Source organism: Aphanizomenon sp. UHCC 0183 (genome assembly GCF_009712065.1).
In the GTDB taxonomy this organism is placed as follows: domain Bacteria; phylum Cyanobacteriota; class Cyanobacteriia; order Cyanobacteriales; family Nostocaceae; genus Dolichospermum; species Dolichospermum heterosporum.
This window is the reverse complement of sequence record NZ_VILC01000035.1, coordinates 1-41,363: the sequence shown is the minus strand read 5'-3', so window position 1 is coordinate 41,363 and position 41,363 is coordinate 1. Positions and strand designations below refer to the sequence as shown.

Here is a 41,363-nt window from a genome sequence, read left to right as displayed (position 1 = left end):
AGTGGTCTTTTTTCAGTGTCTAAAACAAATACTTTGGACATAATATTTTGCTCCAAAGAGCCTCCTTGCGGGTAATGTTAGCTAGATGCCTCCGGCACGCTGGCGCGAACGACAATGTTAGAGGTCGGTAACTATCTTAAAAGCACTGGTTTAACCCTTAAGCCTGTTTAACTTTGAAGTTCTAGAGCAGGGAACTAGCTACGCATCCTCTGGTAGGTCTTTAACTCTTACCTCTAACGTAGTTCGGTTAAGAACTGAGTCTGGTCAACTAGGCTTTTACAAGCCCTCACTTACCCGAAGGGAAGTGATGGGTGGTTGACGGTTGTTGAGATGAATAGGCAGGAGATTTATCAATTGTACCCATTCTATCGAGAGGCCAAAAACGAACTACAGCCCGACCAATAATATTACTACGGGGAACAACACCCCAACAACGACCATCATAACTGTTAGGACGATTATCACCGAGCATGAGGTAGTAATTTTGTGGGATAATTTCCGGTTGAGCCAAGAAAGGAGGCTTAAGTCCACTGCTGTTACAAGCTTCAACGAACGTTTGTGCAGTAGAAGATAGATAAACATCTTCCCGTAAAGGCTTGCTGTTGATATATACTTTGCCTGCTCTCAGTTCTACTTTTTCACCAGGTAAACCAATTACTCTTTTAATAAATGCTTCCCGTTCAGGATTATTCTGTATTTCTTGGGGCGGTAAAAATACTACTATATCTCCCCGTTCCGGTTTAGCAAATCTATACTTTACTTTATCAACAATAATTTTGTCTGCCTGCCATTGGTCCTTTACACCATGCAGGGTTGGTTCCATTGAACCAGTGGGAATCCAACGAGCTTCGGCGACAAAGGTACGAATTCCTAGAGCCAGAAAGATACTCAATATCATCGTTTTACCTAGCTCTACTATCCAGGAGTTATCGGGTTCTTGGCTAGAGTTTTTATCAGATGCTTGATTTTGCATGAAATTGTTGAAGTATGTTATGAGACTAGTATTGAACTCAGAGGGAGAGACTTGATATTATTAATCTTAACGAGATGGAGCAGAGGGTAGGTAAATAAAGTAAAAAATCTAGTGTTTTTCTTTTATCAGCTGCAAACATTCAGGTTTTTAGCTTTCTTAACTATAAACATTTTTTAACACAAAACCAAAATCGCTGATTCTTCGTGCCAATTAAGTTTATCTTAAAGAAAAAGTTATCTATCATCCATAAATAGTTCCTTTATCCTGAAAAATCTTAAATCCATGTCAAAACAAAGTTTACTGATTCGCCACGCTGAAATTATTTTACCCAATGGTGAGTCAATGATTGGCGATGTGTTGATAGAAGGAAGGCACATAACCCAAGTAGGACAAGAAATTACTAATGCCACACCCACTTGTGAGATTGACGCACAAGGATTAACTTTGTTGCCTGGTGTGATTGACCCCCAGGTGCATTTCCGTGAACCGGGTCTAGAATATAAGGAAGACTTATTTACTGCCAGTTGTGCTTGCGCGAAGGGGGGAGTTACTTCCTTTCTAGAAATGCCGAATACAAGACCTTTAACCATTACTCAATCAGCTTTAGATGATAAGTTACAACGGGCAGCCCAGAAGTGCTTAGTTAATTATGGCTTTTTTATTGGGGCTACGGCGGATAATTTACCAGATTTACTTTCTGCCCAGCCAACACCGGGAATTAAGGTGTTTATGGGGTCAATGCACGGACAGTTGTTGGTAAACCAGGAAGAGGCACTAGAGGCGATTTTTGCGCGGGGAACTCGTTTAATTGCTGTTCATGCGGAAGACCAAGGGAGAATTAATCAACGAAAACAGGAGTTTGCTGGGATTACAGACCCGGCGATTCATTCCCAAATTCAAGATAATCAAGCTGCTTTGTTGGCTACGCAATTGGCGTTAAAGCTTTCTAAAAAATATCAACGCCGTTTACATATTCTGCATATGTCAACAGCAGAGGAAGCGGAGTTGCTGCGTGAGGATAAACCTAGTTGGGTGACGGCAGAGGTAACACCCCAACATTTACTGTTGAATACTAGTGCTTATGCAACTATTGGTACTTTAGCACAAATGAATCCACCTTTGCGATCGCCCCATGATAATGAAGTTCTCTGGCAAGCTTTACGGGATGGTATCATTGACTTTATTGCTACTGACCACGCCCCGCACACTCTAGAGGAAAAAGCCCAAACTTACCCAAACACCCCTTCAGGAATGCCCGGTGTAGAAACTTCTTTACCTTTAATGTTAACCGCTGCTATGGATGGAAAATGTACTGTTGCCCAAGTTGTACAATGGATGTCTAAAGCTGTCGCTGTAGCTTATGGTATTGCCAATAAGGGAGAAATTACCCCTGGTTATGATGCTGATTTAGTTTTGGTGGATTTAAAAAATTACCGTGAAGTTAAACGGGAAGAAGTTGTCAGCAAGTGTGGTTGGAGTTCCTTTGAAGGTTGGAATTTAACAGGTTGGCCTGTGACAACAATTGTCGGCGGTGAAATTGTTTATGATCATGGTCAGCTAAATACACAAGTTCGTGGACAAGCTTTAACTTTTTCGTAGTTAGTTGTCAGTTGTCAGTTGTCAGTTGTCAGTTGTCAGTTGTTGATATACTCAAAACGGCTGGAAGCTGGACTTTTTTATCATACAAAGAACAAGTTCAAAGCCTCTCCCCGTTGCGGGGAGAGGTTTGGAGAGGGGTTTCATATTTGGTTAAACTATTAACCGTTTTCAGTATAGTTCACAATTTACAGCAATAATTTCGGCTTGACGATCGCCATTTTCACCATAGGTTAAACATACCTTTAAGTAACTATCTGGTAGATATGGCATTCGTTCAGCCCATTCAATGGCGACAATTCCTGGTGTTACTTCTATGCCTTCCCAGTAACTTTCCAGGTTCAAGCCTGTAACTTCTTGAGGTTCTAGACGGTATAAATCCAAGTGATAAAGGGGAATGCGCCCTTCTGGGTACTCATTAATCAAAGTAAAAGTAGGACTAACAATAGGGTCAATTATTCCCAAACCTTTACCAATCCCTTGGACTAAGGTAGTTTTACCAGCACCTAAATCACCTTCTAGTAAAATCACACTACCAGCATTTAAAGTCTCACCAAGGGTAATACCTAATTGCTGTGTCGCTTCTATGTCAGGAAGGAAGATTTTAGTCATTGATAATTGGTAATTGGTAATTGGTAATTGGTAATGTCTAAGAGGGTGTTTGAAAAGTTTTGAATGTATAGACTGACCCCTCTCCAAACCTCTCCCCTGCAAGGGGAGAGGCTTTAAAACCCCCATTCCCTTGCAGGGAAGGGGGGTAGGGGGGTTAGGTTTTTGGAGATTACTGGTTTGATATAATACTTTTTAAACAACCTCTAAGCATTATCCAGTGTATCGGGATTAACGCCTAAATCACGCAACAGTTGTCCTAGTTGTTCAACTTTTCTTTTTGCTTCTATTGTTTCTTGTTCAGCAAGAATAACTCTTTCATTAGCCGCAGCCGCTTCTTCTGTTGGTTCAGGAATTAATTCTCCTGTGAGTGTGAACCACCTTAACCATAACTTAGGAATATCTCTAAATGTACCTTGCCATAGTCCTAAACTTAAACCTAATTCTGGCATTAGTAAGCGTCCTTCAATCATATTCATAGGTTCATAATGACCACCTACTAACTGAAATGCGCGGACTTCGTTGGTGTAGCGGCTAAAAACAATGTAGTAGGGAATCCTTAAAATACGTTCATAGACTTCCCATTTTGTGGGAGGTTTACCTATTTGACTTTTTCTATTACCTAAATCTTCATCTTCTGTACCAGGAGATAATAATTCTACAACTACAAAAGGGTTTGCTGGTTCTTGCCACCTGACATAACTTAAACGCAAATCTTGGCCATTATATAATTTTGGGACTCCTACTACACCAAACCAATCTGGGCGTTTATACCATAAAGGATTTTGCAGATCATAATAAAGATTCAGATCAGCCGCACTATAAACAATTTCTGGATTCCAGTTTATGGGTTGAAATGTTAAATATAAAAGTAAAGGTTGTAAAAAATGAAAGTCGTCTGGCAAGCCTTTTTCCTCTGGGTTTTCGCTAGGTAAATCATACATTGTCGGTAAAGTTTCCCAAGGGGGAAGGGGTGGTTCAGTTTGAGAAATGATGGAAGAAGTCATAAATATTGGTAATTGGTAATGGGGAAATATATTTCCCCGTCCCCAGTTTTTACTTCCCGTGATGCGCTTTACTGTACCATTTTAATAAGACTTTGGCTAGTTTTTGGGGGTCATGGCGAACAGCACCATTTTCATCTTCAAAGAGAATATTAGCAGGAACTATTCGCCGTCCTAATTTGGTGACAGATTCTCGGTCTAAAAAAACTGGATGGGCGTTTTGTTGGGCATAACGGATAAGTGCTTGGGCTGAGGGCATTTTTTTATGAACTAATACGGCATCGAATAACCTTCTATTACCACAAGCGTCATCTATTGCTTGAATATGTTCAGCAACACTATATCCATCAGTTTCTCCTGGCTGAGTCATAATGTTGCAAATATAAATGCGGGGTATATTGGTAGCGGCGATCGCATCAGCAATTTCTTGAACTAACAAATTAGGAATTAAGCTAGTGTAAAGACTACCTGGACCAATAATAATGTAATCAGCTTCTTTAATGGCTTTAATTGCGGCGGGAACTGCCGGTGGATTTTCAGGAATACAACCAATTTTGACAATTTTCCCCGCAGCTTTAGGAATATTCGACTCACCCTCAATGCGGCGACCATCTGTCAATTCTGCCCAGAGACGGACATCACTGAGGGTAGCAGGTAAAACTTGTCCTCTCACCGCCAATACCTTAGAACTGGCAGCGATCGCTTGCACCAAATCCCCAGTAATATCAGTCATGGCAGTTAAAAACAAATTACCAAAACTGTGACCTGTTAAACCATCTCCTGCCCGAAAGCGATATTGAAATAATTCCGTTAGTAATTTTTCTTCATCTGCTAACGCCGCCAAACAATTGCGGATATCACCCGGTGGTAAAACGCCAAATTCTTCGCGCAGTCTCCCAGAAGAACCGCCATCATCTGCTACGGTGACAATAGCAGTAATATTAGCACTATAAGTTTTTAAGCCTCTGAGTAAAGTTGAAAGTCCAGTTCCACCACCAATAACCACAATTTTCGGACCTCGGTATAGGCGACGATGTGCCAAAAGGACATCTATCAACTCCTCTTCATCACCAATAGGTCTGAGAACTTCCGTAATTGAACCAACAGTGCGAGATTGTCCCCACAGTACCAACAGCACACCAGATACCAGGAGTACCGGACCACTGATATAGTTGGGTAAAATGTCAGCTAGGAAACCAAAAAGACCTTTCAGCAATTCCAGTATCCAAAAAATCGGGGTTAATTTTACCCAAATAGCCAACCCCAAACTGGCTAAGAAAACACCCCCAATACTGATAAGTAACCAGCGTTTCACAGCTAATCCAGGAGACAACCATTTGCACCATTGGTTAAACCGATAGGAAGTGCGACCTTGGGACTGTAGCTGTAGCGAATTAATGGCTTGTTTCAGAAAACCGATAAACATACCTAATAGGGAAAGTTGGTACAAACAATATTTAACAAAAATTTACATCACCTGGTTTCCACACTAAGGGAAAACCATCACATTTATTCAATCCTTCATAATCACCGAGTAGGGGCGCAGGGCCTGCGCCCAATCAGGAGTTAGGAAGAAGAAGGAAATACCAATCACCAATTACCCCAGTTATCAAGAATTTTATGAAAAAGCGAATTTTAGGAATAGATCCAGGACTAGCAACTGTGGGATTTGGGGCAATTGATTGGCAGCAAAGTCAAACAAAAGAACAACAGACAACGGTACAGATGGTTGATTTTGGCGTAATTCGCACCAGTGCCGATATGGAAATGAGTCAACGACTATGCACATTATTTGACGATTTACACACCGTCATGGAGGATTTACAGCCGGATTTAGTAGCCATTGAAAAATTATTCTTTTATCGTATGGCAAATACCATTGTTGTGGCACAAGCTAGGGGTGTACTGATGTTAGTTTTAGGACAGCGTAAACTCCCTTATGTGGAATTTGCACCTCCCCAAATTAAGCAAGCTTTAACGAATTATGGTAAAGCAGATAAGTCAGAAGTGCAAGAGGCTGTGATGCGGGAATTGGATTTAGATGAAATTCCTCGACCTGATGATGCGGCAGATGCTTTAGCGGTAGCACTAACGGCTTCGTTTAAGTTGTGATTCGTATAAAAATAGAATAGTTGGTTAAACTGAGTCTGTCGCCCATGTCCTCCACTGAAATTTCAAAGGGTTCAGCGATCGCTACCACCGGAAACATGATACTCTACCCCTAGACACGGGTTGATGAAATCGCAGCTTGTATTCAAGTCAGTTCAAAATATATCAACATAATATTATTGTTACCGGACAACTGGTAATGTAAGAAGCAAGTAATTGCGCTCTCAAAATACCAGTGTTTTGAAATAGCATATAGCGGTTATCGGTCAGATGCAATACAATTTAAGGCGAGGTTTCCCCGCCCCTACAGGTTTTGCAATTTAATCACTGTATCTCATTCAAGTGCATACCGCTATATTATTTAGCTACTATGTAACCTATTTTCCATAGATACAAGTAGTGAGACAGAATTAATTACACAATGTCATTGCGTAAGCGTTGCGTGGCGTTAGCCATATAAAACGAGGTGAAATGAAGCAATTCTAAGAGTTGTGATTGCTTCCCTTCGCTCACAATGACTGTAAATATTTTTGTCCAATTACTTACCATTACCAGAAAAGTATCGCCAGCATATAAATTTAAAGAAATTATTTAAAGCTGATGGTTCTTATGTGCGTCCAGCAGAAGACCCTGTGACGATGTGGGCAATTCAGATATTGGCTACGTTGAAATTGCTGATTTCCTTGCTCTAATAGCTTGTCTGCTTCTGTTTTCTGGTCTTGACTCGTCTGTGCTTGGGCAGTTGTAGAGAGGAGATAACTGGGAATGGGTAACAAGGAGGGAATCAGCGTCAGCAGCAGAGGCGACGTGAGCCAGCTAATTAGTCTAAGTCGCAAGGACATTATATTATATTTAATATTGAGGTAATTACTTGAAATTTTGCTTTCAGTATATCGTAAATATTAAGTAGCTTGAGTTGAAGCACTGTGGCGGATTAAAATTGTAAATGTAGCTTGACAAGGCATTAGAGGATTGATATCCATGACACTCAAAGAGTTAGAACAACAACTTCTTGCCCTTAAACCTAATGAAAAAGTCCAGATTATACAGTTACTTGCTCAAAGTCTTGGTAGCAATTGGCAAGGAATTGAGAAAACCCCTAGAGTCTGTGGTGGAGAAGCTTGCATTGCTAATACTCGTATTCCTGTCTGGGTACTAGTTGAAGCTCGACAACTTGGATATAGTGATGTTGACCTTTTAACCAGCTATCCCACCATTTCAGCTACGGATTTAGCTCATGCTTGGGTATATGCAGAAGCTCATGCTGATGAAATCGAATTGGTAATTGAGCGTAATGAGGCAGCATAGTCAATGGCACGTTTTTATGCAGATGAGCAGTTTCCTTTTCCAGTTGTGGAATTATTACGCAGTTTGGGGCATGATGTTTTGACAGTTCAAGAAGCAGGAAATGCAGATCAACGCATACCTGACGATGAAGTATTAGCATTTGCCATCAGTCAAAAACGGGCAATATTAACTATTAATAAATATGATTTTATCCGTTTACATCGTCGTGATGATGACCACTTTGGAATTGTTGTTTGTAGCAATAATCGTAACTGGGAACAATTTGCAGCAAGAATCAATGACGCTGTAACAGCAGAAACATCATTGCGAAAAAAACTAATTCGTGTGGTACGTCCAGTCACTTAAAAAACTAAAGATTTACCATAAAGATTCTACTTTTCTTAACTGCACAGTATCGAAACTATGCCTATCATAAAGCGTCGTCATTTTCTCCAATCTATCGGTGCATCCCTCACCAAAAAACTAAAAATGTGACTTTCATTCTCGATAGTTGTTACTCTGGTGCTGGAGTGCGGGGGAATTTAATTATTAGGTCACGTCCTGGTTATGCAGAACTGTTAAAACTGCGAGGGGACACCCCAAATATAAAACTCAAATCAATTCAAGAAGAATTAGATTATCAGCAACATTGGCTGACTGATTTAAAATTATCTAAAGAAGAATGGATTGAAAGACGCAAAAAAAATATTGTTAATGGTGCTGCTATTTTTGCGGCTGGACGTAATCAACAAGCGCCCGATGCTAGTTTTGCTAAAGATGTGAATGCAGGTGTGTTTACATATTCCTTGACTCGTCAATTGTGGCAACAAACGAGTAATCAAGGAATGGGTAAAGTTGTGATAGCTGCGGCTGGGAAAACTGAGCAGTTTTTACAAAGTATGGCAAATTCTCGCCGTCAAAATCCAGGTTTGGAAGTAAAAACAGGTAGTAAAGATGAACAACAGCCGATGTATTTTTCTTCCATGCAGAAATTAGCCGCAGAAGCTGTGATTACGGAAGTTAAAGGAAATGCTGTTAAGTTACTTTTAACTGGTGCAGAACCACAAGTTTTAGAAGCTTTAGGTAAAGGCGCAATTTTTAATATTGTAGATAATCAGGGACAACGCCAAGGAACGGTGAAAATTGAGTCACGATCTAGCCTGAATGCCACCGGATTACTGCAAACTAAGTCAGGTGTCAAAATTCCTGCTGGAACGGTCTTGCAAGAACAAATTCGGGCAATTCCAAATGATTTAAAATTACGGATTGGTTTAGATAAATCAGTGGATACAGAAGCAGCAAAACAGGCTTTACAATCAATTCCCCGCGTTGAAATAGTACCGTTGTTAAAGCAGGAAGTACATTATATTTTGGGACGAATGTTGCCTAGTTATCATCAAGATTTGGAAACCAGAAAATTCGCAGATTTACCAGATGTAAATAGTGTGGGTTTATTCTCCGTTGGATTTGAACTAATTCCTGGTTCATTTGGGGTGAAAGATGAAACTATTAATGATGCAGTAAATCGCCTCCAGACGAAGTTTAAACTATTGCTGGCGGCTCGATTGATGAAAATGACTCTGAATACCAATTCATCTCGTTTAAAGGTGGCGGCTAGGTTGACGGTTGCTGATAATCGGGCTTTGTTGGCAGAGTCTTTTACTGTGCGTGGGGCTAAAATTTCATCTGCAAAAAATCTGCAAATTATCAGTTCTGAAAATGGTTCTCTGGCTGAAGTTGAGATTAACAAACCTGTGCAAATCTCCGTTGAAAATCTAGAAAATCGTGATTTACATATTGGCGTATTAATCTTTAGTCCAGATGGAGATATTGATATTTTGTTTCCTTTGAGTGATGGTAAAAATGCTGCACTTGTTTTGGCAGGGCAGACAGTTCAAATCCCAAGCGAAGGAAAGCTGTCTTTTGGCAAACCTTTGGGGATTGTAGAGGTGTTGATTGTGGCGAGTACAGCACCAATTGACAAAGCATTGAAACCATTACAAACATTGGTAATGGAACAAAAAAGCGAAAAAAGAAGTAGTGGTCAGGTGGCTGAGAAAGCAGAAGAAGCAATAGCCAGTTTACTAGATGACCTGGCTGGGGGGAAACGCGGTGAAACAAAAACAGATATTCGCCTGTTTGATACTCAACAGACTCTCCCTCTAGGTATAAAGAGCTATCAATAATCAATAATTCAGTTTAGTTAACTATTCTCTTTATATCCTCTCTTAGTCTGGGGCATAGTAGATTCCAGTTTAGTTAACTATTTTTTATATCCTCTCTTAGTCTGGGGCATAGTAGATTCCAGTTTAGTTAACTATTTTTCAGTTAAAGAAAAACTATCATGTAAAAACAGATGTTCTAGCCTTTTGCAGTTTAACTAACTATTCTCTTCTTACATGACTCGTAATAGATATTGATGCAAAATTCATCTTTAAATATTAAACACTAAAATCATTCCCATCTTGATTGATAACTAATCGTAAAATTGATAAACCTAAAATTATTAAAAATAGCACCAAGCCAATTGTACAAGCATAGCTAATTTCTAAATTACCAAATGCTTGCTCATACAAATAATAAACTATTGTCTTAGAACTATTCAGCGGTCCGCCTTGAGTCATAATATAAACTTCTTCAAAAACTTTAGTTGCGGAAATTGCCGAAATTACAGCCACTAAAGCTAAATAGGGTTGCATCAATGGTAAGGTAATATCCCAATGTTTACGAACACTATCTGAACCATCAATAGCCGCAGCTTCATAAATATCAGCGGGAATGGCTTGTAATCCAGCTAAATAAATTACCATATAATAGCCTAAGCCTTTCCAAATGGTGACAGCCATAATACTAGCTAAAGAAATGGGAACAATTCCCAATATCTTATCAGGACTTGTTAACCAGGGAATTCCGTCGGGAAAAATCCCTAAAGTTTTGAGAATTTGATTCAGCAATCCGTTTTCTGCATATAACCATTTCCAAGCTATCCCAGCTACTACCATAGAAATTACAACTGGGGTATAATATGCTGTTCTAAACCAATTCATTCCCCGCAGTTTTTGATTCACTAAAATTGCTAAAGCTAAGGGTAAAAATACTAAAATGGGAACAACACCAATCAGATAAATAAATGTATTTTGTAATGTTTGCCAAAAAACCGGATCTTTCGATAAACGCAGGAAATTTTTCAAGCCAATCCATTGAGGAGGATCTCCTATATTTTCATAGTTGGTAAAACTGAGATAAAAGGCTTGAACTGCTGGCCAAAAAACAGTTAATATTAAGATAATCAAGGCAGGTAATAAGAACAAATATGGTGTAATTTTGTGTTTGATTAAAATCCATTGTTTTGATGTTAATTGAGACATATTATCGGACTCCCATAAAACTAATAAGTAGGTGAACACAATAAAACTAAATTGTGTAAAGAAATGTAAAATCGCCTAAACCCTCTTCACTCTTGCCTCTTGCCTCTTGCCTCTTGCCTCTTGCCTTTTGCCTTGCCATAACGACAATTTTCAACGCCAACCTACTTATTTAATTGGGGAATCGGTTAAATAATCCTCTTCCCTATTTTTGACGAAATTACGTTTTACTCCTGACTCCTGACTTCTGACTCTTGAATTCTGCTGTATGATTCTGGTTCTACTGTCTCATGGTTATTAATTTTCACCTGTTTTAGTAAGCTAGGCATCCAAGGTAAAGCTAGGAAAATTCCTGATAAAACTAATAGAAATACAGAAAGTCCAAAAAGTTGGTCACGGGAAATTTCTAATACACCACGTAAAATCACCTCTCGCAAAGCCGAAACAATCGTAATTTCTACGGCTGCACCTACGGATATACTGCGTTCTTGGAGGTAATCAACTAACAACCGAAACAGTTCTACTAATATCAAAATAAACAGAATATCAGATGTGACTTGCCGTAGATCTAATGGACGTAAAAACGATAAAAACATATCTCCTAATCGAATGAGCATCACACAAAATAAACTCACGCAAAGGGAGATTACAATAATATCCTGAAAAAGCTCTAAGTTACGAACAATTCTATCTCGTCTAAACCAATTATTGACTTCTATAATTATCCGCTGTGGCATGGTATTTCCTAAAAAAGATAAATACATCTATTTTAATAATTAACCATTAAACAGATTTTAATAAAGTAAACAGAGAACAAGACGTAATTAGCAACTATCCAATTAAAGCATAATAGTACAGCTCGGAGTAAATAAACCAACGCTATCTAATTATACTAAACACAAGTAGGATATAAACTTTTGTGAAATGACAAAGAACCTAGATGTGTAGGGGTAAAGCAAAAGCTCATTGGTGTCAACTTAAGCTCAAATCCTGATGATATCTCGTTCCCAGTCTCTGACTGGGAATGCTATTACAGAGGCTCTGCCTCTGTTTTCATAGAAGGCAGAGCCTTCTAGAATTCATTCCCATACAGAGTATGGGAACGAGAAAGGGTGAAACTGATATTTTACAAGGCTTTCACGTTAAGTTGACACCAATGAACAGCGCTAAACCCCTACTACTACCAATACTGCTCGGTTAAGCCTGAAAAGTCATTATAAGTAGTCGGACAAAATTAAATTCACTCGTTGAGAGAGGGAACAGGGAACAGGGAACAGGGAACAGGGAACAGGGAACAGGGAACAGGGAACAGGAAGAGAGTTTTGAGTGATTTTACTTTTCTTCACATACCTTTAAATTTTTCTGTTCACCTACTTACTACCTTTAGAATCAAACAATTAAGCCGTTTTGAGTATACAAAAAACAAGGCGTGAAACTTATTAACTTTTGTTTCACGCTTTATCTTTTATTTAAACTCCCCAGGCCGGATTCGAACCAGCGACCAATCGATTAACAGTCGATCGCTCTACCACTGAGCTACTGAGGAATGCTCTTTGCTCTTAACTTTAGCTATAATAAACCTAAATTCAGATTAATGCAAGGGGTTTTGGAAAAATTTTCCAACTTTTTTTTGTTGCTGCTGAAATTTCTCACTTTTAATACCCCAAAACCTTTCCAGCAGCTACATTCGGAGATTTACAAATGCTGAAATTATAATCCCATTCGCAATTCCGTCAGCCGTTGTCTGGCTTTAGGATCAATTCCATTCACCAAGAATCTACTTTTAGGTTGTTTTTGCGACTGATACCTATGGCGCATTCGACAGACAGTAGTTTCTACTTCGCCACATAGTTGATGCGCTGATAACCATTCAGCACCATATCCCTGGACTGTTAACTGCTGCGCTCGATCTGATGTAGCGACAATCATGCGGGAAATTAAACATTGGGATATTTGGTGACGGAGAGACGCACAGGTTTTTTCTATATATGTGTCTGCGGTCTGACCAAAATCCGTATAATGTACTGTTAGAAAATTTGTAATAGTTTCTCTGTTACTAGGAGTGTTTTGATATTGAGCATCAAACACTACCTGAGTTTCATAACCTTGGAAAGCACTATAATTAGTCATTGCTTCCACTAATTCACCCCGTGCAGCCTCAAGTCCGGCATGATCACGGGTTTTTATCAAGCAAGGCCAAGTGCCTATAATATTGTAACCGTCTACTAAGAGAACGGCCGGGACTATGGAACGAGACATGGTTTTTAATCACAATTATCTAGAGTTAACAAAAATCATTCATAAGACTTATAATAAATGAAGCATTGCTTGTAACCCCATGTTACAAGAAATAAAAACTGCCTCTTTTAATCAAATTTAGATCCTACGATAGAAGCTATGATTTTGAAAAAGCCTCTAAAAATCAGGTTTACTGAATTTGTTTTCTCTAAAAAAATATTTTTCTCTGTCTGTAAAATTTTATGTTTCGGGTTAAAAGGCTTTTGAATAGCAGGTTGACCGCTTTTTCACTAATCTTAGTTTTTAAGAATAATTAACTATACATAAATGCGGATAAGCCCGAATTTTATGTGTTTGAGTGTTTTTTTTATATTTTAATCCATATTCGTGATACAATTAAATCGTCAGCAAAGACATTAAAAACCTACCGGGGGACTCTCGGAAAGTTACGCTTGTCAGTTCGGCTTCGCTCACCGCAAGCAGAGATGATTCTGCCAGTAATGGCAAACAGGATCAGGGCAAGAACCCAAATATTTAAGGAACCCTGCCTGAAGCTGGGATAACTGAGAGATATAGACTGAAACTCTCTATAGAATCCCCGCGTCTTTAGACCGGGGAGTTTCAATTGGAGGTCTTGACTACTAGTAGTTCGTCAAATTTATTTTGACGGGTAATGATCGGAAAAAACTTCTGTTCTTCCCTCCCCCACCTCCCCCACCTCCCCCACCTCCCCTACCTCCCCCACCTCCCCTACCTCCCCTACCTCCCCCACCTCCCCCACCTCCCCTACCCCCCTACTCCTGAATTTTGCTGGATGTGGCTTGAAATGTGACAATTTTCCAAGGGTCAATATTTTTATTTACTTGATTTATTGCGGAAAGTTTGATATTATTTTCTAATAAATCAGTTGGTTTTTCTAGATTTAGAATCTCGCTTTGCAAAGATAATTCTGCTGTTTGTCCATGACATTCATAAAAGCGAAGAATGAATTTTTGGGGATCATTTTCACTGGGTTTGAGTGCCATTAAGATTAAATTATCTGCTGATAAGGTGAGAAAACTTTGGCTTTGACAAGCGTTCAATCTAGATTGATAATTGACTGGGTTTACTAATACCTGAAAAGGAACATTCAACTCATAACCACGTTTAACAGTTTCTGCTTCTTCCCAACTGTCTAAATGAGGATATAAACTGTAGGTAAATTCGTGTATCCCTCTATCTGCTTGGGAGTCTGGCCAATGGGAACTTCTTAGCAAGGTGAGGCGTAGTTGGTTAGGTTTGGCATCGTAACCATATTTACAATCATTAAGAAGACTGACTCCGTATTTTCCGATATTTGTATCTGTGGTTAAATCTGCCCAATGTAATGCGGGGACTTCCCATTTTGCCTTCTCTGCGGGGGTTTGGGGATTTGTGGGACGATGAATAGCACCGCAGGGAATTTCATAAGTGGCAAATTCGGCTTGGAGGTTGAGAGGAAAGGCTGTTTTAACTAATACGTGATTTTCTTGCCAATTTACAGTGTTAGTTATTTTCAAAATTGGTGAACCGATTTCCAAGATGTAATCTTGACAAAATTCTGATTTTCCGAGTTGACGGACTACTCGCAATCGTTGTTGAATTTCTCCATATTCTTGCCATTGAATTAATTTTAATTGAGTTGGCGGTAGAGGTTTTGTGTTATAATCCGGGTCTATGTTCCAAGCATCCCAATATTGTCCACTGTCCCTAAAGGCTTGAAGTTGATTTCCTGCGCCGGTTAAAATTTCTCGTTGTTTGGTTTTGTCGAAGATGTTGGCTATATCTCCGGTTTCGGGGTTGATTTGAATTTGCAAATATTCGTTTTCTAATATCCAGTTTTCGGGGAATGTTTTGGGCTGGGGGGAAGATGGAGAAAGCCAGAAAATGCTGTAACCTATAGATGGTATGGTTGCGAAAAATAATAAGGTTGAGTTTTCGCTGTTTTGAGAGAGGATTTCTTTTCCTTGAATATCAGCAACTTTCCAGGTTGGGTAATCTGTAGTGATGATTTTTGATAAGTCAATAGTGACAACTTGGGAACGTTCCCAGTTGAGAGGGTTAAAAATTATGACGGGGATGCTCTCAGGGTTGGGAGGTTGTGGTATGTTGACTGTAGAAGCGATCGCTTTTAATGAGTCTTCTAGTATTTTCGTTCCTAATTTTTCTACTGCTTCCCATTCCCATAAAGCGTCTGCGTAAACTTGGGTAATGGAAGAACCGGGGAGAATGTCGTGAAACTGGTTAAATAAAACTTTTTTCCATGCGGTTTCTATTTCTGTTTGCGGAAATTCTGCACCACAAAGGATATTTGCTAAAGTTGCGAATAATTCAGCACTATATAATAAATGTTCAGATTTGCGATTCCAGCGTTTTTGGTCTGCGTGGGTAGTATAACATCCTCGGTGGAATTCTAAATAAAGTTCGTCTTCCCAAACTGGTAAGTTTTGAGTTGATGATTTTATGTCGTTGAGGTATTTTTCGGAAGTTGTAAATTCTAACTTGGGGAAAATTGGGGAATGTTCCCACCGTCGCGCGGTTTCTAGCATATCACGGGTTGGACCACCACCATGATCACCGACTCCGGGAAGCCAAAGCGAATCGTGTAAACCTGTTTGAGTTTTCCAGTCACAAGCGGACTTGGTCATTTTTACAGGTTCGATGGTTTCGCCGATAGGTGCGGACATGAAACTTAATGTTTGACTGCCATCGGGCGATCGCCACCAAAATAAGTCATAATCAAATTTAGTTGTATCATTCCAGCGGAGTTTCTGAGTTACAAAGGACTCAATTCCTGCATTTGCAAAAAATTGGGGTAACGTCGCACAAAAACCAAAGGTGTCGGGAACCCAAACCACAGAAGATATTTTTCCGAACTTCTGGAGAAAATACCTTTGTCCATATAATAACTGACGGGCTATAGACTCACCAGCAATTAAATTTAAATCCGGTTCTACCCAAAAACCACCCAAAACTTCCCATTTTCCCGCTTTAACTTGATTTTGAATTTCTTGAAACAAGTCGGGACGATTTTCCTCTACCCAAGCATACAACGCCGGTGTGGTATGACAGAGAATCAATTCGGGGAAATCCTGTTGGAGTTTTAAAGCTGACTCAAAAGTATTTTGTGCTGCTTTCCAAGTTTCCTCCACAGGCCATAACCATGCTAAATCTAAATGTGCATGACCTAATAAATTAATTTTATATTTTTGAGCGTTGATAAATTCAGCTAAACTCAAATAGGTTTGTCGCAAATTCAGCAGATATGTTTTCCAATCTTGATTTTCTGCGTCTTGGTGATTTGTAACTTTCTCAACTTCCCCAGCTAAACTTAGTAACTTTTCTGGTGCGAAGTTTTGTAAAAGAATTTCCGTAACTGCTAATTCATCAGCAATAAAACCAGCATCAGGATTATCATAATCTGTGGACTCAAAAATTGCAAGCGATCGCATCAACGCCCCATCACAATGTCCCGGACTCACCAACCGCAAAGCTATGGTAAAATCTTCTCCAGGAGTTACACTTGGACTCAGCAACACTCGCGGGGAAGAATCAAACAAATCCCCCGTCAATACTAACTTACCATTAACATACACTTCTGCTAAATCTGCCCACCATACCAACGCCAAACGCAAAGACAAACTCGTTAACGGAAAATTGTGTAAATGTTCAGGAACAGAAAATTTTTGTCCTAACCATAATACCCGTTTTCCCCCCGTCCAAGAAACATGAGCTTTTTCATTTAGTTCCACAGGTTGCCAATCAGTTAAACTAAATGGGATAAAATCAGTAACTACCTCGTCAGTTTCCTGATATCGCCAGCTTGACTGGATATCAACTTGACAACAAGAACGCAAATTTTCAATTGCTGTTGATATAGATTTAGTATTTAATGAGGATACAGGAAGAGTCATATTTCTAATAAAATAATATACAGCAGGAGTCAGGAATGAAAGTGCTTTGATTTTCAGATTGTCTCTTATGCAATTCCCAATTACTATAAATGTCAATAATTGATACGTATAAAAATTCATAGGTTTGTGGGAATATCTTAGAGGATGTTTGAAAAGTCATGATTGCTGTATCAAATCCTTTACCCCTCCCTAACCCTCCCCTTATCAAGGGGAGGAAACTGGATTTTTATTGTTTCCCCCCTTTATAAGGGGGGACTAAGGGGGGTAACAATGTGATGAAAATTACGGGATACCACTTTTCAAATACCCTCTTAACAATTACAAATTAAAAATAGGGATTTAAACCCTTGAATCTACAATTACAATAACCAACCTCACTCTACAAATTACACATAATTACCATGTCTTCCGATTCTTCCAATCGCTATCAAAGCAAACTCTTCAACTTTGTCTACCAGCATTCTCGACGGTTGACACAAACACTGGAAAACACATTCAAGAATTTGCAACTTGCTACTGGTTCGGGTATAGGTTCTCTACTTTATCCACTTTACCAATTATGGCAACAAAATGGCACAGTCAAAAAATTACAATCAGCAACTCCTCCTACCAGTGATGCGCCAATTCAAATTATATTAGATGTTATCAAAAATCTTCCTCCCGGAGAGACTGATATACCAACTTCCTCACAAACAAATCCTCTCACATTGTTAGGATCTTTGTGGAAGAAAATTTTTCCTCAGCCGAATTCTCCAACTCCAGGAAATACCCTGCAACAGCATATACCAACAGTACAGGGAATTGCCATAGAATTGCAAACTCGTAATTTAGTATTGGTAAGCGCAGATAATCGTATTTTCGATGTTTTCACACCGCAGCAAAACGTCAAATTAGCAGATAGAATTAATAGCGAAATTAGTGAATATCGGTATTCTTTACAACTAATTGCTCACCAACAACAACAATTATTACCCAAAATTGATGATCTTTTGAATAAGTTAACTGATGATCATCCCATCATAGCACAACAACCTCTCCTCATTCCCCTGAAACCTTTTGGATTTCTCGATCAATTAATTGCTAATTTAGAAACTACGGCTTTAGTCCCCGTCCAAAAACACAGTCAGGAAATCGTCAAAAATTTCCAAAGTCAAGTTAATGATTTAACTATTAATCATGATCACTTAAAACCTCAGCAACAAAGTATTTCTAATTTAATTTTAGCCGCGATAAACTACTTTTTTGTCGTCAGAAATACTTATCAACTTGACTCAAATTCTTCTGGAGAAACCCCACAAAGTAACCCTGATTTTGAAAAGATAGTATCAGCAACCAATCAGTTAAATATTGGGGATACTTCAGAAGATACCTGGTTAACATGGAATGATTTATTTGGTAATACCCCCACCAATATTGAAGAATTATCTGATAATAATGATGTCAATAAACTACCGCAATCTCAAATAAGATGGGGATTACCGAGAATTCGGACTACAATCGGTCAAAAATCACCTCAACCGAAAAATGACGAATTTACCCAAACAGGCAGTCAAACCAGCCAAGAATTTAATTTTAAGCCAGACTGGATTGATATTTCCGCCACCTCATTAGGCTATGAAAAACACCCATTAGAACAAATTCTGGAATGGTTAGATTATTCTATATTATGGATAGAACAAATATTAACAAACATGATTTATTTTTTCAGAGGTTTATTGTTAGGGAGATAAATGGAAAATCATATCCCCGACTTCTTTGAGAAGTCGGGGATCTAAAATCCGCTAAAATTCTACAATTACTGGTGTATGGTCACTGGGTTGAACTAACTTTCGCGGTTCAATATCAATAATACAACTTTGAGCGCGTTCATACAAGATTGGTGTCAGATAATGGTGATCTATTCGCCAACCTAAATTACGCTTAAAAGCAGCCGTGCGATAATCCCACCAACTATAATTTTCTCCTTCGCTGTTGAATTTACGAAAAGCATCTGCAAAACCTATATTCAGAACATCTCGTAAAGCTTGACGTTCTAATTCCGATGCCATGATGTGATTATCTATTTTTACTTTATCATTAATATCTATATCTTCTAGGGCAATATTAAAATCACCACACAGAGAAATAGCTGGATTTGATAATATTAACGTCTGTAAATATTCTTTCAGTATTTTTAACCAGCCTAACTTATATTCATACTTTTCGCTACCAATAGATGAACCATTGGGAACGTAAAGATTAACAATTCTTACGCCCTCAATTACACCCGTAATCACCCGTTTTTGTTCATCCCATGCTGATTCTAGACCTGGTAAAATAGGACTAAAACCTACACTTGCATCTATCAACGGTTGACGACTAATTAAAGCCACGCCATTGTAAGATTTTTGCCCGGAAATATACGGATAATAGCCTAAATTTGTAAACGCGAGACTAGGAAAGTCCTGGTCTATAACTTTGGTTTCTTGTAAACACAAAACATCAACTGGATTTTCTGTTAACCAATTGATAACCTGTTCTAAACGTGTCCGCACAGAATTCACATTCCAAGTAGCAATTTTCATGAGTTATTGATTAAAATGATCGCAAAATAATGGTGAAGCATTTATTCGGTAAAAATTAGATATTTATGATCCCCCAGATAGATGAACAAGGTCTATACTAGTTTATAGTTTAATAATGTTCTCTGGATTTTTCATGTTTCGATAAAAAAATGAGTTTGTGAAAATCTTTTAAAAATCTGTTAATTTAGCATTTATTGATAGTTTTTTACCCCCATTTTCTCCAAATTGGAGGATTCCGAATGGGAGAATAAAGGGCTGGAAAATGAACGTCATTAAATCAAGCATAAAAGTAGAAGTTGGGATTGTTTTTAATGGTGATGTCGAGATCAATCATAACATTGCCAGGGTTGAATTTTTTGAAAGGAGGACATCTTATGAGTATCATAGTTAACACCTGCCCGTGCTGTGGCGGTTCGGTTCTGCGTCATGTTCGCCATCATGAGGTTTATTGGTTTTGTCTGTCCTGTAGACAAGAAGTACCAGTTTTAAGTATCAATGATGGATCTAATCCCCTATCTAAGCGAGAAACTCGTAATCAAGAAGTTTTACCGCAAACGGCGTTGAGTTCTTGAATTTGTCCAGGAAAGATCGCTAATTAGCATAAATTTAGGTAAAATCACAAATTGCTAATTTTAAATACAAAATATATGCCGATATCATTGAGTATGGTATAAAACCGTATTTAAGTGATTTTGATAGCGTGGTTAAAGCCATACTTCTTTTTTATGGGTGAAAAGTTTTGTTAGCAGCACTACTCTACGGACAAGAGGATTTACGCCTAGAACGAGTTCCTGACCCGACTCCCGCAGCCGGCGAGGTGGTGATTCAGGTGGAAGCAGCCACTACTTGTGGTACGGATTTGAAGGTGTGGCGACGGGGTGGCCATGCTAAAATGTTGACACCACCCACACTGTTTGGCCATGAAGGTGCAGGACGGATTGTGGCTGTCGGTGCTGGGGTGACGAATTGGCGGGTAGGCGATCGCGTGGTGGCAAATAATTCTGCTCCCTGCATGAAATGTTTCTTTTGTCAACGCCAAGAATATTCTTTATGTCCCCATTTAACTTGGAATAATGGGACATTTGCAGAATATCTGAAAATTCCTGCTCCCATAGTTAGGCATAATTTATTACCAGTTCCTGATCATTTGCCCCTAGTATTAGCGGCGATGACTGAACCTTTAGCCTGTGTATTGCATGGTATCAGCCGTTGTGGTGCTAAACCCGATGACAAAGTAGTGGTTTTGGGTGATGGGGCGATTGGCTTGATGTTTGTGGCAGTATTAGCGAAATATACTGAGGTGATATTGTGGGGAGGGAATAATCAACGGTTAGAAATTGGTGAAAAGCTGGGTGCAGCCAAGACTTTTAATTATCATCAAGTTACGGATATTGCCAATACAGTTAAGGAATTAACCGCTGGTTGGGGTGCAGATGTCGTGATAGAGGCTACTGGTGTACCGAGTGTCTGGGAAACTGCGATCGCTTGCGGTCGTCCTGGTGCAACTATCAATTTATTTGGTGGTTGTCCAAGAGATACCACAATTACTGTGAATACCGAACAATTGCACTATAGTGAACTTACTCTCAAAGGCGTATTTCACAATACACCAGAATATGTAAAGGCTGCCTTATTACTCATCGCCAGTGGTACAATTCCTTTTGACTTGCTCATTAGTGAACACCGACCTTTACAGGATCTAGAACAGGTATTTATAGATATGAAGGCGCGGAAAGTCATTAAAGTAGCAATGGTTTGACAGTGAAAATTCCGACGCACCCTAATTTATCTAAAAAATGCTCAAACAATCCTTACTGAAATTATTGATTTTACCTTGCTCACTGATACCTTGGTTATCAGTGGAAATGCTGCTAAATTCTCCCGGACAAGCCCTACCTGGAGACAGTACAGGAGATGTACTCTCATGGATTAAAGCCCATCCCACACTACAGCCAAAACCGGGAGAACGATTATTTATTAGTAAAAGTGATACAGCGGCTCAAAGATTTACCTTCCAAGCCTCCGTATTACCTCCTGGTAGAGTAACTTTTACTAAAGACCACATCACAATTCGCACTGAACGTATGACTATGTTCGATGCTGTTAATGGCATCACATTACAACGTTTGGAAGAGTCTTTACGAGTAATTTATAGTTTAGATGTGTATCAAGATTACAATGAGGCTCAAATTGTCTATCAATATCCTAATCAGACTACTATTAATACATCTAGACTAGCAAAAACACCAACGCGAGAAGCTTTACAGGGAGAATTACGGATAGGCGATCGCTATGGGTATTGGGTAGAAATTGCCCAACCCAAGGAAGGTAAAGCCATCATCGGTAAAATCACAGTGTTACTCAAAGCCGATTTAGATAAATTAGAAACAGAATTAAGAACCCGCTAATTTAGGAGGAGTCAGGAGGAGAAAGGAGGAAAAAGAAGAATAAAGGAGAATAAGGCAGGAGTTTTATTATCAATGGGAGTTAATAACCATCTTGGTGGTTGTTATAATTCGCAATCATAAAGTTTGCCATGTACCAGAAAAAATACTTTCAGCCCCCAAAGAAATACGGACTAAATCCTCATTAAGCAGGGGAGGCCAGTCCACACCTGCCTTTCGTCCCGCAGCAAAGAATCTTTGCGCCTTTACAGCCAACTGATATAAAGCAAAAGCCAGTTCTCTGTCTAAGTTGGGTGCTGTTTTTAAAGCTTCAAATACCACCTTTAAAGCTAACAGGGTAGAAGTAACCTGACCAGGAACAGGAGGTTTACCTTGTTGTAAACGACTTAACAGAGTATCTGGATTATCTAGGCTGCTTGTTTGGTCTATGAGTAGTTTCCTTGCTATTTCGTAGTTCATACTTCTAACTAGGGTTTGCTGAAAAAGTGGTCTGTGAGGGCAGGGAACAGGGAATAGGGAACAGGGAATAGGGAACAGGGAACAGGGAACAGGGAATAGTTTCAACTATCTGGATATCCTCAATTTTCCAAATCTGACAAAGAGAAATCCACAAAAAAGTAATTTGGTAAAAAACAGATTTCCTCTATCTGACGCACCCTACTCAATAGGTTATTCCCAAAGCCGAAAACGACGCAATTTCGTTCATTCATATGATGGTAAGTTAGTGAGCGTGCGTAAGTCCTAGGAGACTTCCAAGAAATAAATTATCCTAAGAAACGAACCACAGAGGCACAGAGTACACAGAGAGAGAATTTCTGCATCAGTTTTGGGACATTTTTTTATTTGGAAGTCTCTAGATCCAATCTTGTGGGGTGTGGGATAGGCATCTAGCCCAGGAAGGTTGCAATTTTTCCCTAGAATAGTTTATTATCCTGATTTTGGTGTTTTTTTGGGAAAAAACTCAGTATCAATGCCTATTCCCTAAACTCTAAGCTGTCACACATTTAAATTGTTGCTTGAGACAAGGGAACGGGGAACAGGGAACGGGGAACAGACAAGAGTTTGATGGCTTACAGCGATTTCCAATCTTATGAGGTACATCTTAGCCCCCTCATCGCACCCCCCTAAATCCCCCCGCTGCGGGGGGAAGAAAAGGATAAGCTTTTGATACGGGAAGGGGGTGGGGGTGGGGTTCTTGTTCCGGGTTTGATGACAATTTGCTGTAATTTTCTCACTTCACTAAATCAAATTTAGCTGCGTATTAGCTTATGATTATCACCTTAATAGTAGCTTGGATAGTTTTTATCATTCTCTGGAAATTAATTAAAACCACCATTAAAACAGCTATAATTTCCGCCGCTATCGTTATGTTATTATACTTTGGCTTCGGTATTACTCCCCAGGACATTTGGCATCAAATCAGCCAATTTACTCAAACCTCCTCTCCCACAACAGGGAATAAGTAAGCATCGAAAAAGTCAAAACAATTATTAACTCAAGTTGCTAGTTATCTCGTTGAGGCTGGTAATGGGTAATAGGTAATTGGTAATGGGTAATGGGTAATGGGTAATGGGTAATTGGTAATTGGTAATTGGTAATTGGTAATTGGTAATTGGTAATTGGTAATTGGTAATTGGTAATAAAAGCTCTGGTTTCATCCTGTTCATCCTTTAATCCTGGATATCCTGATTCTGACAATTTACCTAACTAGCAACTTACATTAATATATCTAAAGTTTTTGATTTATTCATCAAACCCTATTAAATCAAGTTATTCACATCCTGGCAAATCTAACGCAATTAATAACGCTTGCTCTAGATGTGCCATCACCACATCAGAAAGAATTCCTCTTAAACGCAAAAAGCGAGTTTTAGATAATACCCGCACCTGATCCGCCATAGCGATCGAGTCTTTCTTTAATCCACCATCTGGGGACAAAATCAAAACTTGAGTAGGGTAAACTCGCTTCCCATCTTGATAGGTGGTACAAGGTACTGCTAAAACTACAGGGCTGGATAGATTAATCACATCACGACTCACAATAATCACGGGACGAGTTCCTCCCTGTTCCGAGCCTTCAGTCATTTCTAGACGTGCATCATACACCTCACCCCTTCTCATCTTGGAGCTTCCCCTAACTGCAACGCCTCCCACTGCGCCGTAGCAAATTCTACCTCTAGTTTTAATACCTCTGCCTGATAATCTGGATCATTAGCCATTTCCGCTAATGCGGCATCAATTTCAGACCGCTTCTGTAAGGCTAATTCTCTTCGTAAAGCTTGAGCGACAAAATCATTCCGACTCTTAGCCTTTCCTTCCAAAACCGCCTTGTCTGTAGCTTCTAGGAGTTCTCTAGGAATGGTTAGCGTCGTGCGAACGGTTTCTGTTTTCATAGAGCGTTCATTTTTTGATGACTGAAGTGATGTCTTATATCATATCGTTTTACGCATCATCCAAAATTAAAAATTCAGTTATTGGTGAAATCCTTGCCTCTTGCCACCTACTTTTCCACTTTATCACCTAAAATAACCTCAATTGTGGCAATCTGAGAAGTATAACCCCTGGCAATCTGATATTTTAGCTACAGAAAATCTACCTGTTGAGATTATGCAAACTCTGCCGACTTTGGAAATTACCAACACTGAATCTAGTCAACCAGCCTTTGATACCACCATCAAACGCCGCAAAACCCGCCCTGTAAAAGTGGGGGATGTCACCATTGGGGGTGGATACCCGGTGGTGGTACAGTCTATGATTAATGAAGATACTCTGGATATTGATGGTTCTGTCGCGGGTATTCGTCGTCTTCATGAAATAGGCTGCGAAATTGTTCGTGTCACTGTTCCTAGTCTCGGACACGCTAAAGCACTGGCGGAAATTAAACAACAATTAATCAAAACTTACCGAGATGTGCCAATTGTTGCCGATGTCCATCACAATGGCATGAAAATCGCCTTGGAAGTCGCCAAACATATTGAAAAGGTGCGAATTAATCCGGGTTTATATGTATTTGAAAAACCTAATACCAGTCGCACTGAATACACAAAAGCTGAATTTGACGAAATTGGCGAAAAAATCCGCGAAACCTTAGCACCACTGGTAATTTCCTTGCGTGATCAAGGTAAGGCTATGCGAATCGGTGTAAATCATGGTTCTTTGGCGGAAAGAATGCTATTTACCTATGGTGATACTCCCGAAGGTATGGTGGAATCTGCTATAGAATTTATTCGCATTTGTGAATCTTTGGATTTTCATAATGTGGTAATTTCTATGAAAGCCTCACGAGTGCCTGTCATGGTGGCTGCATATCGTCTCATGGCTAAACGCATGGATGATTTGGGTATGGATTATCCTTTGCACCTGGGGGTGACGGAAGCAGGTGATGGTGAATATGGCAGAATTAAATCTACAGCCGGTATTGCCACATTATTAGCTGATGGCATTGGTGATACAATCCGCGTGTCTTTAACAGAAGCACCAGAAAAGGAAATTCCTGTTTGTTACAGCATTCTGCAAGCTTTAGGTTTGCGGAAAACAATGGTTGAGTATGTCGCTTGTCCTTCCTGTGGACGGACTTTATTTAATTTGGAGGAAGTGCTGCACGTAGTTAGAGAGGCTACGAAACATTTAACAGGTTTAGATATTGCTGTAATGGGTTGTATTGTGAATGGACCCGGAGAAATGGCTGATGCTGACTATGGTTATGTTGGCAAAACTCCCGGTTATATTTCTTTATATCGTGGTCGGGAAGAAATTAAAAAAGTCCCAGAATCACAAGGTGTAGAGGAATTAATTAATCTCATTAAAACTGATGGACGTTGGGTAGAACCGTAATTGTTAAGACTTTTACAAGAAAGGGAACAGGGAACAGGGAACGGGGAACAGGGAAGGGGGAACGGAGAATGGGGAATAGGGAACGAAGAACTGGAATGGGGAATGGGGAATGGGGAACGGGTAAGAAACTAACCGTGAAACATGAAAATTAGTATGTATTTATACGATTTTAAAAATTCTTAGTCGTTATACTTGTATCTAGGTTCTACCTGGGAATTGATGAAGTGGCAAGTCCACTTCATTTTTATTGTCAAAATATCGGGTTTTTAGTCATTAACTAATTCATCGCGCCATTTTTCCCGTTTTTCTCTTTCTTCCCGCACTTCTTCCTCTCGTTCCCGCGATCGCACTAATAACCAACTTTCCCAGGTTAGGGGTTTTTGTCGTTCTAAATGGTTAATAAATTGGATGATTGATAAATCCGCTTTCAGGGGAGTTTTTAAGTCAAATTGCATGGTTGGTAAAATTATATCATTAGTTTTGAGTAGGCGATCGCTAATTGTTTTCCCTACCCATAACATCAATTTATTAATTAATTTTCCTAATATCCCTTTCCGTTTTTTAGACATTAATAGGGTCTGACCTTCAGTTTTCCCCCCTGGTAATATCCGAGTTGTAAATATTATATGTAGCTGGGTAGACTCATTAGTAAAGGAAACTATACTTGTCGTTCCATACCAATAACAAACACTATAATTAAGAGAATTTTTAAACAACCGCCGATAAAGATTTAGCCAGAATGACTTGCCATTAATATTTGTAATAGTGCTAAAAATAATCGCATTTTGATTGAGTTCTTGTTTCTCCAAAACCATTTTTAATGGTAATTTATGAACCAGATTAATTTGTTGAGTATCAATAGTTTGAATAAGTAAGATATGAGGATGACAATTAATACTAAATTGCGAACCGAGAGAAAAATCAAAGTCTTGGTTTTCCCAATCTAAAACAAAAGGTAAAGATTGTTGTGGAATTTCCCCAGTCCAAACCCAAATCATCCCATATTGTTCGGCTACTGGCCAAGTTTTGGCTTTCAGAGATACAGGTTCATCTAAATTAGGAATATCCACACAAATACCTTCGGCATCAAATTTCCACCGATGTAAAACACAGCGTAATTCATTACCCTCAATTTTACCTTCAGCTAAACTTGTACCCATGTGCGGACAATAAGCATCTAGGATAACTGCACGTCTATCTTTACCACGATATACGACTAAATCCTTCCCAAGAATTGTCACAGCTTTGACATCACCTACCAGTAAAGATTGAGAAGGTAACACCCAATACCAACCTTCAACAAAACTGGCTGATTTGTTGAAGATTTTAGGTTTACGAACTGAGTTGAAATTATCTATATTGGTGTTCATTTTTAGGGTTTCACTTGCAGTGAAGCGGTTAATCTATTCCTATCATGAACAACTCAGAAAAACAGTTATTTTCAGTACCGTCTTAACTATGATTTGTGTGATTAGTTTGATTGAGATGATTAATTAATTGCTAGAGATTACTTTTGCTTTTTACCTAACTCCTGGTTGAAAGTTACGCAATCTTAAAGCATTACTGACTACAGAAACTGAAGAAAATGCCATTGCTGCACCGGCAATAATCGGGTTAAGTAACCAACCAAAGAAGGGATAGAGAATACCCGCAGCAATGGGAATACCAATGATATTATAAATAAAAGCAAAGAAGAGATTTTGGCGGATATTGTTGATAGTGGCGCGACTGAGTTGAATGGCTGTCACTATGGCTTGTAAATCTCCAGAAATTAAAGTAATATCACTAGCAGCGATCGCCACATCTGTTCCTGTCCCAATGGCAATTCCCACATCAGCTTGTGCTAATGCCGGCGCATCATTAATTCCATCTCCTACCATAGCCACAATTTGAAATTTGTTCCCTACTTTTCTTTGCTGTAATGATTTAATCATCGCGGCTTTTTGGTCTGGACGCACTTGGGCAAAAACTTGATTGATACCAACTTGATCAGCAATTGTTTGGGCAGTTTGTTGATTATCACCTGTTAATATTACCACTTCTAACCCTAATTCTTGCAAAGCTTTAACTGCTGTTAATGATGAAGGTTTAAGGGCATCAGCAATAGCCATAATTGCTTCTAAATTACCATTTACTGCTAACCAAATTACTGTTTTTCCTTCACCTTCCCAATGGCTTTGATGGGGTTTTAAAATATCTGTATCAATTCCTAATTCTGTAAACCAGCGTTGTGTGCCAACTTGTACTAAGTTATCATATACAACTCCTTGAACACCACTACCAACAATAGCTAAAAAATTCTTGACATCAGCTAAACTCACAGCTTGACTTATCGTATATTTCACCACTGCTTCCCCCAAAGGATGTTCAGAATTTTGTTCTACACTGGCAGCTAATTTTAATAACTGAAGTTCATTCCCATTGGCTGTACCTTTAATAGTCACAAAATCTGTAACTGTGGGTTTACCTTGAGTTAAAGTTCCAGTTTTATCGAGAACAATCGTATTTATTTTATGTGCTAATTCTAAACTTTCAGCACTTTTAATTAAAATCCCATTTTCTGCCCCTTTGCCAGTTCCTACCATCACAGAAGTAGGAGTAGCTAAACCCAAAGCGCAGGGACAAGCAATAATTAAAACTCCCACCATTGTCATCATTGCTAAAGTAAAATTACCTGTAATACTAAACCAGATGATAAAAGTAAAAATTGCGATCGCAATTACAGATGGCACAAACCACCCAGTTACTTGATCTGCTAACCTTTGAATCGGTGCTTTTGAACCTTGTGCTTCTTGGACTAACTTGACAATTTGCGCTAAAAAAGTATCCTTACCCACCCGCGTTGCCTTAAACTTAAAACTACCAGTTTTATTAATTGTTGCCCCAATTACCTCATCGCCTAGTTGTTTTCTCACGGCTACACTTTCACCAGTCACCATTGCCTCATCTACGGTAGAATTACCATCAACTACCTTCCCATCTACAGGAATTTTTTCACCAGGACGAACTAAAATTAGATCATTAACTATTACTTCATCAATGGGAACATCCATTTCTGAACCACCTCGGATGACTCTAGCTGTTTTTGCTTGCATTCCCATCAATTTGTGAATAGCTTCCGAAGTTTTTCCCCTAGCACGATGTTCTAAAAATCGTCCTAACAAAATCAAAGTTACAACCATCGCTGCAACTTCATAATAAACATGAATTTCTAAGCCTTGGGAAATAAATAAATCAGGAAAAAGCGTCACAAATAAAGAATAGAAGTAAGCCGTACCCGTTCCCAAAGCAATCAAAGTATCCATTGTCGCAGTGCGGCGTTTTAAAGACTTCCAAGCATTACGGAAAAAAGATCCCCCACACCAAAACTCCACAGGTGTTGTTAATGCTAATTGCAACCAAGGATGATGAAGAACTTTAGGAACAAAAGGTAAATGTAATCCCGTCATCATCGGTAAAGAACCAAAAAACAGAATAATACTAATTACAACCCCAGTTCTTAACTTGAGAATAAGTTCCTGTTCTGCTGCTAATTTACTCGCTGTTGCTGCTGTATCTTCACCTTCTACATCTAACTGAAAGGATGAATAACCAGCATCTGCGATCGCAGCTTGAATTTCTGCTATATTTGTTTGTTGAGGTTCATAACTAATAGTTACCTGTTCTGCACCAAAATTAACATGACAATCAATAATTCCAGCAACGGCTAAAATTGCCCGTTCAACATTATTAGCGCAAGCAGCGCAACTCATACCTTTAAGTTTAAGACTCAGAGTATTCATATCACCTCTTGTAATTATCCTTCAGATCCCCGACTTCTTTGAGAAGTCGGGGATCTATATGTCTATACTTTACCTATTGGTGTAATATATCATTTTAATAAGTTTCTTGACTTCCAACTAACTTACATTTCAGATTTTGGGTATAGAAATATATGTTACAAGTTATTTATTCTGACGAATTTTTAGATCACAAAACGGGAATCTACCACCCAGAAAAACCAGCCAGATTGACAGCGATAGTTGATGCTTTAAAAACTGCACATTTTGCCGAAGAAATCACATGGAAACTACCTACACCAGTCATATTAAAACCATCTTTAATGTCTTGGATAGAAAAGGTTCATCCTACAACCTATATTAACAAAGTAAAAGATATCGCTGCCTCCGGTGGAGGTTATTTAGACGGGGATACTCCCATTTCTCCCCGCAGTTATGATGTGGCGTTATTGGCGGTTAGTGCTTGGTTAGATGGAGTTGATATAGTTCTTAATACAGCAGATAAATCTTTTATATTAGCGCGTCCACCCGGACATCATGCAGTAAGTGACACAGGTATGGGATTTTGTTTATTTTCTAACGCCGCCATAGCAGCTTTTTATGCTTTGCAACAACCTGGAGTTAAGCGCGTTGCTATTCTAGATTGGGACGTACATCACGGAAACGGGACAGAAGCAATAGTAGAAACTCACTCAGAAATTGCTTATATTTCTCTCCACCAATATCCAGCTTATCCCGGTACAGGGAAAGCTTCTCAACAAGGTTCACATCATAATGTGTTAAATTTACCTGTCCCTCCTGGTAGTGATATTACTGTCTATCAACCCCTGTGGGAAAGGAAAATTCTCCCGTTTTTAAGCAATTTTCAGCCAGATTTATTGATTGTGAGCGCTGGTTATGATGCTAATGCCAATGATCCTTTAGCCGGTGTGAATTTGCAACCAGAAGATTTTGGTTTATTTACAGAATACTGTTTAGGTATAACCAAAAAAATTATGTTTGGTTTAGAAGGTGGTTATGATTTACCAAGTCTGGCTGAATCAGTAATTGCTACTATTCAAACTTGTATAAATTAGTTTCTTTTGGGAATTTATCTTCCAAAAAATAAATTACCCAGATAAACGTTAGCGAAGCGTGGCGTTAGCCGTACTAATCCAGACACAGAGGACACGGAGCAATGAGAGTTTGAGAGATTTTTTGCGTTAAGTGGTTGAGTGTTTTTATTTGGAAGTCCTCAAAACTCTTGAGATGCTTCGTTTCGTTTCGCTATGGCTAACGCCACGCTCCGCGAACGCTACACTCAGCATGACAAAACAGGATCATTTATTTTGTGGCTTACTCTAATAAAACTTTGTCATCATGTCATGAAAGAGCTAAAGTTTTGTTAAGATACAATTACTGGGAATTCAGCCACCTGGCTGTGAAGAAAAATTAGATAGTACCAGTAGCTGTATACAGTTCAGAAGGTGAACAAATGACCACCTATATTTTTTTTGACCAAGCCCTCAAGATGCTTACCATTGCCTTTTTAGCAGCACCAATCATGCTAATCGCCGCTTCGAGTATAGGGTTAGCAGTGATTGAAACCATTGAAAAAACAGGAGACAGTTAAAACCACGCTTCAAAGTAGGGACAGGGCTTAAAAAGTTTAATTTTAACAGTATATCCGAAATTTTATCTACAACCTGCCCCTACCATAGACATATCACTGAACTTCTAACCCTATAAAACGCTGAAATGGTTAATCAGTCATATTTTTAATTTAAATCTGGAGATTATTTAACCAATTTTGTAAATCCTCTACTGTAGATAAATCAAAGATTGATTCTCCTAAAAGTTCAATAATTTCTACATTTAAGTTTCTAATTTGTGCTTCTAATTTAGCATCAATTTTTCCTAGCTTGCGATTAACTTGACGGATAATTAAATTTTTTTCTCGTTCAATACCTCGTTCAATACCTCGTTCAATACCTCGTTCAATACCTTGTTCAATACCTTGTTCAATACCTCGTTCCATCCAGCTAGTTACTATTTGCATAACTTCCTCTTGTTCTTCTGGTATTAGTGAACCTAATTCTGTTTTAAATTTCTCTTCTTCTATTTGATTCAGTCTTAAATAACTATCAATAAACCCTGATATTAACTGCATTTTAGCAGGATTTAGTTTTAAGGTGACTAACAACCTTAAACATTCTGCCTTTACTTTTGGTCTGTCTGTTACTGCTATACTCATTTTTGACATTAAAGCAGATGCAACTGGGTTTTGACTATTTAAAAAATCTCGCCAATTTAATTGGTTGAGTTGGATGACTCGATAATTAAATTTTAGCACTTCAAAGTCAGGAAAATTAATTTGATAGTTATTGACTGCTACAGTTTTTGGTGAATCATAAGAAAATATCACAATAGGATAAATAGGTAAGTCGAATTTTTCCTGTAATCTGGCAAAATATCGAAACATTCGTTGATTGAATTTGGGACGTGAACCTGATTCTGCTTCAATGTGAATGAGGAAGTAAGCAGGTTTTTCAAGAAATTTCACTTTAGCGATTAAATCTGTTGCATACTTGTCTCCTGCGGTGACATCGGTGAATATTTCCTTGTCTAATAATATGATAGAGTTGGTGTCTAGATATTGGAGAATTTCGGGAAAGAATAGTTCTATAAATTCTAGAAAAAATGTGGATATCAGTTCTTTAAATAATCGATCATGGTCTATGGTTTCAGTCATATTCTTATTCATTAAAAAGGTTTATTTGCAGTTATTCACTCCCCCCCCTCTAAAATTATCGAAACCCTTGATCTCTCGTTAAAGATAGGGGGGAGTGTGAACAGTTACGTTTATTTGTGTTTGTTTCACTTCCATTTGTTTTTCGGCAGATTTCAAAACTTCTAAACTGAGAAGAATATCTAAACGTTTTTGTGCTGCCTTTAATAATAAGTAGGTGAACACAATAAAACCAAACTGTGTAAAGAAACGTAAAATTGCTGAAAACTTCTTTACTCTTGCCTCTTGCCTTGCTATAACGACAATTTTCAACGCCAACCTACTTAGGAACGCAAATTTAATAACCTGCAATTCTGATGTAACCTGGAATGGTGCGTTACGCTGTCGCTAACACACCCTACTTTTGCACCTTATTTAATTCACATTCCTTAGTAGAGGCAGAGCCTCTGTAATAGCATTCCCAGTCAGAGACTGGGAACGAGATATAGTAGGGGTTTGAGCTTAGATAGAAACTAAGCGACGTAAGGATTCAGCCCGACGTTTAGCAACGATGTTATTGGGTGCTAATTTTAGTGTTGCTTCATACATTTCTAAGGCTTGAGCATTCAATTTTTTCTTTTCGTAAGCGTGTCCGAGATTATTTAAAGCTGATACATAGTCTGGGTTCAATTTTATGGCTTCTTTGTACTGACGAATTGCTAAGTCATATTGCTCTTGAGCAAAGTAAACATATCCCAATCCGTTATAAATAGGAGCAATGGATTCTTCTCCTTCTTCTTCGGCTGCTTTGAGAGATTTTTGAAATAGGGGTATGGCTTGACTAAATACTTTTTTTTCTGAGTAGATACTGGCTAATTCATAATATTCTTGAGCCGTACCTTTTTCTTTTGTTAATTTGTTTTTTAACTTGTTCAAGGAGCCTTCAAGTTTTCGGGTTTTGAATACTTGACGAAAAACACTCACCCCAGCAAATGCAAGTAAACCAACAAAAAGTGACAGATAAATGATGACTAAATTGCTATCCATTTTCTACAAATACAAATTATTAAAATACTCTATCTATTATCAGTTATTAGGTTGTGTATTTCTCACTAAATTACTACAATCCCCAGTATTCTATCCGTTCTTTTAGCCAACCTGTAACTGTATAACGAGCGATCGCTTCATTCACGTTACGTCTTAATTCATCATATTGTGATCCTTTTGGCATCACTACAGATAGCGGCTCTGCTGATAATTTAGTTGCCAGTATGCGATATTGAGGATGTGCTTGCACCCAACCACTAAGAATACTAAGATCCGCCGCAAAACCATCTACCTGATTACTTTCTATTTTCTCCCACCCTTGAGCATAGGAATCTACACTGACCAACTCAGCAGATGGTGTAAAATACTTTAAGTATCCAACAGTGCTAGAGTTGTTGAGAACGGCTATTTTCCCTTTGTCTATATCTTTTAATTCTTGAATAGATGTATTTTTTGTAACTATTCCTGCGCCGTCATAATAGTAAGGAACACTGAAGCTAACGATGCGAGAACGTGATTCTGTGGCTGTGACTCCAGCGATCGCTAAATCAACTTGCTGATTAAATACTAATGGTAAGCGATCGCTATTGGCTACCGGTTGCAATTTCACAGCATCAGCTTTACCCAACAAATCACTGGCCAAACGTTTGGCTAAATCAATCTCTAACCCTTGTAAATTGCCCTTGTCATCTCTGAATCCCAAAGGACGAAGATTATCCTTAACTGCCATATTTAAATAGCCTCGCTGCTGAATTTCCGCCATTGTTGCGGCAGATGCAGTTAAATTTCCACTGGGAAAAGACAGCCAAAAAATCAAAGATAGGGTAGCGGATAATACCAGATGTAACTTATTCATAATCGCTCTGCGTTTTACTCCAATTAAAAATGCCAAAAAGTTTCTTGATTTTTAATTTTCAATTCTCCGAAGTGCCATCTGTTACATCCGTTATTCATCCGTTGCCACCTTTATCCGTTAACCGAGTTAGCGAGTTCGGCAATTTTAGCGAAGCTTGCAGGATCAAGAATTGCCAATTGTGCCAACATTTTGCGGTTTAGTTCCACATTGGCCTTTTTCAAATTACCAATCAAACGGCTATAGCTCAAACCGTGTTGTCTAGAAGCTGCGTTAATCCGCGCTATCCACAGACGGCGAAAATCACGCTTCTTCTTTTTGCGATCGCGGTAAGCACTTCTTAGTGCCTTCATTACCTGTTGGTTAGCGGTTCTAAACAAAGTGGAGTGAGAACCACGAAAGCCTTTAGCTAATTTGAGAATTTTATTGCGGCGTTTACGAGCTACATTACCGCGTTTTACCCGAGTCATATCTTATTACCTGTGATTTTTTACAAATATGGAAGCATTAAACGCACGTTAGGTTCGTCTCGTTCATGAACAATTGCCATTTTAGACATATTGCTCTTTTTGCTAGAGGATTTATGCTCTAACAAGTGGTTTTTGAACGGTTTACGGCGGACGATTTTACCGGTACCGGTGACGCGGAATCTCTTCGCCGCAGCCTTGCGAGTCTTTAATTTAGGCATGGGATGGCTTTAATTCAACACAATCTACTATTATATATGAGAAAAGGCAAATTGTATGTCCCCTTGGCAAGGATTCCCAAGATATCGCAATTATCTTCAAAATATATTACTTCAAGACTTGACAAGACGAAAATTTGGTTTACTCTAATGTTATGAGTAGAAATCTGTCCGCGCATATATAGTAAACTTTTGGATTGTCTGAAGTAGGTTGGCGTTGAAAATTGTCGTTATGGCAAGGCAAAAGGCAAGAGGCAAGAGGCAAGAGTGAAGAGGGTTTGGGCTATTTTACGTTTCTTTACACAGTTTGGTTTTATTGTGTTCACCTACTAATCAGGATTTACAGGATGTTGGTTTGCGGTGGAGATTTTTGATTTTCACTTTTTCCATGATTCTTCATGTCAAGACTTGACAAGATGGAAAATTTGGTTTACTCTAATGTTATGAGTAGAAATCTGTCCGCGCATATATAGTAAATTTTTCCACTATCAACATCATTATTTTCATTCATCTTCAAAAAATCCAGTACATTATTGTCATCCTCGACATCCTGATTCAGACAATTAAACGCAGATGAACGCAGATAAACGCGGATGTTATACTAATTTTTAATTTCTCTCCCAATCCTTAAATCCTGATTCTGACAATATGCAATCTTGGACACCTAACACCCCACTACAGAACGGGCAGTATATCATTAAAAGAGCGATCGGTGGCGGTGGCTTTGGTGAAACCTATCTTGCAGAAGATACAGAAGAAAACAGGTTGGTTGTGATAAAAACCCTCAACCGCGAACAACGAGAAAAACCAGACTTTGCGGACAGACAAAGGAAGTTTAGAAAAGAAGCCTTAGATTTATCAAAATGCTATCATCCCCATATTGTCCAAGTTTACGACAATTTTCCCGAAGATGGACTTTGGGCTATTGTGATGGAACACATTGACGGTGATGATTTAGCAGCTTATGTGGAAAACTACACGACTGAAAATGGTTACTTGTCAGAAACCGAAGCTTTGCGCTACATTGACCAAATCGGACAGGCTTTAGAATGTGTTCACGAACGGAAACTTTTACACCGAGATGTGAAACCCAATAATATTTTGTTGCGACGGGAAAGCAAAGAAGCAGTATTAATTGATTTTGGGTTAGCGCGGGAATTTCAACCTGGTCAAATCAGAAGCATGACTGCGATGATAACCCAAGGTTATGCACCCATAGAACAATATGAACGACGGGGAGATTTTGGTTATTATACAGATGTTTATGCTTTAGCTGCGACATTGTACACTTTATTAACGAATAGAGTTCCCATTCCTGCTAATTATCGCGCTGAGGAAGATGTCAAGTTATCACCACCGCAAAAATTTAATCAGAAAATTAGTGATAAGGTAAATGCTGCTATTCTCAAAGGGATGGAGTTAGAACCAGTCAACCGTCCCCAAACAGTGCGGGAGTTTCGGGAGTTATTGGGTTTAATAAACCAAGAAGTACAATTAAAATCATCCTGTGGAATGGACTATAGGAAACTGCGTGACTACCTCGCACAAGGGAAATGGAAGGAAGCAGACGGAGAAACAAGACGGGTAATGTTAGCTGTTGCGAAGCGGGAAAAGGAAGGTCGGTTAGATGTTAAAGATATTGATAATTTTCCCTGTGAAGACCTTCGCACTATTGACCAGTTGTGGGTAAAATACAGTGATGGGAAATTTGGGTTTTCTGTGCAGAAACGCATTTATCAAGGTTTAGGTGGAACGAGAGAACTTAACCGGGACATCTGGGAGAAGTTCGGGGACAAGGTAGGATGGAGAAAAGGAGGAGAGTGGTTGTACTACACAGCTATTACTTTTGACAAGAAAGCACCCGAAGGCCACCTCCCGGTGAGACGACTTGGGGAAGAATGGGAAGAGACGAGGTTTGCAATGAGGTTTATCTCTTCTGTCGCGTCGAGACTTGTAAACTGTAATATTTAAGGGTTACAGAAAATTATTAAGTCAGAATCAGGATATCCAGGATTTAAGGATTTACAGGATGTTAGTTTGCATCTGAAAATCCCCGACTTCTGGGATAATTAATGTGATAAATGAGAAGATTGTTAAAAGTTGTCGGGGATCTGAAATTCTCAATTGTCAGAATCAGGACACCCTTCGGGAAGTCAAAAGTCAAAAGTCAAAAGTCAAAAACAAGAAATTAATTGTTTTTCATCTTTCCTTTAGTTGTGACAATTGACTTAGCAATAATTCTCATCAACTGTTCACATTCATCAACCATATCTGCTATTTTTTCACTAGGAACAATTTCCGATTTCACTAACAACTTTAACCAATACTTTGTTTCTCTTGCTTCTTTCAGTGCAATAGATTGTTTACTAACAAAATCCTTATCGCTTTCAGCACTACGCGATTCTTCAATATTAGCACCTATAGATGTACCTGATCTAAATAATTGAGCAGCTAATAATCTTGGAGTTCCCGGTTGTTTATCCAGATAAGAACACAACTTTGTAATTCTGACAGCAAATTCAAAAGTTCTTTCATTTATGGGTGCATAATTCATGATCATCAAAAATTAAAACCTTTAATGAATAATACATCAATTATGTTTGACTTTTGACTTTTGACTTCCCGAAGGGCGGTCATCAAAATTTCAAACTTTTAATTAAGTATACTTAATTTTTGACTTTTGACTTTTGACTTTTGACTTCCCGAAGGGCGTTCTGATTCTGACAATTACGTTTATAATGAAAATTATCAGTTATAGGAAATAGCAATGAATATTACCCTAAAACCAGAACAAGAACAGTTTATTCAAAACCAGTTAGCTCAAGGGAGATTTCCTAATGCTGAAGCCGTAATTAATCAAGCTCTACAACTTTTACAAGAAAAACAAGGAGAATATGAAGACTGGGTAGAAGACGTGAGAGTTAAAGTTAATGAAGCCGCAGTAGAATTAGAACGAGGGGAAGGAGTTCCTTTAGAAAAAGTTGTTGAACAGATACAGGCAAAATTTCGTCATGCGCGAGAGGAGAAAGAATGAATCAATGTTTGATTTCACCTCTAGCAATTCGAGATTTAGATAGCATTTCTGAATACTTTTTAAACAGAAATATTGAAACTGGAGAAATGCTTTTTCAAGATTTCACAAAAAATTGTGAAAAATTACTGCTATTTCCTTAAATGGGACGCAGTTACGAATATATAAGACAGGGAATGCGTGGACTTCCTTTAAATGGTTACATCATTTTTTATCAATTGGTTGATAATAATGTGGAAATTCCCAGAATTGTAAATGGTCGTCAAGATTTAGAAGCGTTATTCGCAGAATAGATAAGTAGTGAGACAGAATTAATTACACAATGTCATTGTCATTGCGTAAGCGTTGCGTAGCGTTAGCCATATGGAACGAAGTGAAATGAAGCAATTCCAAGGGTTGTGATTGCTTCCCTTCGCTCGCAATGACTGTAAATATTTTTTTCCAATTACTTAGTTTATTAACTGAGAATTTTGATCATCACACAAATAATATCCAAAAAGTTCCCACATCACAAAAATCCTCACATCCAAAAAACCTCAACACCAACCAACATCCTGTAAATCTTTAAATCCTGAATATCCTGATTCAGACAAATAAAAATCACCAAATCCCCACCAAAAATCATCCAATCACATCCTGCAAATCCTCAAATCCTGGAAATCCTGATTCAGACAAATAAAAATCACCAAATCCCCACCAAAAATCATCCAATCACATCCTGAAAATCCTCAAATCCTGGAAATCCTGATTCAGACAATTAAATAAACTTACTTGTCTATCTCAGATTCTAACCATGTTTCCAAGTCATTAATATCTGTAAAATCTAATAATGCTTCTCCCAACTTTTCCAGTTGTTCTATGTTCAAACTGTTGATATTTTCGATGTAAATATCTTTTAATTTTCCAAACCTTTTTGATAACTGACGTATCAATAAGATCATCTCACCATCTTGTCTACCTTCCTGCTTTGCTTCTTGATATACTCTTGTTTGCTTAATATCACTCACTAAAAACATTGCTTCTATCTCCTGACGGCTTAATTGTGAAAATTTGGACAATAAAACAGTCTCCAACAATTCTATAATACCTTGTTTTTCTCTGTCATTCTCAACTTCTGTCTTAGTCCTTGCCATGAGGGTTTTAACTAATTCCGGTGCTTGTGCTTCCTGACTGACAATTAACTCAATTAACCCCATACCAATTGAACCCGGTGGTAATTCATCTAAATAAATTCGTTTAATTCTCCCACTATTAATCAATTCCTGTTGATAAGCAGTCAATTCTCCTACATCTAAACTCCGTTTCGCAAATAAAGCCACTGCTTGCCAATCTTGTACAGGTTTAAATTGATTGAGATAAATATTGATTTCGGCGATTAATTCCCAGTAAAAATCTGGTTTTGGTTGAAATTGCACTTCTACAAAATAGATGGGTTTTTCTAGACTATCTGCCATAAAAATTCCATCAAATCGAAATGCCTTTTCTTTCACTTCCACAGAAGTAAATTTATAATCTGTGGCATTTTCTGTAGGTTCTCCTAGAATTTCAAATAATAGAGTGTGAAAAGTGAGGAAGATTTGGTAGAATATCGTGTCTGTGTGCATTATTCCTGATTTTGAAATTTCTTAATTACTTGGTTGTCTCAGATTTTAACCATGTTTCCAAGTCATTAATATCTGTAAAATCTAATAATGCTTCTCCCAACTTTTCCAGTTGTTCTATATTTAAACTGTTGATATTTTCGATGTAAATATCTTTCAATTTTCCAAATCTTTTTGATAACTGGCGTATTAATAAAATCAGCTCACCATTCTGCCTACCTTCTTCTCTACCTTCCTGTCTACCTTCCTGCTTTGCTTCTTGATATACTCTTGTTTGCTTAATATCACTCACTAAAAACATTGCTTCTATCTCCTGACGGCTTAATTGTGAAAATTTGGACAATAAAACAGTCTCCAACAATTCTATAATACCTTGTTTTTCTCTGTCATTCTCAACTTCTGTCTTAGTCCTTGCCATGAGGGTTTTAACTAATTCCGGTGCTTGTGCTTCCTGACTGACAATTAACTCAATTAACCCCATACCAATTGAACCCGGTGGTAATTCATCTAAATAAATTCGTTTAATTCTCCCACTATTAATCAATTCCTGTTGATAAGCTGTTAATTCTCCTACATCTAAACTCCGTTTCGCAAATAACGCTACCCCTTGCCAATCTTGTACAGGTTTAAATTGATTGAGATAAATATTGATTTCGGCGATTAATTCCCAGTAAAAATCTGGTTTGGGTTGAAATTGCACTTCTACAAAATAGATGGGTTTTTCCACACTATCTGCTATAAAAATTCCATCAAATCGAAATGCTTTTTCTTTCACTTCCACAGAGGTAAATTGATAATCTTTGGCATTTTCTGTGGGTTCACCCAAAATTTCAAATAATAGAGTGTGAAAAGTGAGGAAGATTTGGTAGAATATCGTGTCTGTGTGCATTATTCCTGATTTTGAAATTTCTTAATTACTTATTTATCTGCTGATTTTACCCATCTTTCCCAGTTTTACATCTACTGTAATTGCATCTTCATCCTGAGATACAAGATAACGTTTTGGTATTTTGGTTATGAGAACAAATTTTATTTTCTTATTTCCCTGCTTCTGGGATTTATTTGGGAAATTATGATCTTGATAAATAAAAACCTTATATATATGGGCGCACACTTCTCCACATATACCATAAGCATACCCAAAACTCAGAACACTGTCAACCCCCCAAGCTGAAATTACCAAAACTCGTTACATTATTGATAAAATTCTCAATAATAATGAAAATAAACCCCCAATAATTGAGAAAGTGCTTTTTTGCCAAAATCCCATACAAATAACTTATATCCTGACGTAAGGAAACCCAACATGATGAAAATTTAATTGGCTGGATTTGTTGGGTTGCCTTATCACTTAGCCCAACCTTGTATCTTAGAGGTATGTTAGAAGAAGTGGTAGACCGTCCCAACCTGGGTCAGAAAAGACCGCTTTGTAGCAAGGATCACCACAACAATCTCCATGACAGAACTCGAACAGTCGCCTGGGGTAAAAACTATGAACAAAGACATAGATAATATAGCCCGTATCGTGCAAGGATGAGTGAAATCAAGGGGATGAATAAAAACAAAACAAATTAAAAAGAAGTAATTGAAATTGGAGAGTTAAAAATGGATTATATCTCCCAATGGGTAGGCATTGACGTAAGTAAAGCAACACTTGATGTTTATATCCGTCCAATGGGTAAAGCATTTCAATTTGCTAATACTGAAACAGAAATAGCTAATCTAGTTAAGCAACTTCAATCTA

The 41,363-nt window shown here is 38.4% G+C and carries 42 protein-coding genes and 1 tRNA gene; 18 read left to right on the top strand and 25 right to left on the bottom strand.

Annotated features, from left to right (window positions below; all coding sequences use genetic code 11):
• Positions 1–286: 286 nt before the first annotated feature.
• Positions 287–973, bottom strand: a complete 687-nt coding sequence (gene lepB, locus FJR37_RS13800; protein ID WP_027401129.1) for a signal peptidase I — start codon at positions 971–973, stop codon at positions 287–289.
• Positions 974–1,255: 282 nt separating this feature from the next.
• On the opposite strand from lepB, the gene FJR37_RS13795 reads away from it, so the two are divergent.
• Positions 1,256–2,572, top strand: a complete 1,317-nt coding sequence (locus tag FJR37_RS13795; RefSeq protein WP_168466266.1) for a dihydroorotase — start codon at positions 1,256–1,258, stop codon at positions 2,570–2,572.
• A gap of 168 nt (positions 2,573–2,740) precedes the next feature.
• Here FJR37_RS13795 and tsaE read toward each other — a convergent pair whose 3' ends face one another.
• From tsaE to yvcK, 3 genes are all read right to left on the bottom strand, one after another.
• Positions 2,741–3,181, bottom strand: coding sequence for a tRNA (adenosine(37)-N6)-threonylcarbamoyltransferase complex ATPase subunit type 1 TsaE (gene tsaE / locus FJR37_RS13790; protein WP_039200537.1), 441 nt, complete (start codon positions 3,179–3,181; stop codon positions 2,741–2,743).
• 203 nt (positions 3,182–3,384) lie between these two features.
• A complete protein-coding gene (locus tag FJR37_RS13785) occupies positions 3,385–4,185 on the bottom strand; it encodes a Uma2 family endonuclease (protein ID WP_039204410.1) in 801 nt (266 codons plus the stop codon).
• 49 nt (positions 4,186–4,234) lie between these two features.
• A complete protein-coding gene (gene yvcK, locus FJR37_RS13780) occupies positions 4,235–5,608 on the bottom strand; it encodes a gluconeogenesis factor YvcK family protein (protein ID WP_168466265.1) in 1,374 nt (457 codons plus the stop codon).
• Positions 5,609–5,802: 194 nt separating this feature from the next.
• Here yvcK and ruvC point away from each other — a divergent pair, with 194 nt between their 5' ends.
• From ruvC to FJR37_RS27760, 5 genes are all read left to right on the top strand, one after another.
• Positions 5,803–6,294: a crossover junction endodeoxyribonuclease RuvC gene (gene ruvC / locus FJR37_RS13775; protein ID WP_168466264.1), complete on the top strand. Its 492-nt coding sequence runs from the start codon at positions 5,803–5,805 to the stop codon at positions 6,292–6,294.
• A 527-nt stretch (positions 6,295–6,821) separates the two neighbouring features.
• The gene (locus tag FJR37_RS13770; protein WP_168466263.1) at positions 6,822–6,983 is read left to right on the top strand and encodes a hypothetical protein; all 162 of its coding nucleotides are present in this window, start codon (positions 6,822–6,824) and stop codon (positions 6,981–6,983) included.
• 289 nt (positions 6,984–7,272) lie between these two features.
• Entirely contained in the window at positions 7,273–7,599 is a 327-nt protein-coding gene (locus FJR37_RS13765) for a DUF433 domain-containing protein (protein ID WP_039204417.1), read from the top strand.
• A gap of 3 nt (positions 7,600–7,602) precedes the next feature.
• Entirely contained in the window at positions 7,603–7,944 is a 342-nt protein-coding gene (locus tag FJR37_RS13760) for a DUF5615 family PIN-like protein (protein ID WP_168466262.1), read from the top strand.
• 125 nt (positions 7,945–8,069) lie between these two features.
• Positions 8,070–9,764, top strand: coding sequence for a DUF4384 domain-containing protein (locus tag FJR37_RS27760; RefSeq protein WP_168466261.1), 1,695 nt, complete (start codon positions 8,070–8,072; stop codon positions 9,762–9,764).
• Positions 9,765–10,019: 255 nt separating this feature from the next.
• Here FJR37_RS27760 and FJR37_RS13750 read toward each other — a convergent pair whose 3' ends face one another.
• The 5 genes from FJR37_RS13750 to FJR37_RS13725 all read right to left on the bottom strand — a co-directional run bounded on the left by FJR37_RS13750 (position 10,020) and on the right by FJR37_RS13725 (position 17,113).
• Positions 10,020–10,946 carry a carbohydrate ABC transporter permease gene (locus FJR37_RS13750; protein WP_039200404.1) on the bottom strand — a complete coding sequence of 309 codons (927 nt, stop codon included), beginning with the start codon at positions 10,944–10,946 and terminating at the stop codon, positions 10,020–10,022.
• Between the two features lie 224 nt (positions 10,947–11,170).
• Positions 11,171–11,680: a phosphate-starvation-inducible PsiE family protein gene (locus FJR37_RS13745; protein WP_052149778.1), complete on the bottom strand. Its 510-nt coding sequence runs from the start codon at positions 11,678–11,680 to the stop codon at positions 11,171–11,173.
• 737 nt (positions 11,681–12,417) lie between these two features.
• Positions 12,418–12,489: transfer RNA gene (locus FJR37_RS13740), tRNA-Asn, on the bottom strand.
• 164 nt (positions 12,490–12,653) lie between these two features.
• A complete protein-coding gene (locus tag FJR37_RS13735) occupies positions 12,654–13,202 on the bottom strand; it encodes an NYN domain-containing protein (protein ID WP_039200402.1) in 549 nt (182 codons plus the stop codon).
• A gap of 773 nt (positions 13,203–13,975) precedes the next feature.
• A complete protein-coding gene (locus FJR37_RS13725; protein WP_168466260.1) occupies positions 13,976–17,113 on the bottom strand; it encodes an alpha-mannosidase in 3,138 nt (1,045 codons plus the stop codon).
• Positions 17,114–17,514: 401 nt separating this feature from the next.
• On the opposite strand from FJR37_RS13725, the gene FJR37_RS13720 reads away from it, so the two are divergent.
• Complete coding sequence (locus FJR37_RS13720; RefSeq protein ID WP_168466259.1) at positions 17,515–18,843, top strand: hypothetical protein; 1,329 nt, start codon at positions 17,515–17,517, stop codon at positions 18,841–18,843.
• Positions 18,844–18,894: 51 nt separating this feature from the next.
• On the opposite strand, the gene xth is transcribed toward FJR37_RS13720, so the two are convergent.
• Positions 18,895–19,677, bottom strand: coding sequence for an exodeoxyribonuclease III (gene xth, locus FJR37_RS13715; RefSeq protein ID WP_168466258.1), 783 nt, complete (start codon positions 19,675–19,677; stop codon positions 18,895–18,897).
• 374 nt (positions 19,678–20,051) lie between these two features.
• Between xth and FJR37_RS13710 the strand changes: the two genes are divergently transcribed.
• From FJR37_RS13710 to FJR37_RS13700, 3 genes are all read left to right on the top strand, one after another.
• Positions 20,052–20,249, top strand: coding sequence for a hypothetical protein (locus FJR37_RS13710; protein ID WP_071992747.1), 198 nt, complete (start codon positions 20,052–20,054; stop codon positions 20,247–20,249).
• Positions 20,250–20,416: 167 nt separating this feature from the next.
• The gene (locus tag FJR37_RS13705) at positions 20,417–21,436 is read left to right on the top strand and encodes a zinc-binding dehydrogenase (RefSeq protein WP_053539583.1); all 1,020 of its coding nucleotides are present in this window, start codon (positions 20,417–20,419) and stop codon (positions 21,434–21,436) included.
• Between the two features lie 37 nt (positions 21,437–21,473).
• On the top strand, positions 21,474–22,085 hold the full coding sequence (locus FJR37_RS13700; protein ID WP_027401113.1) for a hypothetical protein: 612 nt from the start codon (positions 21,474–21,476) through the stop codon (positions 22,083–22,085).
• A gap of 114 nt (positions 22,086–22,199) precedes the next feature.
• Here the strand turns inward: FJR37_RS13700 and FJR37_RS13695 are convergent, their stop codons facing one another.
• Complete coding sequence (locus FJR37_RS13695) at positions 22,200–22,541, bottom strand: hypothetical protein (RefSeq protein ID WP_027401112.1); 342 nt, start codon at positions 22,539–22,541, stop codon at positions 22,200–22,202.
• A gap of 809 nt (positions 22,542–23,350) precedes the next feature.
• On the opposite strand from FJR37_RS13695, the gene FJR37_RS13685 reads away from it, so the two are divergent.
• A complete protein-coding gene (locus FJR37_RS13685) occupies positions 23,351–23,548 on the top strand; it encodes a hypothetical protein (protein ID WP_039200342.1) in 198 nt (65 codons plus the stop codon).
• Between the two features lie 24 nt (positions 23,549–23,572).
• Here FJR37_RS13685 and FJR37_RS13680 read toward each other — a convergent pair whose 3' ends face one another.
• From FJR37_RS13680 to FJR37_RS13670, 3 genes are all read right to left on the bottom strand, one after another.
• Positions 23,573–23,740, bottom strand: a complete 168-nt coding sequence (locus FJR37_RS13680; RefSeq protein WP_168466257.1) for an alpha/beta hydrolase — start codon at positions 23,738–23,740, stop codon at positions 23,573–23,575.
• Between the two features lie 112 nt (positions 23,741–23,852).
• Positions 23,853–24,203: a type II toxin-antitoxin system PemK/MazF family toxin gene (locus FJR37_RS13675; protein WP_027401056.1), complete on the bottom strand. Its 351-nt coding sequence runs from the start codon at positions 24,201–24,203 to the stop codon at positions 23,853–23,855.
• Positions 24,200–24,475, bottom strand: a complete 276-nt coding sequence (locus FJR37_RS13670) for a ribbon-helix-helix domain-containing protein (RefSeq protein ID WP_039200340.1) — start codon at positions 24,473–24,475, stop codon at positions 24,200–24,202. Before FJR37_RS13670 ends, FJR37_RS13675 begins: the two co-directional genes overlap by 4 nt.
• Before the next feature lie 214 nt (positions 24,476–24,689).
• Here FJR37_RS13670 and ispG point away from each other — a divergent pair, with 214 nt between their 5' ends.
• Complete coding sequence (gene ispG / locus FJR37_RS13665) at positions 24,690–25,916, top strand: (E)-4-hydroxy-3-methylbut-2-enyl-diphosphate synthase (protein ID WP_039200350.1); 1,227 nt, start codon at positions 24,690–24,692, stop codon at positions 25,914–25,916.
• 266 nt (positions 25,917–26,182) lie between these two features.
• On the opposite strand, the gene FJR37_RS13660 is transcribed toward ispG, so the two are convergent.
• Both FJR37_RS13660 and FJR37_RS13655 read right to left on the bottom strand, forming a co-directional pair.
• On the bottom strand, positions 26,183–27,286 hold the full coding sequence (locus FJR37_RS13660; RefSeq protein ID WP_168466256.1) for an aromatic ring-hydroxylating dioxygenase subunit alpha: 1,104 nt from the start codon (positions 27,284–27,286) through the stop codon (positions 26,183–26,185).
• A 150-nt stretch (positions 27,287–27,436) separates the two neighbouring features.
• Positions 27,437–29,698 carry a heavy metal translocating P-type ATPase gene (locus FJR37_RS13655; RefSeq protein ID WP_168466255.1) on the bottom strand — a complete coding sequence of 754 codons (2,262 nt, stop codon included), beginning with the start codon at positions 29,696–29,698 and terminating at the stop codon, positions 27,437–27,439.
• 152 nt (positions 29,699–29,850) lie between these two features.
• On the opposite strand from FJR37_RS13655, the gene FJR37_RS13650 reads away from it, so the two are divergent.
• Positions 29,851–30,771: a histone deacetylase gene (locus FJR37_RS13650; protein ID WP_039200337.1), complete on the top strand. Its 921-nt coding sequence runs from the start codon at positions 29,851–29,853 to the stop codon at positions 30,769–30,771.
• A gap of 398 nt (positions 30,772–31,169) precedes the next feature.
• The gene (locus FJR37_RS13645) at positions 31,170–31,307 is read left to right on the top strand and encodes a hypothetical protein (RefSeq protein WP_027401062.1); all 138 of its coding nucleotides are present in this window, start codon (positions 31,170–31,172) and stop codon (positions 31,305–31,307) included.
• Between the two features lie 150 nt (positions 31,308–31,457).
• On the opposite strand, the gene FJR37_RS13640 is transcribed toward FJR37_RS13645, so the two are convergent.
• The 6 genes from FJR37_RS13640 to rpmI form a co-directional block, all read right to left on the bottom strand.
• Complete coding sequence (locus FJR37_RS13640) at positions 31,458–32,426, bottom strand: DUF4351 domain-containing protein (RefSeq protein WP_168466254.1); 969 nt, start codon at positions 32,424–32,426, stop codon at positions 31,458–31,460.
• 78 nt (positions 32,427–32,504) lie between these two features.
• Complete coding sequence (locus FJR37_RS13635; protein ID WP_168466249.1) at positions 32,505–32,648, bottom strand: hypothetical protein; 144 nt, start codon at positions 32,646–32,648, stop codon at positions 32,505–32,507.
• Positions 32,649–32,924: 276 nt separating this feature from the next.
• The gene (locus FJR37_RS13630; RefSeq protein ID WP_168466253.1) at positions 32,925–33,449 is read right to left on the bottom strand and encodes a tetratricopeptide repeat protein; all 525 of its coding nucleotides are present in this window, start codon (positions 33,447–33,449) and stop codon (positions 32,925–32,927) included.
• Between the two features lie 73 nt (positions 33,450–33,522).
• Positions 33,523–34,305 carry a transporter substrate-binding domain-containing protein gene (locus FJR37_RS13625; RefSeq protein WP_168466252.1) on the bottom strand — a complete coding sequence of 261 codons (783 nt, stop codon included), beginning with the start codon at positions 34,303–34,305 and terminating at the stop codon, positions 33,523–33,525.
• Positions 34,306–34,415: 110 nt separating this feature from the next.
• Positions 34,416–34,772: a 50S ribosomal protein L20 gene (rplT, locus tag FJR37_RS13620; protein WP_015079973.1), complete on the bottom strand. Its 357-nt coding sequence runs from the start codon at positions 34,770–34,772 to the stop codon at positions 34,416–34,418.
• Positions 34,773–34,792: 20 nt separating this feature from the next.
• The gene (rpmI, locus tag FJR37_RS13615; RefSeq protein WP_015079972.1) at positions 34,793–34,990 is read right to left on the bottom strand and encodes a 50S ribosomal protein L35; all 198 of its coding nucleotides are present in this window, start codon (positions 34,988–34,990) and stop codon (positions 34,793–34,795) included.
• 645 nt (positions 34,991–35,635) lie between these two features.
• Between rpmI and FJR37_RS13610 the strand changes: the two genes are divergently transcribed.
• Positions 35,636–36,958 (top strand): serine/threonine-protein kinase, encoded by a 1,323-nt coding sequence (locus FJR37_RS13610; RefSeq protein WP_254434578.1) that lies wholly within the window; start codon positions 35,636–35,638, stop codon positions 36,956–36,958.
• Positions 36,959–37,175: 217 nt separating this feature from the next.
• On the opposite strand, the gene FJR37_RS13605 is transcribed toward FJR37_RS13610, so the two are convergent.
• Positions 37,176–37,541 (bottom strand): four helix bundle protein, encoded by a 366-nt coding sequence (locus FJR37_RS13605; protein WP_052149768.1) that lies wholly within the window; start codon positions 37,539–37,541, stop codon positions 37,176–37,178.
• 213 nt (positions 37,542–37,754) lie between these two features.
• On the opposite strand from FJR37_RS13605, the gene FJR37_RS13600 reads away from it, so the two are divergent.
• From FJR37_RS13600 to FJR37_RS26495, 3 genes are all read left to right on the top strand, one after another.
• Positions 37,755–38,021, top strand: coding sequence for a type II toxin-antitoxin system ParD family antitoxin (locus FJR37_RS13600; protein ID WP_168466251.1), 267 nt, complete (start codon positions 37,755–37,757; stop codon positions 38,019–38,021).
• A 140-nt stretch (positions 38,022–38,161) separates the two neighbouring features.
• Positions 38,162–38,311, top strand: a complete 150-nt coding sequence (locus tag FJR37_RS26995) for a type II toxin-antitoxin system RelE/ParE family toxin (protein ID WP_235334730.1) — start codon at positions 38,162–38,164, stop codon at positions 38,309–38,311.
• Between the two features lie 128 nt (positions 38,312–38,439).
• Positions 38,440–38,586, top strand: a complete 147-nt coding sequence (locus FJR37_RS26495; RefSeq protein ID WP_160289918.1) for a hypothetical protein — start codon at positions 38,440–38,442, stop codon at positions 38,584–38,586.
• Positions 38,587–38,785: 199 nt separating this feature from the next.
• Here FJR37_RS26495 and FJR37_RS13590 read toward each other — a convergent pair whose 3' ends face one another.
• Positions 38,786–39,622, bottom strand: coding sequence for an Rpn family recombination-promoting nuclease/putative transposase (locus FJR37_RS13590; RefSeq protein WP_039200329.1), 837 nt, complete (start codon positions 39,620–39,622; stop codon positions 38,786–38,788).
• Positions 39,623–39,647: 25 nt separating this feature from the next.
• Positions 39,648–40,508, bottom strand: coding sequence for an Rpn family recombination-promoting nuclease/putative transposase (locus tag FJR37_RS13585; RefSeq protein ID WP_168466250.1), 861 nt, complete (start codon positions 40,506–40,508; stop codon positions 39,648–39,650).
• Between the last annotated feature and the right edge of the window lie 855 nt (positions 40,509–41,363).

What these genes read in the sequence shown, in the direction of transcription:
- lepB (WP_027401129.1), bottom strand. Translation starts at nt 973, where the DNA reads ATGCAAAATCAAGCATCTGATAAAAACTCTAGCCAAGAACCCGATAAC.
- FJR37_RS13795 (WP_168466266.1), top strand. Translation starts at nt 1,256, where the DNA reads ATGTCAAAACAAAGTTTACTGATTCGCCACGCTGAAATTATTTTACCC.
- tsaE (WP_039200537.1), bottom strand. Translation starts at nt 3,181, where the DNA reads ATGACTAAAATCTTCCTTCCTGACATAGAAGCGACACAGCAATTAGGT.
- FJR37_RS13785 (WP_039204410.1), bottom strand. Translation starts at nt 4,185, where the DNA reads ATGACTTCTTCCATCATTTCTCAAACTGAACCACCCCTTCCCCCTTGG.
- yvcK (WP_168466265.1), bottom strand. Translation starts at nt 5,608, where the DNA reads ATGTTTATCGGTTTTCTGAAACAAGCCATTAATTCGCTACAGCTACAG.
- ruvC (WP_168466264.1), top strand. Translation starts at nt 5,803, where the DNA reads ATGAAAAAGCGAATTTTAGGAATAGATCCAGGACTAGCAACTGTGGGA.
- FJR37_RS13765 (WP_039204417.1), top strand. Translation starts at nt 7,273, where the DNA reads ATGACACTCAAAGAGTTAGAACAACAACTTCTTGCCCTTAAACCTAAT.
- FJR37_RS13760 (WP_168466262.1), top strand. Translation starts at nt 7,603, where the DNA reads ATGGCACGTTTTTATGCAGATGAGCAGTTTCCTTTTCCAGTTGTGGAA.
- FJR37_RS13750 (WP_039200404.1), bottom strand. Translation starts at nt 10,946, where the DNA reads ATGTCTCAATTAACATCAAAACAATGGATTTTAATCAAACACAAAATT.
- FJR37_RS13745 (WP_052149778.1), bottom strand. Translation starts at nt 11,680, where the DNA reads ATGCCACAGCGGATAATTATAGAAGTCAATAATTGGTTTAGACGAGAT.
- FJR37_RS13735 (WP_039200402.1), bottom strand. Translation starts at nt 13,202, where the DNA reads ATGTCTCGTTCCATAGTCCCGGCCGTTCTCTTAGTAGACGGTTACAAT.
- FJR37_RS13725 (WP_168466260.1), bottom strand. Translation starts at nt 17,113, where the DNA reads ATGACTCTTCCTGTATCCTCATTAAATACTAAATCTATATCAACAGCA.
- FJR37_RS13720 (WP_168466259.1), top strand. Translation starts at nt 17,515, where the DNA reads ATGTCTTCCGATTCTTCCAATCGCTATCAAAGCAAACTCTTCAACTTT.
- xth (WP_168466258.1), bottom strand. Translation starts at nt 19,677, where the DNA reads ATGAAAATTGCTACTTGGAATGTGAATTCTGTGCGGACACGTTTAGAA.
- FJR37_RS13710 (WP_071992747.1), top strand. Translation starts at nt 20,052, where the DNA reads ATGAGTATCATAGTTAACACCTGCCCGTGCTGTGGCGGTTCGGTTCTG.
- FJR37_RS13700 (WP_027401113.1), top strand. Translation starts at nt 21,474, where the DNA reads ATGCTCAAACAATCCTTACTGAAATTATTGATTTTACCTTGCTCACTG.
- FJR37_RS13695 (WP_027401112.1), bottom strand. Translation starts at nt 22,541, where the DNA reads ATGAACTACGAAATAGCAAGGAAACTACTCATAGACCAAACAAGCAGC.
- FJR37_RS13685 (WP_039200342.1), top strand. Translation starts at nt 23,351, where the DNA reads ATGATTATCACCTTAATAGTAGCTTGGATAGTTTTTATCATTCTCTGG.
- FJR37_RS13680 (WP_168466257.1), bottom strand. Translation starts at nt 23,740, where the DNA reads ATGAAACCAGAGCTTTTATTACCAATTACCAATTACCAATTACCAATT.
- FJR37_RS13675 (WP_027401056.1), bottom strand. Translation starts at nt 24,203, where the DNA reads ATGAGAAGGGGTGAGGTGTATGATGCACGTCTAGAAATGACTGAAGGC.
- FJR37_RS13670 (WP_039200340.1), bottom strand. Translation starts at nt 24,475, where the DNA reads ATGAAAACAGAAACCGTTCGCACGACGCTAACCATTCCTAGAGAACTC.
- ispG (WP_039200350.1), top strand. Translation starts at nt 24,690, where the DNA reads ATGCAAACTCTGCCGACTTTGGAAATTACCAACACTGAATCTAGTCAA.
- FJR37_RS13660 (WP_168466256.1), bottom strand. Translation starts at nt 27,286, where the DNA reads ATGAACACCAATATAGATAATTTCAACTCAGTTCGTAAACCTAAAATC.
- FJR37_RS13655 (WP_168466255.1), bottom strand. Translation starts at nt 29,698, where the DNA reads ATGAATACTCTGAGTCTTAAACTTAAAGGTATGAGTTGCGCTGCTTGC.
- FJR37_RS13650 (WP_039200337.1), top strand. Translation starts at nt 29,851, where the DNA reads ATGTTACAAGTTATTTATTCTGACGAATTTTTAGATCACAAAACGGGA.
- FJR37_RS13645 (WP_027401062.1), top strand. Translation starts at nt 31,170, where the DNA reads ATGACCACCTATATTTTTTTTGACCAAGCCCTCAAGATGCTTACCATT.
- FJR37_RS13640 (WP_168466254.1), bottom strand. Translation starts at nt 32,426, where the DNA reads ATGACTGAAACCATAGACCATGATCGATTATTTAAAGAACTGATATCC.
- FJR37_RS13630 (WP_168466253.1), bottom strand. Translation starts at nt 33,449, where the DNA reads ATGGATAGCAATTTAGTCATCATTTATCTGTCACTTTTTGTTGGTTTA.
- FJR37_RS13625 (WP_168466252.1), bottom strand. Translation starts at nt 34,305, where the DNA reads ATGAATAAGTTACATCTGGTATTATCCGCTACCCTATCTTTGATTTTT.
- rplT (WP_015079973.1), bottom strand. Translation starts at nt 34,772, where the DNA reads ATGACTCGGGTAAAACGCGGTAATGTAGCTCGTAAACGCCGCAATAAA.
- rpmI (WP_015079972.1), bottom strand. Translation starts at nt 34,990, where the DNA reads ATGCCTAAATTAAAGACTCGCAAGGCTGCGGCGAAGAGATTCCGCGTC.
- FJR37_RS13610 (WP_254434578.1), top strand. Translation starts at nt 35,636, where the DNA reads ATGCAATCTTGGACACCTAACACCCCACTACAGAACGGGCAGTATATC.
- FJR37_RS13605 (WP_052149768.1), bottom strand. Translation starts at nt 37,541, where the DNA reads ATGAATTATGCACCCATAAATGAAAGAACTTTTGAATTTGCTGTCAGA.
- FJR37_RS13600 (WP_168466251.1), top strand. Translation starts at nt 37,755, where the DNA reads ATGAATATTACCCTAAAACCAGAACAAGAACAGTTTATTCAAAACCAG.
- FJR37_RS26995 (WP_235334730.1), top strand. Translation starts at nt 38,162, where the DNA reads ATGGGACGCAGTTACGAATATATAAGACAGGGAATGCGTGGACTTCCT.
- FJR37_RS26495 (WP_160289918.1), top strand. Translation starts at nt 38,440, where the DNA reads ATGACTGTAAATATTTTTTTCCAATTACTTAGTTTATTAACTGAGAAT.
- FJR37_RS13590 (WP_039200329.1), bottom strand. Translation starts at nt 39,622, where the DNA reads ATGCACACAGACACGATATTCTACCAAATCTTCCTCACTTTTCACACT.
- FJR37_RS13585 (WP_168466250.1), bottom strand. Translation starts at nt 40,508, where the DNA reads ATGCACACAGACACGATATTCTACCAAATCTTCCTCACTTTTCACACT.